This window comes from Enterococcus sp. JNUCC 77 (assembly GCF_054819945.1).
This window is the reverse complement of sequence record NZ_JBTHIG010000001.1, coordinates 1,140,001-1,197,671: the sequence shown is the minus strand read 5'-3', so window position 1 is coordinate 1,197,671 and position 57,671 is coordinate 1,140,001. Positions and strand designations below refer to the sequence as shown.

Genomic DNA, 57,671 nt, shown 5'->3' with positions numbered 1-57,671 from the left:
AGGCGGCCAATAAACGTTTAATTCCTTGTTGGGGAAATGCAACATCTAATTCTATATCTTGAGCATTTCCACTAACTTTTACGACAGTACCAGTTCCCCATTTTTTATGGGCAACCTTATCACCTAATTGCCAAGCTACATTTTCTCCACCAGAAGCTTGTTTACTTTGAACTGCTGGTTTGGTAGCATGCTGATACTTGGGTTTTTGATAAGATTGGAATGGACTATTTGATTTTGTTGGTTGCGCCTGAATACCCGTTTGGTTTAATAGACTGTCATCAATTTCTGCCACAAAACGAGAGGGAGAATTGTATTGAGTCTTACCATATAAAGTTCGTGAAAAAGCATTAGTCAAGTACAATTGGTTTTCTGCTCGTGTAATCCCAACATAGGCCAAACGACGTTCTTCTTCTAATTGCGCTTCTTCCATTAAAGAACGACTTGATGGAAAAATTTTCTCTTCCATTCCGACTAAAAAGACCACTGGGAATTCTAATCCTTTTGCGGCATGTAGTGTCATTAATGTTACTTGTGCGCTTTCTTCTTGATAATCATCTAAGTCTGAAACCAAAGCTAAATCATTTAAAAAGACGGCTAGTTTTTCTTCTGGTTGATCACCATCCTCAACAGCTTGCTGAGATCGTTTATCAAATTCTTGCGTAACAGATCTAAATTCCTCTAAGTTTTCTAGTCGCGATTCTGCTTCTAAAGTACGCTGATTTTTCAGCTCGGCTAAATAACCGGTTTTTTCTAAAATTTGATCTACTAAATCCGTCACTGGCAAATAAATAATCATTTCTTGGAATTGGCGAATCATTTCTCCAAATTCAGCCAAATTGCGACCAGCTTTACCTGATATATTAGCTAAATCGACATTTTGAGCAGCTTCTACCAAAGACCAGTCATGAATAGCTGCAAACTCCCGTAATTTATCAACTGAGCTTGGACCAATTCCCCGCTTTGGTACATTGACAATTCGCTCAAAACTCACCGCATCTCTTGGATTATTAATAATATTTAAGTAAGCAATAATATCCTTGATTTCTTTGCGATCATAGAACTTGTGACCACCCACCATAGTATAAGGAACATTAGCTTTAACTAAAGTATCTTCAATTACACGAGATTGTGCATTGGTCCGATACAACACTGCAAAATCATTAAAATTACGATTATTTTGATGCATTTGATTACGGATTTCACTAACGATAAACTGTGCTTCATCTCGTTCACTGTCAGCACGATAATAAGTAATTTGTTCCCCTGATTGATTATCAGTCCACAAATCTTTTGGCCGCCGATTAGAATTGTTTTGAATTACTTCATTGGCTGCCTGTAAAATATTTTGTGTAGAGCGATAATTCTGCTCCAATAAAATCACACTGGCATTAGGATAATCTTTTTCAAAATCCAAAATATTTTGCATGTCAGCACCACGCCAACCGTAGATACTTTGATCCGCATCACCAACAACGCATAAATTTTTGAAACGAGCGGCTAAAAGATTAACCAAAGTGTATTGAGCATGGTTCGTATCTTGATACTCATCCACATGCAAATAGTGGAATTTATTTTGATAATAAGTTAAGACATTTTCATGTTCAGAAAACAACCGAATTGTATTCATAATCAAATCGTCAAAGTCCATACTTTGATTATTACGCAAAGCTTTTTGGTAAGATTCATAACACCGAGCGACAATTTCTTCAAAAAAAGAGCCTTGCATTTCAGCATATTGATCCGGTGTAATTAACTCATTTTTCGCATTACTGATCGTCCCTAAAATTGAACGGGGATCATATTTTTTTGGATCAATATTAAGATCCTTTAAAATACGTTTCATCAAGGAGAGTTGGTCAGAGCCATCTAAAATTGTGAAATTCCGGTCATAACCAATCGCATCGACATCTCTTCTTAAAATTCGCACACACATGGAGTGAAAAGTTGAAACCCAGACATCTTCCCCACCTTTTCCTAAAATAGCATTGACCCGCTCTTTCATTTCACGAGCAGCTTTATTGGTAAAAGTGATCGCTAAAATATTCCAAGGATTAACTTCTTTTTCTTCTATTAAGTAGGCAATACGGTGAGTTAAAACCCGCGTCTTCCCACTACCGGCGCCAGCCATAATTAAAAGCGGGCCTTCTGTATGAAGCACCGCTTCTTTTTGCTTTGGATTAAGTCCAGTTAAAAGTTCTTGCTTATTTGGCATGCAAAACTTCCTTTCATCATTTCAATCTCACCCATTATAACATCTAAAAAAGAGGGATAAAACTGACAACCCTTAACTTATGAAATATTCTCTTGAATTTCTGAAAAAACAGAGCTAAATTAAATAAGGCATTAGGAGGTGAAACAAATGAAAGAACACGAAATAAAAAAATTAGATCATACAAAATTAGTATTCATTTTAAAAGGATTAATCATTGGTGGTATTTCTGGGATCATCGTAAGTCTCTTTCGATTATTGATTGAGGTAGCAGGTGAAAAAATTGTTGGGATTTATTTATTTTTGCAAATTCACCGTTGGTACATCATTCCCTGGCTGATTCTCATGATATTTTGTGCAATTTTTGTTGGGAAAATTGTTCAATCGGAGCCTGATATTAAAGGAAGCGGGATTCCGCAAGTTGAAGGAGAACTACAGGGGGAAATCCATCAAAATTGGTTCGCTGTCTTATGGAAAAAATTCTTAACAGGTGTCCTCTCAGTTGGCTCAGGTTTATTTCTAGGTCGAGAAGGTCCGTCTATTCAACTAGGAGCAACAGTTGGCCAAGGATTTGGGCATTTTTTTAAAGCCACCCCAGCTGAAAAGAAAATTTTCATTTCCAGTGGTGCTGCTGCCGGATTATCAGCTGCCTTTAATGCACCCGTGGCTGGACTATTATTTGTTCTCGAAGAAATTCATCATAGCTTTTCACCACTCATGTGGATTACATCCTTAACTGCTGCATTAAGTGCCAATATTATTTCATTAAATTTTTTTGGTTTAAAACCGGTTCTATTTTTTTCTGAAGTCCCTTCGTTACCTTTAAAATATTATGGACATTTAATTCTTTTAGGTGCCTTACTAGGGATATTTGGCTTCATCTATCAAAAGGTACTATTGTCCTTAGCTAGTTGGTATCAAAAAACACATTTACCAGAATTTTTATACGGATTGATTCCTTTTATCCTAATTATTCCCATTGGAATTTTTTTCCCTCACTATCTTGGTGGTGGGAATCAAATTATTATTTCTTTAGGTCTAAACAACTTCTCGATGCAATTTTTATTAGGCTTATTTCTTTTGCGTTTTGTTTTTTCGATGATTTCTTATGGAGCAAGCTTACCAGGAGGAATATTTTTACCGATTTTGACATTAGGAGCTATTATAGGCGCCATATACGGCACTTTAATTCATCAATTTTTTGGCGTTGAAAGTATCTATATTCGTGATTTTGCAATTTTTGCAATGGCAGCATACTTCACTGCGATTGGAAAAGCACCATTGACCGCCATCATTCTAGTTACAGAAATGGTCGGCAACATAACACATTTGATGCCTTTAGCCGTTTGTTCCTTATGTGCATATATTATGAATGACTGGTTAGGTGGTAACCCGATTTATGAATCTCTGTTGGAACGCTTGGTTAAACACAATAGTCCCAGTATTACTGGTATTAAAACAGTTTTTGAATTTCCTGTTAATGCCGAGAGTAATTTAGATGGTATCTTGGTTCGCGATTTTAATTGGCCACAAGAAATGTTACTAATCTCGATTCTACGTGGATCAAATGAACTTTTAACTCATGGTGATACCGTCATGAAAGCCGGCGATATTTTAATGATTTTAACCGACGAAGGTAATCTATCTAACATCAGAAAATCAATTACAACCTATTCGCAACTAAACCAATGACCGTAATCATTGGTTTTTTTCTTAAAAATGTTTATGGACGTTTTTGAATGTTTTTGATTGATTAGGTCATTTAATTGTGCTATGATGTTTTTGAGGAGGAATGGAAATGCTTACAGAAGAGCGACGAAAAAAAATACTAGAATTATTAGATGAACATAATGTTGTGAAATCTCAAGATTTAATGAATCGTTTACAGGCTTCAGAGTCAACCATTCGTCGTGATTTACAAGAATTAGAAGATGATGGTCATTTAAAGCGAGTTCACGGTGGTGCAACGAAAATGCAATTTTTAGATGATGAGCCTGCCTTCTCTGAAAAATCATTCAAAAACATTCAACAGAAACAAGCAATTGCAAAATTAGCCAGTCAAGAAATTGATGATGGCGATATTATTTATTTAGATGCAGGAACAACAACAATCGAACTTATTCCTTATTTAAAAGATATTGTCGTCACTGTTGTGACCAATTCAGTTGGTCTGGCTGCAAAATTAGTTGAACATCAAATCAACACAATTGTTTTAGGCGGCCGAATCAAATTAAAAACTGATGCTGTTATCGGCTCTCAAGCGATGGCGCAACTGAGTCAATATCGTTTTGATAAAGCCTTTGTCGGAACTAATGGTATTTCAATAAAAACCGGCTACACCACGCCAGATCCTGAAGAAGCAGCACTAAAACGACTAGCTATCCAACAGTCCGAAAAAGCATTTATTTTGGCAGATTATTCTAAATTTAATCAAACAACATTTGTTCAAATTACTAAACTTTCTGAAGCAATCATTCTCACTGATCGATGTCCGACTGAACTTTACACTGACATCGCTAAACAAACTACTATTAAGGAGGTTTCTGTATGATTTATACAGTGACACTAAATCCTTCTATTGACTATATTGTACATGTAGATCAGTTGAAGATTGGCGATATCAATCGCATGAAAAATGATTTTAAATTACCTGGCGGAAAAGGAATTAATGTTTCACGAATTTTGGCAAGGATCAATGTTCCTTCTACTGCCTTAGGTTTCATCGGCGGCTTTACTGGAAGCTTTATTAAAGGTTGGCTAAAAGAAGAGAATGTTCAAACCAATTTTACTGAAGTCAGTGACGATACGCGTATCAATATAAAACTAAAAGCAGTTGAAGAAACTGAAATAAATGGCTTAGGCCCAGATGTTTCAACTGCAGAAATGTTACATCTAAAACAAATTTTAAAAGATGTCACCAAAGATGATGTAGTTGTCTTATCTGGTAGTAAACCAGCCAGTGTGCCAACCGGCTTTTACCAAGAATTAATAGAAGTGATTAAGTCAACTGGTGCTGAATTTGTGATTGATACTACTGGAGCAGATTTAATGGATGCTTTACCAAGCGGTCCACTTTTAGTGAAGCCTAACAATCACGAATTGGCTGAATTATACGAGACAACTTTTGATTCAGTGGAAGATATTTTCCCGTACGGTGCAAAATTGTTAGCTACTGGTGCAAAACACGCACTTGTCTCAATGGCAGGTGATGGTGCTTTACTATTTACTGACGATGCCGTTTACTCAGCTAATGTATTAAAACGTTCAGTAAAAAATTCAGTTGGTGCTGGTGACTCAATGATTGCTGGTTTTGTTGGTGCTTTTGTTAAATCGAAAGACCCAATTGAAGCATTTAAATGGGGCGTCGCTTGCGGCAGTGCAACGACATTTTCAGATGATTTAGCAACAGCTGATTTCATTCAAGAATTATTACCTGAAGTTATTATTACTAAGGTGAAATAGGAGGAGAAAAAATGGATATCAAAGATTTATTAGTAAAAGATGCAATGATCATGGATTTAAAAGCAACTGATAAACAAGGCGCAATTGATGAAATGGTCCAAAAAATGTACGATGCAGGTAGAATTTCTGACGTAGAAATTTACAAAGAAGGTATTCTTAAACGAGAAGCACTCACTTCAACTGGTCTAGGCGATGGTATTGCAATGCCCCATGCTAAAAATAGTGCTGTAAAAGAAGCCACAGTTTTATTTGCTAAAAGTAAAAATGGCGTAGACTACGAAGCTCTTGATGGTCAACCAAGCTACTTGTTCTTCATGATCGCTGCTCCAGAAGGTGCAAATGATACGCATTTACAAGCCTTAGCTTCTCTTTCGAAATTATTAATTGATCCTGATTTTGTCGCACAATTAAAAGAAGCTAACACACCTGAGGAAGTTCAAAATTTATTTGATACAGCTGAAAAAGCCAAAGAAGCAGAAGAAAAAGCTGAAGAAGCGGCAGAAAATGAGTTAAAAGATTTTAATCGTCGCTATATCGTTGCTGTTACAGCCTGCCCTACTGGTATCGCCCACACATATATGGCAGAAGATGCTTTAAAGAAAAAAGCGAAAGAAATGGGCGTTGATATTAAAGTTGAAACAAATGGTTCAGAAGGAATCAAACACCGATTAACTGATGAAGATATCGCTCGTGCTGATGCCGTTATCGTTGCAGCAGATAAAAAAGTAGAAATGAATCGTTTTGCTGGAAAAGAATTAATCAACCGTCCGGTTTCAGATGGCATTCGTAAACCAGAAGAATTAATCAATCTTGCTTTAAGTGGTAATGCACCAACTTTTAAAGGCGATGGATCAGAAACCGCTTCTCAATCCACAGAAGAAAGTGGATCAGTTGGACAAAATATTTATAAAGATTTGATGAACGGCGTTTCTCATATGTTGCCATTCGTAATTGGTGGCGGAATTATGATTGCCTTGTCATTCATGATTGATCAATTTATTGGCGTTCCTTCCGCTGAATTAGCAAACTTAGGTAACTATAACCAAGTGGCTAGTTGGTTCAATCAAATTGGACAATCTGCCTTTACCTTCATGTTACCTGTGTTAGCCGGATTTATTGCTTCAAGTATTGCTGACCGTCCTGGTTTAATTGGTGGTTTTGCTGCTGGTTTCTTAGCTAATCAAGGTGGTGCTGGTTTCTTAGGCGCTTTAATTGGTGGTTTCTTAGCTGGTTATGTGATTGTCTTCTTGAAAAAAGTCTTTAAAGGCTTACCAAAATCATTAGACGGTATTAAAACAATCTTATTCTATCCATTCTTTGGATTACTGATTACTGGATTTTTAATGTTATTAGTCAATGTACCGATGAAAGCTATCAATGATGGTCTAAATGGTTTCTTATCTGGTCTAGGTGGATCAAATGCAATCTTACTTGGCGCTTTATTAGGCGGCATGATGGCAGTCGATTTAGGTGGACCAATTAATAAAGCTGCATATGTATTCGGTACTGCAACGCTTGCTTCAACAGTTGCAACTGGCGGTTCAATCGTCATGGCAGCAGTCATGGCTGGCGGTATGGTTCCTCCTTTAGCAATTTTCGTGGCAACTCGTTTATTCAAAAGTAAATTTGAAAAAAGCCAAATTGATGCTGGTTTAACAAATATCGTAATGGGCTTATCATTTGTAACAGAAGGTGCGATTCCTTTTGCTGCAGCCGATCCAATTCGTGTTATTCCAAGTTTCGTAGTTGGTTCTGCTTTAACTGGTGGACTAGTCGGTGCTTTCGGTATTAAATTATTAGCCCCTCACGGCGGAATCTTCGTTGTTCTATTATTAAGTCATCCAGTACTCTATTTAATCTTTATTGCGATTGGCGCCATCGTCTCTGGTGTGATCTATGGATTAGTTAAAAAACCAGCAGCTTCAGCTGTAACTGAATAATCAAAAAAGCTTGAAAAATTTAGCGACTCTAGTAGTTCAAACTAGGTCGCTACAAAATTCAAGCTTTTTTTTATACGTCTATAATACGCATCTGCTTTTCCTTAGTTTCAAATTTTTGCGGGATAAACAAGACTTTCAAGTTTTGACTTTCATGTTTAAGTAATAAAGAGATGCCCTCAGTTTTTTGTTTTACTTCTTGAATAGAAATGCCTGGAATAGCTTGTTTCAATTCATTCAATGGAAATTTTTCGATTGATTGTCTTGGTACAAAAAATTGCAGTACTGGTAAAAAATTTTTTAATTGTAAATCTGTAATTTTAACATCTAAATAGTCTTCAATATAATACCGATAAGCGCTTACTCCCTGATCAATTGTGAGTTCTGGATAAAGTACTTTAAAGTTCATCATTTGTTTGTTCTCGTTATCAATCCAAGGAAAATAGGCCAGTGCATTCAAACTCCCCTTCATTCTAGTAACAGAATAATCATCCTTTAAATAATCATAGGTTCTTGTTACGAAAAAAGTCGCTTTCTTCTTTTCGATTGGTTGAAATAAATCATTTTGATACTGCACCGTTTGAACGGTTGACTGTTCAAAGGCAAATTCAATAAAGGGTTGTTCTAACACTCCTACCCCATTGGTATAAGAAAGTTGCGCAATACCCAGCTGGTTACGAAACATCTTTTGATAATGGAGATTGCTGACTTCAGCCCAATGTAATGGATTTTTAAAAATTTCGATAAAAATACCTTTACCTAATTTTTCGGCTCGATCAACTTGCTGTATTTCTAAGAGTAATTGTTGCGGAAAAAATTGTTGATATGCTGGTCCAAAGAAAACGCGCCAACAGGAAGTTAAACAAAAGCCTTTATAAAAAACATCGTATCCTGAAAATTGATTACAGTCGATAATTATTTCTCCATCAATTGTCTTCATTTTTGGTAATTTATCAATTTCTTCACTCGCTTGAAAAGCTTGTCGTTTTTGCAGATCACTGACATTATGATATAGAAATTCATCATAAGACCGCATATAGCCAAACACGCCATAATCCTTTACCCGCCCTTTTAAGTAATCAAAATAGATTAACTCCCAATATTTAAAGACTTGATGATCTATTAACGTTTTTTCAACTAAACTATGACCTAAAATATGCAACGTCGTCTCATGTGGTCCTTTTATTAATCGTATCCGACAATCTTCTTTATCATGTAGCAAATCAATCATTTGATGTAAAGCCATTAAATCAAAAGGCTGTCTTACGCCATCAACGACCATTTCAACAGGTTCCAGCAATAAGCGAGACATGATTACCCAATCTCTGACAAATTCTTGGATTTTACCATCTTCTAAATGATCTAGGTGGTTTACACAATACAATAATTCCGTCTTTTCCATTGCTGATCCCTCCTTTTACTACTTATAGTATAGCGTAATTTATTAAAAGTTCCTAAAAAAGTAATGCTCATTTTTTTGGTAGTTGTTTTTTTAAATAAACGTGCTAAACTAATATTGAAATTATGGAGGTGAAATCATGGGCTTAAAATTTGAAAGAACCAATGATTTAGATAAACTTTTTGAAAATTTTGCTGTTGTCCCTGAAAAAAAAGTACAGAGCAATAAAGATGTCGAAAAATTTTTAAAACCAGAAGACAAAGATAAAAAAAAAAATAAAAAAAAGTAAGTCAGTTCGACTTACTTTAGTAGAAGACTGGCTAAATGTCAGTCTTTTTATTTTAGATAGCTTTCAATTGCCGTCCAAGCAGCCTCTTTTCCTTCTTTTGTTTCAGAAGAAAAAATAATGAAATCATCATTTCCATCAAAATCTAATTTTTTCTTGATACTACTTGTGTGCTTATTCCATTTTCCCCGAGGAATCTTATCGGCCTTTGTAGCAACAACGATCACTGGAATATTATAATATTTTAAAAATTGGTACATCTGAATATCTTCGACACTAGGGTCATGACGCATATCCACTAAAGAGACAACTGCCCGCAATTGTTCCCGACTGGTAATATACGTTTCAATCATTTTCCCCCATTTTGCTCGCTCCGTTTTTGAAACCTTCGCATAACCATAACCAGGAACATCTACAAAATATAAACTATCTTCAATTAGGTAAAAATTCAATGTTTGAGTTTTGCCAGGTTTGCTGGAAGTTCGCGCCAAGTTTTTTCGATTAATCAGTGTATTGATAAATGAAGATTTGCCTACATTTGAACGTCCCGCTAAAGCAATTTCTGGTAGTTGACTTTCAGGATACTGCTTGGGAGCAACGGCACTGATAACAATTTCTGCATTATGAACTTTCATCATTTTCTCCTTTATACAATGGTATAAATTTCATTTTAACATGGATATTTTCAAAAAAATAGCGTGGCTGGATATAAAATATCTGCCACGCTGTTTTTTTTAACCTGCTTTTTTATTATCGCTATGATATTCAACGATTGGTTTTCCGTTTCCTTCAACAGCATCTTTAGTGATAATCACTTTTTTGATGTTTTCATCAGAAGGAATATCAAACATAATATCCATCATAATGTCTTCAATGATTGAACGTAATCCCCGTGCCCCAGTATTTCGTGCAATGGCCTTATCTGCGATTGCATCCAAGGCTAAAGGTTCAAATTCTAACTCTGTGTCATCGTAAGACAATAGTTTTTGATATTGTTTCACTAAAGCATTTTTTGGTTCCGTTAAAATTCTGACCAAATCTTCAGTCGTTAATTTTTCTAATGCCGTTGTCACAGGCAAACGACCAATAAATTCGGGAATTAAACCAAATTTTAATAAATCTTCAGGAATAATTTGCTGCATCATGCTAGCATTTTCATCTAATTTTTTATTGTTGCTACCAAAGCCGATTGTTTTTTCACCTAAACGATTTTTAACAATTGCTTCGATACCATCAAAAGCACCACCAACAATAAATAAAATATTGGTTGTGTCAATTTGAATAAATTCTTGATGAGGATGTTTGCGCCCGCCTTGTGGTGGTACACTAGCAACCGTACCTTCTAAGATTTTTAATAAGGCTTGTTGTACACCTTCACCAGAAACATCTCTAGTGATAGAGACATTTTCACTTTTACGTGTAATTTTATCAATTTCGTCGATATAGATGATGCCTTTTTCAGCTCGTTCAACATTATAGTCAGCCGATTGTAATAACTTAAGCAAGATATTTTCTACGTCTTCACCAACATAACCAGCTTCAGTCAAACTTGTGGCATCAGCAATCGCAAACGGTACATTTAATGAACGTGCCAACGTTTGTGCCAAGAAAGTTTTACCAGAACCAGTTGGTCCAATCAGACAAATATTACTTTTTTGTAATTCAACTTCGTCTTTATTCTCAGTATCCGTATTTACTCTTTTATAGTGATTATATACAGCAACTGATAATGCCCGTTTTGCGCGATCTTGTCCAATTACATATTGATTTAAAATGTCCAATAATTCTTTGGGTTTTGGAACATCAATAAATTCACGAAGCGCTTCTTCATGAAATTCTTCATCAATAATTTCTTTACAAAGATCAATACATTCATTACAAATATAAACGCCAGGACCTGCGACAATTTTTTTTACTTCTTCTTGGGTTTTTCCGCAAAAAGAACAGCGGACCGTTTCACCCGAGTCAGTACTTTCATACATGGCCTTCACCTCTTGATTCGATTACTACAAATAATCTTTGCAGTCTTTCACTATCATAACATAAAGGTGCTAAAAGACAATCATTGCTGATTCTATTTACTCTTTTATTAAGAAAAAAATCAAAAGATTATTATTTTAGTAGAATATTTTTTTCGATCCGTTAAAGCTCACTTTTATTCAGAAAAAACTACTTTCAATTTAATCTTAAAATTAATATTTCATAATTCTTTTTCTAATAGATAACGATTGTTTGATTCTCCTATTAAGTGAAATCCACAAGACAATAAAACATTTCTTGAAGCTATATTTGATGGATCAATTTCAGCTGTAATTCGTTTTGCATTCTTTAAACGTAAAATTTTTTCTATCAAACAAAGAATCATTTTTTTACCGTAGCCTTTTCCTAAAAAAGCAGGATCTCCAATCAAATAATCAATACCATAAGTTCCATCTAAACAGATGTCCGCAAAATCTTCACCATGACTATCACTAGCTTTGTAATATAGGCAAAATCCAAAAGGTTGATTATCCCAAAAAACAATCAAGTGAGTAAGCCAATTAAACTGCTCTTCTCTTTGCCTAAGTTCCATTAACCAATCGTCAATCGATACATTTAGTTCTGGTATTTCATACCATTTTTTCACGTGTTCGTAATTTAACCACTCTTCTATCATTACTAAATCTTCATTTTCAACTAATTTAAAAGATATCATTTTTATTTTAAACTCCTTTTTCTGCAAAAAAACCAGCTTAGAATTGTTAATACCGCAAACAAGAATGTAAAACTTAAAAAAGGCTGATTAATTGCTTTTGATCCGGTAATCAAAGCAATCAACTTTAGGAAATAAGGTGCCGACGATCCCCCTAAATTACATCCGACTAATGCAACTGACATACAGAGTGTCTCTGAACCTGATCGACAAACTTCTGAAACCAAATGAAACATTAAAGAAATCAATAGTGGATATGCCGCACCTGCTAAAACTGCACCAACAGTAATAACCATTAAACTATTGGCACTATAGACTAAAAAATGAGCCATGGTCATCATAATTAAACCAAGTGACGCTGTGAAGTAACGAATTGAGATAAAAATACGACCAAAAAAAACACCTAAAATCATTCCCGCTACAGTCATCAATGTCTGTACCCGACTCGCATCAACCATATTCCCAAAGTTAAAACTAGTGACAATACCCGAAATGCGAATAATAATAGCCGTTTGAGCACCTACAATAACAACTAAAAAAACAGCAATCAAAATCACGTAAAAATTGACTGATTGCTTTCTATTATCAATTTCAACATCTGAATCTTTTTTCTTATTATCAGGATAGGAAAACATAAATAGTAACAAAATCGGCAAAGCCAATAAATAAATTAAAAAGACACTTTGCCAATTGAATAAAATTAATTGACCAGCCAAAAAAGTTAAAATGGCTTGCCCACCACTTTCAAATGCGCTACGTAGCCCCATTAGATAGGCACTTTCTTTTCCTTTGAAGTTGATTGAGATTAGACTGACAGCTAAAGAATTAATCAGACCAAGACCCACACCTAAAATAATTCGCGAAAGGAAAACGGCAGAGAAATCATTTAGAAAAAAAGGTAACACTCCCGCCACTAAAACTAGACTTAGTCCCAAAATGACAGTCACTTTTTCACCAATTTTGTTGGAAATAAAACTGCTTAGTAAGACCATAATCATCACTGAAAAAGATGGTACAGTAGTCATCAGTTCAATTGATGAAGCAGAGATATGATCAAAATAACCTTCAATCGCGGGGATCGCTGGGGAAATGGATAAAGACGAAACCAGTATCAGAGAAACTGATAGGATTCCTATTTTCAGTAAAAAGTTTTTCTTTGTTACCATCTACACAACCAACTTCCATTTTAAACTTTTTATATTTCAATTATAACCAAAAAAAGGCAGCCAAAGCCACCTAACTTTTTAAAAACCATATCTTACCGCTAAGATTCGTAAAACTGCTAGCCACAGTATCACTAAAATACTACCAATAACAATCAAAATTTTATTTTGGGCTACATTTATCGTTCCTTCTTTTGTTGAAAAAAGTGGAATAAATACAAAACTTATCGGAATAAAATAGCGCCCCTGTACCCCTTGAATAGCTTTTTTAGTATCTACTGGGTTCCAGATTTGATATAAAGCAAAGAAAGTTAAGAGTGTAAACAAAATTAACGCTACTCCTAGAACAAGCTTTTTAGGCCATCTAAAAAATATTGCTTTTTGATTAGGTAAGAAGGCTGAAACTATCAATAAACTATAATACAGGATTGCCCAATGCCAACCAATAGGTGTGTTCAACCACCCAAAATTACCCATGTAGGATAGTAAAATATAATTACCTTTATTTCCGAAAATAAAATTTTTGATTAAATTGTTAAAGAAAATACCTGGATTACTTAAAAAATGACGTAATTGTAGATTAGGATTAGCAAAATCCCGATAAAGAATCTGTTGATCCACCATCAAAGAATTCCATAAAAGATAAAGCCCTATAGATAAGGCAAGAATAACACTTCCCCAAACAACTTTACGGCGGATATTCATATCTTTGTTAGGTATTAAAAAGAATAACAAACCTAATACTATATTCGTTGGTTTCATAGTGACAGCAATAATTAATAGTAGACCTGCTATCATGATTTTTTTTGATGAAAGCCTATTAGACGATTCTTCTATTTCTTCTGTCAATTGCTTTTTGGCTGCCAATCTTAAAACATAAGCTGAAAATAAAAGCGCAACGCCATTTGTTAAACCATCTCCTGAAGTGGATGCAGCAAGAAAAATAGCCAATGGATTTAATCCAATTATTGCCGCTGCCCATTTAGAAAAAGGAAACAGACTAATTGCAATTGCTATCAAGACAATATAGCATACTAAATTAAATGCCCTTGCCAAATAATATTGCGCTAAAGGAGAAGTGTTAAGTACTTTTCCAAAAAGAATCCCCAATGTTTGAGGAATGAAATTAATAATCGAATAATTTGTTATACCACCTGTTGGTAAAAAAACTTTACCTGAGGAAGGATAATTGTCTTCCTCAGCTTTCTGGTAATCAAATTTATTTTCCGGATAATTTCCTACCGTGAAAGATAGTTTAACAATTTTTTCTACTCCTTTTGAGGCATAAAAACCAAATTCATTCCACGACTTGGCATTTTCATTCTCAACATTATTTTTATTATAAATTACTGGAACCACTTCGCCTCGGGAAAGCGCATCAGCTTTTAAATAATGGCCCAATTCATCTGGTGCCTGTAAAGGAGGAATGAATTTCACAAAAGAACCTCCGAAAATGATTGAGAAAAGAATGAATACGAAAACAGCTATATGAACATTTTTTATTTTCTTTGCGATTTGTCCTAACATAATTAATCGCTCCTTTAGAATCTTTAAATAATAAAAAGATTATACTAGTTTTTATAACACCAACAAATGAAAAACCACCAGCTGAAAACTGATGGTTTACTATTTTTTAATTACCGTACCAACCGATACCTTCATAATTCCAGCCATTTGAAACTAAGTGGTCACGTTCATTTGTATCTAATGTATAATGATGGGCTCCTGCTTTGGCGTTTTTATTATACAGACGATGTAAAGCAGTTTCTCCACCAGAGCGCCAAGAAATCCCTTCATCTTTCCATCCTTGAGCAACTAAATTGTCACGTTCAGCCGCAGACTTTGTATAATGATGATCTCCAGCGTTAGCATTATACAAACGGTACACATTCTCACCTTCATTCGGTGCATTCCAGCCGCGGCCTTCATAATTCCAGCCAGCTAGAATTAAGGAGTTTCTTTCTGCGCCGTTTGAAGTATAGAAATGTTCACCACTGTTAGTATTATACATTCTATACATTGCTGTTGTGCCTTCAGGGCTCTCAAGATCAAGAGGCATACTGTAATCACCAATATAATCTGCAGAAATGTCGAATCTACCGGAAACGTTGGGGAAACCTAATTGAGAAGACCATTGCCATGCACCATATTGCGTATAATAATTTGTTGTAGTCAGAGTGTAAGGATACGCAGCTACCCAAATATTTTTCTCACCAATACTTTGACCATTCACACGTCCAGAAGTTAGCCAGTATAAGCCAATATAATGTTTGGTATTGTTAAAGCCTAACTGTTTTAAGCGGTTAGCAAAAGCAATTGAATTGGCCGTATGGTCTCCTTTACCGGCAATATTGGGTTCTTCCATATCATTAATCATTACAGTGCTCTTATCTAAACCTAATTCATTTGCAAATTGCGCATAATAATCTGCTTCTGCGGCAGCAGCAGCATCACTTGTGAACCAGCTATAGTGGTAAGTTGATACAAGTAAACCAGCTGCTTTGGCATTATCAATCTGTGATTTTGCATATGGATTACGATAAGAAGTCGCTTCAGTTAACTTGACAGTTACGCCTGTTACACCGTAAGCCATCATAGAACGATATTGATCCACTGAAATTGTTCCATTATGTGAAGAAACATCAATAAAACTTTTTGATGGTGTATTATTATCAGTCGCAGCAACCGATGGTAAAGTTGCTCGAGTCGTAGCTGAAAGAACTTGTGGAAGCAAATCAGATCGTCCGCTTGGCGCCATGTAAAGACTGCCATCTTCACCAATCAATGAAGCTGGGTTTACTGATTCTTGATTATCTTGATCCTGTTCAGCTGATGCTGTAACAGAATTATTTTCTTCAGATGTACTTACTTCTTCAGCCAAAGCTGGTGAAGCAATGTTTAAAGCCATCATTGACATTAAACTTAAACCTATCCATTTTTTTTTCATTATAATCTCCTTTGGTAAACATTTTAACCTAGTCTCAGTTTACCAAAAAAGACTAATGAAATGAACAAAACTATTTATCTTTATTTTTACAATTTGGTTACATCACTATTTATAACAAAAAAAATCAAAATCCAATGAAGTATCTGGATTTTGATTTTTTTAGTTAACTTACTCGAACCATAATAATATCGCCTTCGATTTTCACTGAATCCTCTTCAGGAAAGACCCCCATATCATTAAAGTCAGGTAAAATTTCTTGATATTCTTCCTCTGAAACTCTTTTAATTGGCGTTCCTGTGATATCAAAGAAGTTTGCTACGCGATGACTCACACCAACGGGACTGTTCACATCCCAATTATAAAAACTATGACCTAATACATCTCCCATCATTAATCCTCTAGAGATAGGAAATTGTTTTTGTCCAAAAATTGCTAGTTTGTAATCTAAATAACTCCCTTTGATATCTAGAGTATTAATTTTACTTCTAAGTTGTTGATTAAACCTTGACGCTTCAGTATAAATGATATTTTCTTGATTCGCCAAATAAGCCGATTGCTTCATTTGCTTAAATGAAATTATGACAATGATAATTGCTACTATAGTTTTTACATATTTTAAATTCAGTTTATTATAAATATAAAAATAGACATAGCCAACAGCCAATGGATAATATGGTACTAGAGATCGGATAGGGCCAATTGATCCAAAGATAAAGATACTTGAATGAATGGCGAAATATAATGAACTTAACAATAAGAATAACCAGATCCGATTTTTCTTAGCAAAAAATAAAGCTAAGTAAGATACGATTACAACTAAGACCATTAGCTTACCAAAATAAATTGATTGCGCACCACTGTAAAGAGAATAAGTATTATTAATAATACTTGAAAAAATTTCTGAAACTGGCAATTTCCCCCATAAAATAACTGACTCTACATAAGGATTTTTTTGAGTGCCTAATAAAAATAAAGTAAGATTATACATCAGTTGATTCATAATAAATATGACTAAAAAAGACCCTATATATGAGGCAATTAATAATAAACCGTCTTTTAGAGAAATTCTTTTTTCAGAACTATCCACTATTGCGATAATCATAATAATTGTAACAACTACAAACGTAATCCAATTAGATGGATACACTGAAAAAGCACACACACCTAGAATAATATTAATTGCCAAAAATAGTTTCTTTTTCTCTGACATAAATAAGTAGAAAAAATAAACAGATAATATGACACATAGATTTGATAAAGCTACTTCAAAACTTTGCAAAATAAAATTATACTGTTCCAATAAAATAGCCGATGAAACAAATGTTGCGGGAATAATCCAACTTCCTTTTTGACGGCTTTGATATATGCGATCCAAGATGTAAGAAAATAAAATTGACATAAGTCCCAATATTAAATAAGTTAAAATATTAATTAAAAACACATTAATCGTATAACCTGAAATAAAACGTTTCAAAAAATAAAGTCCGTATCGACCCATTTCTGCCCATTGTATGAACCCATTCATAGGTGCCAACAACATAAACTCTTCCGTATCAATTGAAAAATTATAATAAAATATTTTCGCTCCAAAAGACACCAATATCACTAAGTATGTAAGTAAAATTAGCGCTTTATTGTTTTTCCCAAAAGCTTTTAAACGACCCAACTCACTTAGTATCATTTGTTTCCCCCTTAATTATCAATCTGTTCCCTTACATAAAAACAAACAAGTAGTGCATAATAACTGCTCACACTACTTGCTTATTTTTCTTTTAATTAAGAATTATTTTTCAACAGCAGACTCTGTTACTAATTCAACTGCTTTTTTAATTTTAATATCATGTTCTAACATATCTTCAGTTAAAACATTGCGGATTTGATCTTCAGGCATTTGGTACATTTCAGCTAAAGATTTAATTTCTTCATCAAGTTCGCTTTGTTCAACTGTGAAGTTTTCGGCAGCAACAATAGCTTCCATTACTAAGTTTGTTTTCACACGGTTTTCAGCTTCTGCTTCAAATTGTGTGTGTAAATCTGCTTCAGTTGAACCAGTTAGTTGATAATACATTTCTGGAGAAATACCTTGACGTTGCATGTTGTTAAGAAACTCGTCCATTGAACGGTGAACTTCATCGTGAACCATCACGTATGGCAATTCAACGATTTCAGCATTTTCGACAGCTGCTTTAATGGCAGCTTCTTCTTTTGCTTCTTTCGCAGCAGCAGCTTTTTGTTCTGTTAATTCTTCACGATATTTTGTTTTTAATTCGTCTAATGAATTAACTTCTTCATCAACGTCTTTAGCAAAATCATCATCTAGTTCAGGTAATTCTTTGCCTTTTACTTCATGAACAGTTACTTTGAAGACTGCTTCTTTACCAGCTAAGTCTTCTGATTGATAATCTTCTGGGAAAGTAACAGTTACGTCTAGGCTATCATCAGCTTTGTGACCTACTAATTGTTCTTCAAAGCCTGGGATAAATGAACCAGAACCTAATTCAAGACTATAGTTTTCACCTTTCCCGCCATCAAACGCTTCTTCACCAACAAAACCTTCAAAGTCAATGACTACAGTGTCGCCATTTTCAGCAGCGGCATCTTCTTTAATCACTAATTCAGCTTGTGCTTCTTGTTCACGTTTGATACGTGCGTCCACATCATCTTCTGTTACTTCTGTTTCTTGTTTTGGTACTTCTAAGCTTTTGTATTCGCCAAGTTTTACTTCAGGTTTGACAGTTACAGTCGCTTTAATTACCCAATCTTGTCCTTTTTCCATGCTATCCACATCGATATTAGGTTGTGAAACTGGTTCAACACCAGACTCTTTGATTGCTGCTTCATAAGCTACAGGTAAAATATCATTTAACGCATCTTCATAAAGTGCTTCTTCACCATACATTTGGTTGAACATTTGACGAGAAACTTTTCCTTTACGGAAGCCCGGTACGTTTAGATTTTTTTTGACTTTATTAAAAGCATTTGTTAATCCTTTTTCAATTTCTGGTCTCGCGATTGAAAAAGTTACTACACCTTCATTGGTGCCAGTTTTTTCGAAATTTACAGTCACTTGATTTCCCTCCGAATATTAAAATTTGCATACTTGTTAAGTTTACACTACTGAATAAAAATTGTAAATATAAAGCTTAGTTCTCAACTCTTTAACTCTGATAAAAGCTTTGCCATTTTTTTAATTTTTCTCGTATTTTTTTGATTTCTGAGTCATCATTTTTATCTGACGATAAATAGCTGTTTACCCATTCGGCAGTGTCTGAATAAAACACCTGTAAAGGATAAAGTAATGCTTGCTCCACATAAACTTCCTCAATTAAATTTTGTAGCAGGTATGGATCTTGATGCTCCAATTTCTCAGCTAAGCTCGCAATAATATCATTCATTAACTGATCTCTCAGATCAGTACCAATTGTTTTTGGATTTAATTCTATTATTTGATCATTCAAATCGAGATAATCAAAGACTTGATCAACTTCATTTTTCGACAATTCTTCGAATAAATAATTTCTAGCCAACAAAGTAACTTTATCCTCAGATAAAATTTGTTTGCCTAGTTCGATTAAATCAGCCAAAGATAAGTTCTCGCTTTTCTTTATTGTTTCTATTTGAACAAGTACCGGAGCCTTTAATTCTTCCAGCAATTCATCCAAGCTGTATAGTTGATCATCAGTACATTCTTCTGGAAACATTTGAGCTTGCTCATCTATTACATAAGAAAAGTCATTGACTTGCTCTTTAGTAATCAATTGCTGCTTATATCCCTGCCAGACCCAAGCTCGGGCTTTTTCAAATTGATAATTTAATAGTAACAACTGTAAAAAATACTCAAAGCGCTGATAATCAATCAAATAATTATCTAACATTTCCTCTGCATATTGGATGGCAAGTTCAATATTACCTTTTTGAGATGAAATCGTCGATAACATAAAATTTACTAACGGATCTTTATTTATTTTATAAGCCTTTTCAAAAGATGAGAATGCTTGATTCATATCACTATTTTCTAAAGCCAAGTGTCCAGCTTTACAATAAAATTCAAAATTTTTAGGAAATTGTATTTCTGACAACCTACCCTCTCCTTTCATTAATATAAATTCCGAATGATTAAAACTTTTTCAATTGGCCCCTTGGCATTCATTTTTTCAGCTTTTTCTACTAACGAGTGTCCCGTAAAAACTTCATGATTTAAAGGATCTTCTATCTCAAAAATTTTTGTTTCTTCTATACTTAAAGCATTTGGTGAAATTTCTTGTATGCTATCCCAGCCAGTATCTAAAAAAATTTTTGTTTCATCATTTATGCCATCTTTATTTTCTAATTCCGCCAAAAATTTTTTTAGCTCTCCAATGGTTAAATTTTCAATTTCCATGACAACCTCCTATTGATTGATTCATTTTATTTTAACTGATTCCATCGAATAATTGGAGATTTTTCTCTTAAATTTAGTTAATACCTGACATAATTTGGAAAGTTCTTTCACAATCTCATCTATACCAATTAAAAAATAATCAAAATAAGTATTTGACACTTTTATGATTATAGTTTATATTTATCAATGTTTCCGGCAGCAATGAATTAAATCTTTATTAGATAGACCAATAAGATAGCGCCAGGCCTTTACAAGGTGACGAGGAAGAAGCTTATCGAAAGATTCGGCGGATGGCTTCAGGGTTGCTAAGCTCTACAAAATGCGATAAAAACTTTTTAACAGGAAAAGAACAAAGACGCATTTAATTAGCTCGGAAACATATATTGTGATGAAAGTAGGAAAAACATTATGTGTGGAATCGTAGGAATCGTAGGAAATAACAACGCAACTAAAATTTTAGAAAACGGCTTAGAAAAATTAGAATATCGTGGCTATGACTCGGCAGGCATTTTCGTCGCTGATGAGGCAAACGATTATTTAGTAAAATCTCGCGGACGTATTGCTGATTTAGAAGCAAAAATTGGAGAAGACGTTCAAGGTAATATCGGAATTGGGCATACTCGCTGGGCAACACATGGTGAACCAACAGAGTTAAATGCCCATCCTCATACTTCTCAGAGTGGACGTTTTGTCTTGGTTCACAATGGTGTAATTGAAAATTATGATGATTTAAAAGCAAATTTTTTAGCTGAAGACACTTTTTATGGAGAAACAGATACTGAAATTGCTGTTCATCTAGTGGAATACTTTGTTGAACAAGGATTAACTACAAAAGCAGCCTTCCAAAAAGCCTTAAAAGAAATTCATGGTTCCTATGCTTTTGGTTTAGTCGATAAAAATGACCGGGAAACAATATATGTCGCAAAAAATAAAAGTCCTTTACTAATCGGTTTAGCAGATGGTTTTAATGTGGTATGTTCCGATGCAATGGCAATGTTAGAACAGACCAATCAGTTTTTAGAAATCAACGATGGTGAAATGGTCATTGTAACCAAAGATGCTGTATCAATTGAAGATTACGCAGGCAATCAAATTGCACGGGAACCTTATACTGCAAAAATCGATTTAGCAGATATGGAAAAAGGAACTTACCCTTATTACATGTTAAAAGAAATTGATGAACAACCTGCAACAATGCGTCGAATGATTGGTGAATATACTGATGAAAATGGTCAAGTCGTGGTAGAACAAGATTTATTAGATAGTCTACTAGCAAGTGACCGGATTTATATTGTTGCGGCTGGTACAAGTAACAACGCCGGTCATGCCAGCAAACAAGTCATTGAACAATTAACTCGTATCCCGGTAGAAGTTCATTTATCTAGCGAGTTTGGCTACAATATGCCACTACTTTCAGAACGACCTTTCTTCATTTACTTAACACAAAGTGGTGAAACTGCTGATAGTCGTCAAGTTTTAGTTAAAACAAATGAATTAGGTTATCCTTCTCTAACAGTGACCAATGTTCCTGGCTCAACTTTATCACGTGAAGCTGATTACACGATGCTTTTACACGCAGGACCTGAAATTGCTGTTGCTTCAACTAAAGCGTATACCGCTCAAATCGCAGCATTAACTATCTTATCTAAAGCGTTAGGTGAAGCAAAAGAAATTGCTGAAGCACAAGATTTTGATTTGGTGCAAGAATTAGGAATTGCAGCCAATGGTATGGATGTTATGATTTCTGAAAAAGCTATGATTCAAGAAATCGCAGCTGATTACTTAGCTACGACGCGCAATGCTTTTTATATTGGTCGCGCTGAGGATTATTATGTTTCGATGGAAGTTGCTTTAAAACTAAAAGAAATTTCTTATATCCAAGCAGAAGGATTTGCAGCCGGTGAATTAAAACATGGGACAATTGCCTTAGTTGAAGAAGGAACACCGGTTATGGGAATTATTACTGATCCGATAACTGCTCCACATACGCGTGGCAATCTGCGAGAAGTTGAAAGTCGCGGTGCGCACACCTTAGTTATTGTCTCTGAGGAATTAAGTAAATCAGGTGATCAAATTATTTTGCCAGTGGTTCACCCATTATTACGTCCGCTAGTATCAGTTATTCCTGGACAATTAATTGCTTATTACGCAACCTTAGAACGAGGACTTGATGTTGACAAGCCTCGAAACCTTGCTAAGTCAGTAACAGTTGAATAAAATTACAAGCAGCCGACAAAATAAAATGTCGGCTGCTTTTTAAATGTCAGTTAGTATTTGAATTTCTTGACTTAATTTTGCCCAATGATTAGTGGGTCCGTGACCATGTCCAACAAGTATTTGCTGTTCAATTGCGCCATGAATAAAAGCTTTACCAATTTTTATTGCTTCCATTAAATCAGTTCCCTTAGCTAATTCTGCAGCAACACAAGCTGAAAATGTATCTCCCGTACCGTGTGTTCTGATCGTATCAATTCGTGGACTAGTTAGCCAAAACGATTGTCCATCAGCTAATAAGATATAATCAGCCGCTTCACTATTTTGACTATGACCGCCTTTAATAATAACGTTTTGAGCACCGATTTTTTGAATCTTTCTAGCAGCCTGTTTTATTTCTCGATTGGTCACAATTTTTTGTCCAATCATTACCTCAGCTTCTGGTAAATTTGGGGTAACTACTGTGGCAATCGGAATTAAATTTTCTATGATAGTTCCTACCGCTTCGTCTGTAAGTAATGGATGACCTCCTTTAGCAATCATCACAGGATCAACAATTAACGGACCAAAATCTACTTTTTTTAATTGCTTTACTACAGTTAACACTCTTTCTGTATCTCCCAGCATACCTGTTTTCGCTGCGGTTATCTTGAAATCAGCAGCCAAAGATTGAAATTGTTCTTCGATAAATACACTAGGAATCAACATACTATCTTGAACACCATAAGTATTTTGTGCTGTTAACGCAACAATAATGGACATACCAAATGTCTTTCTTGCTTGAAAGGTTTTCAAATCTGCCTGAATACCGGCACCGCCACCTGAATCTGACCCAGCAATCGTTACTACTTGAGGGGTACTATTTTCCATTTACCTGCTCCTTATTATCTTTAAATTTATTTTTCAATGCTAAAACTTTCGCTTCAATATTTGGACTTTGCATAATTTCACTGACAATGGCTACACCATTAATTTTTGAACCTGACAATTCTTCTAAATTATTTTCTTTTATCCCTCCGATTGCTACAACAGGAAGCTGTGTGCATCCAGTGATCTCTTTTAAAGTATTGATTGCAACCAATGAGGTGTCCTTTGTTTCTGTTGGAAAGATTGCTCCAACACCAAAATAATCAGCACCTGCATCCTCAGCTTCAGTAGCAGCTTCCAAGCTCTTAACAGAGACACCTAAAATTTTATCTCCAATCAATTGCCGACAAATTTCTACGGGCATTTCATCATCGCCAATATGTAAACCCGCCGCATCAACGGCCAAGCAAATATCTAGGCGATCATTTATGATTAATGGAATTTTGTAGTGATCAGTAATTTGCTTAACTTTTAGGGCACGCTGATAAAAGTCACGCGTGCTTAATTCTTTTTCTCTTAACTGCAGCAAAGTAACTCCACTTTTACAAGCTTGCTCAATTATTCTAAAAAAATCCTTTTCTGTTAAACCAGATGAATCTGTTACTAAATATATGGAATAATCTATCAATTTAATACCTCTCCTTTTATTTTTTCCCACCATTTGCTATCTTCAGATAATAAAGAAAGTTGATTCAATGTTTCTTGACGAAAATTTGCAAGTCCTTGTGTCTTTTGTTTAGCAACTTCTCCAGCAAGATTAAAATAAGTAATTGCCGTTACACTTGCTTTTACTGGTGATAGCCCTTCTCCTAATAATGCACAACATAAAGCTCCAACAATATCGCCAGTTCCAGTAAAACAGTCCAATTCAGCTACACCGTTACTCAATAGAAAACAAGTTCCATTTTGGCATACTAAGTCTTTTTCACCAGTAGCAAAGAAAACTGTCTCAGGGTATTTATCAGTCAATTTTATCATCCCATTTTGCAGTTCCTTTAAACTTTCTAACGTTTGTTCGCTTACATTTACATCAACCCCTCTTGCTTCGGAGCCTAATTCACACAAACTACGCATTTCTGAAATATTTCCTTTAACAACTGTCGGTTGATTTTTTAATAATCTTTTCGTGATTTCAATTCTTAATGGACTAGCAGCCGCCCCTACCAAATCAACAACAATCGGTACATCAATTTCATGAGCATATTCAGCTGCTAATATTATGTTTAGCTCACGAGTTGGTGAAATATGTCCTAGATTTAACAATAAGCCATCACTAACGTTTAAAAACGATTTAAATTCTCGTGGATCATCTGCCATAATCGGTTTTGCGCCAACATATAATAATGCGTTAGCCACCGACTCACAAGTAACCTCATTGGTGATGCATTGAATTAATGGTGCTGATGTTAAAGGAAAAGCTGATTCGACAAATTTTGTAACTTTCAAATTAAATTCCTCCTTTTTTTATTATTATTTAGAAAAAAACTCTCTTTGCAGTTGATAAAGACAAAGAGAGTTTTACAAAAAAATCCCAATCAAAAAATGATTGGGATTGGTTTTGCTATCATTGACATTTCCCTGCACCAGTACTAACTGTCTCAGGTTCAATGGGTATTATCTCAGCCTAGGGCACCCCAAATGTTTCTATTCAATTGTAAAAAATTCTAACATAGCCTTATAAAAATAACTAGTATTTTTTAATCTAAGCCTATTTCCGCACGAACAACTGCCGCAATTTTTTCAACATAATACTCAACTTTTTCAGTCGTTGGCGCTTCTGCCATGATTCTTAATAAAGGTTCGGTACCAGAAGGACGCACTAAAATACGTCCATCTCCATTCATCTCAGCCTCTGTTTCATCGATGACTGTTTTGATTGCTGGAACGTCCATCGCACCGTATTTATCCTTCACTCGAATATTTACTAGTTTTTGCGGATAAATCGTAACTTCATCAGCCAATTCAGACAATTTTTTATCAGACTGTTTCATGATATTCAACAATTGGATCCCTGTTAACATACCATCACCTGTTGTGTTGTAATCTAGAAATAAGACATGGCCTGATTGCTCTCCACCTAGGTTGTAATCATTTTTACGCATTTCTTCAACTACATAGCGATCGCCAACATCAGTAATCACATCTTTCAAACCTAAAGCCTCGATAGCTTTATGGAAACCAAGATTGCTCATAACAGTTGTTACTACAGTATCTTTTTTCAAGCGTTTTCTTTCGGATAAGTATTTGGCACAAATATACATGATTTGATCGCCATCAATAACCCGACCTTTTTCATCCACTGCAATTACTCGATCGCCATCTCCATCAAAAGCTAGACCGACATCAGCTTCTTTTTCTAAAACGAATTCAGCTAATTTTTCTGGATGAGTTGAGCCAACACCATCATTAATATTTAATCCGTTTGGTGAAGTACCCATAGTATAAAAATCAGTTTCTAAATCAGCGAACAAACGGTTAACACTAGTTGAAGTTGCGCCATTTGCAGCATCAATACAAACTGTGATACCTGATAAATCATTTGGTACCGTTTGGACCAAAAATTGAGAATATTTTAATAAACCTTCATGGAATTCATCTAATGTTCCCAAGCCTTCTGCAGAAGGGCGTGGTAATAAATCTTCCTTTGCATCTAGGAGTGCTTCAATTTCAGCCTCCTGATCATCGACTAATTTAAAACCGTCTCCCCCAAAGAATTTAATACCATTGTCTTCGGCAGGATTATGAGAAGCCGAGATCATGACACCAGCTGATGCCTTTTGTGTTCTTGTTAAGTAAGCCACACCTGGAGTAGAAATAACACCTAATTGAAATACTTCAATTCCTACAGATAGTAAACCTGATATTAAAGCCATCTCTAATAATTGACCAGAAATTCTAGTATCTCTACCAACTAAAACTCTCGGTCTGCCTTCTCTTTCTTCATGCTGACTCAAAACGTACCCACCGCAACGTCCTAATTTAAAAGCTAACTCTGGCGTTAGCTCCTTATTAGCGATACCGCGTACCCCATCTGTTCCAAAATATTTTCCCATAATAACCTAAATTCCTCTCTTTTCAATTTGATGATTGGACCGTTTGAGATTGACTCGTTTCGGTACCAGTTTGGTTGCCTGAATCAGATGATTCTGGCTGCTGCTGATTTGGATCTTCATTTTGAACACTGGAAGAGCTCCCCGCGTTCTCTTCTGTATTATCACTAGATTCCGTATTTCGATTTATCGTAATTTGAACACTGACGCTTTTAGGTGAAACACTAAAGCCATCAGTTGGAATATCAACCATTTTCGTTGTATCGTGATCTAAACCATCAATGTTTATTGGCACACCAATTCTAGTCACATTTTCGACTGAGGATTCAGCACCAGTAATGTTGGCCGTCGACCGAGTTAATTGAATATTATAACCATCAATGCCATCTGGTCGCGTACCTTCCTCAATCGGATATAAATCAACTGATTTAGTTATTTGTGCCATATCATATGTGACGCTAACCGTTTGAGGATTTGATTCAATGGGTAAAACTTCACCATTTACATTCAAGGCTTGTACCTGCGCTTCTACTTTATCTCCATCATTTGTTAATTGGCTACCATCAACAGAAGCGACAACACGATCAATCTCTTTCATTGTATCTCGTCCGCTAGTAATTTCAACTTTTCCAGGATCAATCGTTAATTGGTCAACAGTCAGATCAGTTCCCGTTGAATTTGCATTTAAAGAAGGTATAATTGAAAACTCTTTGGTTTGTCTTCTTTCAATTGTCGCTGAAATAGTTGTTGGATCAATCGTTGCCGTAACAGCGGTTGGTAAGTTTTTAGTCTTTAAACGTACCTCATGCGTTCCCGAACGATAACTTTCTAAGTCTGCTTCAATTGTAAAATCTCTAGTGTCTGCATCAACTTCTTTATTCAGTTGAATACGATTAGCAGAAGTCAATTTTACAGTTACAGTACTGGTATAACCATGAACAAAATACTGATCGTCATCATAAACCAAATTTACTGGTACATTTTGAATCACTTCTTCATATGTATCATCTGAAGAAAAAAAGCGATTAACATTTGAGCTATTCACATTAAAGAAAAGGACTAAGCTAAAGGCTAATGAAATTAATAATATAGGTAAATTTTCTTTTTTAAATTTCAACCGCATTATTTACCTCCTCTCGAAAAACCATCGATAAAGGATTGCAATAAGGTTTTCTTGTCTTTTTCAGCTACTGGAATTAGTTCTCGTTTTAATATTGTTAAATATTCTTCTTGAGACAAATCATGTAATAAATCATTATTTAAGGTAATACTGACTCCGCCTGTTTCTTCAGAAACGATAAAAGTAACCGCATCACTTACTTCACTAATACCGACTGCTGCACGATGTCGGGTCCCAAACTCTTTTGGAATCAGCATACTATCAGACAAGGGTAAATAAGCTGATGCTGCCGCAATTTTTCCGTTCTTAATAATTACAGCACCGTCATGCAATGGTGTATTTGGAATAAAAATATTGATTAGTAATTCACCAGAAATATCGGCATCAAGATCTATTCCCGTTTCAATATAATCATCTAAACCAGTGTTTCTTTGGATAGTTACCAGTGCGCCGATTTTTCTTTTTGACATGTACTGAATTGCTTTATCAAAAGCTATGATCATTCTTTCATCGTCGCGTGCTTCTTTTTTACTTGTTTTAAAAAGTGTCGTCCGACCTAGATGTTCTAACCCCCGTCGAACTTCTGGTTGGAAAATCACGATGGCAGCTATTACACCGTAAGTAATCACATGATTCATCAGCCAAGACAATGTGTGTAAGCCGATTAATTCTGCTACGATCCAGATTCCGATAAATACAGCGACACCTTTAATTAATTGATCTGCTTTTGTTCCGCGAACCAATTGGAACAATTTATATATTAAAAACCATACAACAAGAATGTCCAGTAGGTTTACAAAGATGTTCCAAGTAGAAAGGTTTTCAGAAAAGAAGCTTGTCCAATAATCGGCTGTAAATAATTCAACTAAACTATTTGGCATAAGGAACCTCTCTTTCTATTCAATTTCTTTACAAGTATAACATAGCAAGTAGAATCTTGTAGTGTTTTAAACGCTATCATACTGCCTTTGAGAAAAAAATAATTATTATGGTAAAATAAATTTTTCGTAAGTTTTTAGTACAAAGTTATAGGTTTTTGACGGTATTTTCTGTACACTATGGAGGAAGGAGGGAATATAAATGGATATTTCTGTTATCAAAGGTGAACTAGTCAACGACTTTAATGGAATCAAGATTGGTTCTGATCAAGCACCAAAAAGAATTGTAGAATTTATGAATTTACGTTGTCCCTACTGTAAAAAATGGTTTGATGAATCCAGAGAATTGTTAGATGCAGCGGTAAAAGAAGGAAAAGTCCAACGTATTATTAAATTATTGGATAAAGACAAAGAAAGTTTGCAACGGGGAAACGTGATGCATGAATATATCAAAAATGCACCGGTTGCTCTAGAGCAAATTAGCCAAGCATACGCTACTCAAAATACTTGGGGTGAACTTTCTTTGGAAGGTGTTGCAGCTTTTGCTGAGAACACTTTAAAACTAGAGCAACAACCAAATGAAGGAACTCAAAGAGAGATTCGTAATGAGGCTGAACAAGCAAACATCAAATTTGTACCGACTATTTTAGTTGAAGACAAGATTTTTGATGAATCAGTTAGTGAAGCTGAATTACGCGACTATTTAAATCTATAAAAAAATTCAGCTATACAATAAAATGTATAGCTGAATTTTTAGCTTATTTTAGTTCTTAATTCTTCTGCAAACTCATTGATTTTTCGAATGCGATGATTGATCCCAGACTTAGATATTGATCCTGAAGGAATCATCTCACCTAATTCCTTTAAACTAACTTCTGGATGTAACAATCTTAACTCTGCGATTTCTTGTAATTTTTCTGGTAAAGCCTGCAAACCAATCGTATTTTCGATAAATTGGATATTGCCAATTTGCTTTGAAGCGGCGTCAATGGTTTTATTCATATTAGCCGTTTCACAATTAACTAAACGATTCACTGAATTTCTCATATCTCGCACAATTCGGATATCTTCAAATTTCAACATAGAATTAGTTGCGCCAATCAGTGTTAAAAAATCAGCAATTTTTTCGGCACCTTTTAAATAAGTAATATACCCATTTCTTCGTGCCAAAGTTCGGGCATTAAGGTCAAAACGATTCAATAAATCACAAATATCTTGATTATGCTCTTCATAAATTGATGAAATCTCCAAATGATAGCGACTGGTTTCCGGATTATTAACGGATCCAGAAGCCAAAAATGCCCCACGTAAATAAGCGCGAATTTTTTCATTCGTATCAATAATTTCCTTAGCGATATGAGCCTGAAACATATAACCATCCATAATATTCAGATCAGCCAAAATATTTTGTGTGCCATGTTTTAAGCGAACAATATAAACGTTATTCTTTTTTAACTTCATTTTTCGCCGAACCAAAAGCTCACTTTTAACATTGTAGTGATCCTTTAATAAAGTATATATTCGGCGCGCAATCGCAGCATTTTCTGTCTGAATGTTTAATACAAATTGATGATTATTTAAACTTAGCGAACCATTCATTCGAATTAATGCGGCCAATTCAGCTTGTGCAACCTCTTTTTGAACGGCTAAGCCCGTCAATTCTTTTTTTACTTCTGCTGCAAATGACATTTCTTAGCCTCCTCACTAAATTTTAGCACCAAAAACGATTCTAAATAGTTCTTCCACCACTTTTTCGCCATCATGAAAAACACCACCATTTCTTAATTTTAAGAAATCAGTGGAAACTACCCGACAGCCTTCTTCTCTTAAACCATTGAAATCATGAACCACCTGAACCAAATATTCATCATAAATTTCTGGATCCATATAATTTTCTGGGACTTTTTCAGTATTAACTAAAACTGTATCGATAAATTTTGCATCTAGATGTTCATGCAGAACGCGCACATGATCAGCATCACTAAAATGTTCCGTTTCACCTCGTTGGGTCATAATATTGCAGATATAAACGACTTCTGCAGCAGTTTCTTTAACCGCATCGCCAATTTCCTTAATGACTAAATTGGGCAAAATACTGGTAAATAAAGAGCCTGGGCCCAAAACAACCATATCGGCTTCTAAAATAGCCTTAACAACTTTACGAGAGGCTTTTTCTGCTGTTTTATTATTTTTATCTGTCACATATACTCGATGAATTGTTTTGCGATCTTTGGCAATTGATGACTCACCAACTGCGGTCGTTCCATCTGTAAACTCAGCGTGTAACACTAAAGGTTCTTCTGACGAAGGATAGACGTGCCCGTCTACATGCATCATATTAGTTAACAGTTGAATAGCTTCATAAGTGCTGCCACGCATTTCTGATAAGGCAGCAATCAACAAATTTCCAATCGTATGATTGGCTAAAAATTTATCATCTTGGTTAAATCGATATTGGAATAAATCATTATACAATTTTGGCATATCAGATAGAGCAGCCAAAACATTCCTTAAGTCACCTGGAGGGGCCATATCAATTGAATTTCGTAACTCACCTGAACTGCCACCGTCATCAGCCACCGTCACAACTGCTGATATTTCGGCACTTTCATTTCTCAAACTTTTCAAGATAACCGGTAAGCCAGTGCCACCACCGATTACAACAATTTTAGGTTTACGAATCCGATAAGTTTTTAATTTCATGAACGATTCACCGTCTCTTTGCGCTTATCCTTATCACGGTGAGTAATATTTACTTTGTAATCTAGCGCCCTTAAAGCTTGACCAATTCTCTGGCTCAGAGCAACCGAACGGTGTTGTCCACCTGTACAACCAATGGCAATCGTTAAGGAACTTTTCCCTTCTTTGATATACCCCGGCATAATGTTTTTTAAAAGACGGTAGAAATCCTGATAGAAAGATTCAGTTTCCGGAAAGCTCATCACATAATCATAGACTGGTTTATCTAACCCTGTTTGCGGCCGTAACTCCGGAATATAATGAGGGTTTGGTAAAAAACGAACATCCATTACAATATCGGCATCAATTGGTAAACCATACTTAAAGCCAAAAGAAACCATTTCAACATGAAACCCTAAATCAGTATTGGTTTTAAATTCAAAATTTATTTTTTCTCTCAATTGTCGTGGTGTTAAATCTGTAGTATCAATTACCATGGTTGCCCGCAATTTTAAATCTTCTAAAATTGCCCGCTCTTTACGAATACCTTCTGTAATTAATCCTTCCATCGCTAGTGGATGGGTTCTGCGGGTTTCTTTATAGCGTGAAACTAATTCAGCATCTGAAGCATCTAAAAATAATGTACTGGTATCAATCATGCCAGTGTTTTCAATTTCAATTAACATATTTTGAATCTCTTCAAAGAAATCCCTGGATCTTAAATCTACAACTAAAGCTATTTTAGTAACTTTGCCACTCTCTTTAATTAATTCCCAAAATTTTGGTATCAAACTAGGGGGCATATTGTCTACACAAAAATAACCCATATCTTCAAAACTCTGTATCGCAACGGTTTTTCCAGCACCACTCATTCCTGTTATGATGACTAATTTTAAATTATCCGTCATAGCGATCACATCCTTTCATCTCATCTTTAGAAGTATAACATTCCTGGCGTATCATTACTATCTATTTTGATCATTAAAAAAACAGATCTCCTAAAGAGAAGATCTGTCTGCCAGTGCTCGCTCAATTGTTCGATCTGCTAAGATACTTTGGGCATCAGTCACTGAGTAAGGGACATCCGCTGTCATTTCTTGTACTAACGACAATTCTGTACAGCCTAGAATAACTTCGTGACAGCCTAAATGATCAAAGACATCAGACAAAATTTCTAAATACAAGGCACTATTGATATAATCATTTTCTTTTACATCTTTGTAAATCAAATGATTAACCTTTTCCTGTAACTGTTTATCTGGTTTCATGACTTCAAAACCTAGATCCGTCAATTCTTTTTGATAAACACCAGCGTACATGGTTCCTTCAGTTGCTAATATTGCGACTTTTCCGCCATTTGGCTGTTTCATTTGTAACGCTTTCGCAGCTTCTCTCGGCATATGAAGTAATGGAATTTCTGTTGCAGCTTGTAATTCTTCATAAAAATAATGAGCCGTATTACAGGTTAAAACAATAAAATTTGGCTGCAATAAATTTTGTTGTCGGATATCATCTAATAAGTTTATCCGCGGATCAGCTTTTTGGTTATCCAGAATGAAAGCCGTTCGGTCTGGTACTGTTGCGTGATTAAATAATACATAGTTTAAATAATCTTGGTCTTTACGGGCAGTGATCCGATGGTTAATTAAGCGAACGAAACTTTCAGTCGCCATCGTTCCCATGCCTCCTAAAATACTAAAAAAGTTTTCCAAGTTTATCCTTCTTTCTCTTTAAAGAATTCATCAAAACGCCCTTTATATTTATAAAACATATATTTCATCAGTACCCATCGACGTAGCCCCATGTCCTCTTTATAAAAGACAGTAGTTCCCCAACGATTATCTTTTAATAATTTTTCAGCAAGTTTTTTGTCCTCGTTGTTTTTAGCGTACTTTGTAAACACATCATTTGGTACACCCATCCATAGAACTGCTTTATCTGGTTCCGCCATACCGTAGTCAGTTTGTTGGAAAGGGATCTCAAAAATGCGATCTTCCGTTACATACTGCGCAAGATTAAATCCATTCAAAACAACAAAAAAACTACTGCGTCCCTGACGTAAATTAATTTCAAATAATTTATATTCCCCGTCACGAGAATCATACTTCATGTCAAAATTAGCAAACCCAGTATAATTTATTTTTTCTAGAAAGCTTTTAATCGTTTGATAAATTTTTTCATTGTACTCCGGTAAAATCGCTACGTAATTCCCGACAGCTTCAGGAGAAGGATCTTCTAACAAAGGATGACCTAAGCACATCATACGAACATTATGATTTTGATCCACATAAGCATTCAACACCCGCATATTGCTGTCATCACCAGGAATAAAATCTTGTGCAATCATTTCACTGGTATAACCATTTTCATAAATTCGTTTCAAAATAACGTCAAATTCATCACGGTTATCGAAAATAAAGGCTTTTTTTCGTCCTTCAAAATCGACTGACAACCATTCAACACTATCTGCTGGTTTTAAAGCCACCGGAAAATCAAATGGCAACGCTTGTGTCAGTAATCCATCTTCTAACATATCTTTGGTAATAATGAAAGTTTTTGGATAAGGCAAATGATATTCCTCGCAAATATCATAGAAACTAACTTTACTCATTAATCGCTCTAATAATGAAAACTCAATGTATGGACAAACATACCACTGGGACAATTCATCTTTGTGTTGAGAAATGAGTTCTGCATAACCATCACCACATGCAATTAACAAATAGCGCGTATTGGAATCATTATATTTTTCTTTTGCTAAACGACGCATTTCTTCAATAAAAACTGGATCTTTTGCGAATCCTGAAATTGTATGAATCGTTACAATTTTGCTATATTTTGTTGGCGCCAATTGTAAGCCGGCATATGCTTCAACATGAATACCATAAGCTTCATGAAATGACCGTGCCATGCCATAAACATTAATGTCACTACCTAATAAAATCGGCACAAATTTTTGTTGTTTATTCATTTGATTACCCCTCTAAACTTAGTCCTTTCAATAATACCACAAAGAAAAATGCAAGCAAAGAAGAGCTGTTCTTCCCGCTTGCATTTTTAAAATTATTTATCTAACACACGATTTAAGTAATAGCCGGTGTAGCTTTCTTTCACTTTAGCAATTTCTTCAGGTGTACCAGTTGCTAAAATAGTTCCTCCACCATCGCCGCCTTCAGGACCTAAATCAATCACATAATCAGCTGATTTAATCACGTCTAAATTATGTTCAATTACTAATACCGTATTACCTGCATCAACAAAGCGTTCTAAAACCTTCAACAAACGAGCAATATCATCAGTGTGTAAACCAGTAGTTGGCTCATCCAAGATATAAAAGTTTTTCCCATTAGAATTTTTATGGAGTTCTGAAGCTAATTTCATCCGCTGAGCTTCACCACCAGATAAAGTAGTTGCCGGTTGTCCCATCGTCACATAGCCTAAACCTACGTCGACAATTGTTTTTAGTTTACGATGAATTTTAGGAATATGTTTGAAGAATTCAACCGCATCTTCCACTGTCATCTCTAAAATATCAGCAATATTTTTTCCTTTATAATGGACTTCTAAGGTCTCAGAATTATAACGTTTCCCATGACAAACTTCGCAAGGCACATAAACATCTGGCAAGAAATGCATTTCGATTTTGATAATGCCATCACCTTTACAAGCTTCACATCGACCGCCCTTTACGTTAAAACTAAATCGTCCTTTTTTGTAACCACGAATTTTAGCTTCGTTAGTTTTAGCAAATAAATCACGAATATCATCAAACACACTAGTGTAGGTTGCTGGATTACTTCTTGGTGTTCGTCCAATTGGACTTTGGTCAATATCGACTAGTTTTTCAATTTGATCATAACCAGTAATCTTTTTAAATTTACCAGGTTTGTTAGAATTACGATTTAATTTTTGTGCTAAGGCTTTTTTCAAGATTTGGTTAACTAAAGTAGATTTCCCAGATCCGGAAACACCAGTCACCGCAACGAATTTGCCTAAAGGAAAGGCTACGTCGATATTTTTTAAGTTATTTTCCGCTGCACCAGTCACCTTGATTTCCTTGCCATTACCTTCGCGGCGCTCTTTAGGAATTGGTATTGATTTCTTTCCAGATAAATATTGCCCAGTTAAAGATTTGGAGTTTTTAGCTACTTGTTTTGGTGTTCCCGCTGCCACGATTTCTCCACCTTCATCACCAGCTCCTGGACCAACATCAATTAAATAATCGGCTGCCCGCATCGTATCTTCATCATGCTCCACCACAATTAGTGTATTTCCTAGATCTCTCATTTTTTGTAATGACTGAATCAGACGATCATTGTCTCGTTGATGCAAACCAATCGAAGGCTCATCTAAAATATATAAAACGCCTGATAAATTCGAACCAATTTGAGTTGCTAGGCGAATTCGCTGCGCTTCACCACCTGATAAAGTTCCAGCTGCTCGACTTAATGTTAGATAATCTAAACCAACATTTTTTAAGAAACTTAAGCGGTCACCAATCTCTTTCAGAATGGGTTGAGCAATCACAGTTTCTTGGTCACTTAGTTTAGCAGCCTCGAAAAATTCTAATGTCTGATTAATCGCACCTTCACTAACTTGACCAATATTTCTTCCGTCTACTTGAACCGACAAAGCTTGTGGATTTAAACGGTAGCCACGACAAGCTTGACAAGTTAATTCAGTCATATAAAGTCGCATTTGCTCTCTCGTGAAGTCACTATTTGTTTCGCGATAACGACGATCTATATTTGCGATAATCCCTTCAAAAGGAACTTCTACATCACGGACACCACCAAAATCATTTTCATAGTGGAAATGGAAGTTTTCACCTTTAGAACCATTTAATATAATATCTTTATGTTCTTCCGGTAAATCTTCAAATGGTGTATCCATATCAATACCAAAACTTGTTGCTGCTTGTTCCAACATTTGCGGATAATACTGAGAGCTTATTGGATTCCACGGAATCAAAGCCCCTTGCCGTAAAGTTTTAGTCGTATCAGGAATCACTAAATCTAAATCAACTTCCAATTTTACGCCTAAACCATCACATTCTGGACACGCGCCAAATGGTGCATTAAAAGAGAATAGCCTTGGTTCTAATTCACCAACAGTAAAGCCACAATATGGACAGGCATAATGTTCACTAAATAACATTTCTTCTTCTCCGATAACATCAACCAAAGCATAGCCGTCTGCTAGTCTCAATGCTGCTTCAAAAGAATCAAATAATCGTGAACGAATACCCTCTTTGATAACAATTCGGTCAATCACAATCGCAATATCATGTTTTTTGTTTTTCTCTAATTCAGGAGCATCGGTTACATCATAGACTTCACCATCTACCCGCATTCGAACATATCCTTCTCGTTGAATCATTTCAAAGACCTTTTTATGTTGGCCTTTTTTCTTGTTAATCACTGGAGCTAAGATTTGAATTTTCGTTCGATCAGGTAAGTCTAAAACTTTATCTACCATTTGTTCAACTGATTGAGAAGTAATTTCAATGTGATCATTGGGACAAATTGGATGCCCCACGCGTGCAAATAAAAGCCGTAGATAATCATTTATTTCAGTTACTGTACCAACTGTTGAACGTGGATTTTTACTAGTCGTCTTTTGATCAATCGAAATGGCTGGACTTAAGCCATCAATACTATCGACATCAGGTTTATCCATTTGTCCTAAAAATTGACGGGCATAAGCAGATAAACTTTCAACATATCGTCGTTGGCCTTCTGCGTACAAAGTATCGAAAGCCAAAGAACTCTTACCGGAACCAGAAAGACCTGTCACTACCACCATTTTATCTCGTGGGATAGTGACATCAATATTTTTTAAATTATGGGCTCTCGCACCATGGATTACAATCTTATCATTTGCCATAGTTTACTCCTGTTTCTTATAAATTCATTGTTTTTTTAAGCATAATCTTTTCAACCGAAAAAAGCTCAATTTTTACTCAGCTGCTTTTAATTCAAGAATTGCATCTCTTAAAGTCGCTGCCGTTTCAAAGTCTAAAGCTTTTGCGGCTTCACGCATTTCATCTTCCATTTTAGCAATAAATTCTTTTTTCTCTGTCTTAGATAATTCGTCAAAAGAAGTTGTGTCATAAGAAATTTCTTGATCTTCAGCAACTTTACTAATACTTATCAGTTCTCGTACTTCTTTGATAATTGTTTTTGGAACCATATTGTGATCTTGATTGTATTTTTCTTGAATTTCCCGACGACGAGAGGTTTCATCCATTGCTTTTTGCATCGAATCAGTGATCTTATCAGCATACATGACAACTTTACCAGATGAATTTCTTGCAGCCCGTCCAATCGTTTGCACTAATGAACGCTCGCTTCTTAAGAAACCTTCTTTATCAGCATCTAAAATAGCCACTAATGAAACTTCCGGCACATCCAATCCTTCTCTCAACAGGTTAATACCGATTAACGCATCAAATTTTCCCAAACGTAAATCTCGGATAATTTCCGTTCGTTCTAACGTCTTAATATCACTGTGGAGATATTTGACCCGCATTCCTAATTCTTTAAAGTAATCTGTTAAATCTTCAGACATCTTTTTCGTTAAAGTCGTAATAAAGACCCGCTCATTTTTCTCAGCACGTTCATTAATCTCTCCAACTAAGTCATCGATTTGACCCATGATCGGTCGAACTTCTATAACTGGATCTAATAATCCCGTTGGTCGAATAATTTGTTCGATTACGGTATTTGTTTGTTCATATTCATAAGGTCCAGGTGTGGCAGAAACATAAACAATCTGATTCACTCGTTCTTCAAACTCTTCTAAGCGTAGTGGACGATTATCCAATGCAGATGGTAAACGGAATCCATAATCTACCAACATTTGTTTTCTAGCCCGGTCGCCATTATACATTCCGCGAACTTGTGGCATCGTTACGTGAGATTCATCAATTACTAATAAGAAATCATCTGGAAAAAAGTCAATTAAAGTAAACGGTGGCTCTCCTTCAGAACGGCCATCCATATGGCGTGAATAATTTTCTATCCCAGAGGTATACCCCATCTCCCGCATCATTTCAATATCATAATTTGTCCGTTGCTCTAAACGTTGGGCCTCAAGTAGTTTATTGTCTGCTTTCAAAACTTCCAATCGTTCATCTAATTCTTTTTGAATGTTGGCAATCGCTTTTTCTAGATGATCCTCGTTTGTTAAAAAGTGAGTAGCTGGGAAGATTGCAACATGCTCTGTCTCACCAACAACCTCACCAGTCAGTGCGTCAACTTCACGAATGCGGTCAATTTCATCACCGAAAAATTCAATCCGTAATGCCCGTTCATCTCTTGAAGCTGGGAATATTTCGACAACATCTCCTCTTACGCGGAAACGCCCCCGTTGGAAATCTATGTCATTTCGTTCAAACTGGATATCAATTAGATTACGTAATAATTGATTACGGTCCATCTCCATACCAACTCGCAATGAAACAACTTGTTCCTGATATTCCTTTGGTGAACCTAATCCAAATATACAAGAAACTGAAGCAACCACTATCACGTCATTTCGTTCTAATAAAGAACTTGTCGCTGAATGTCGCAATTTGTCGATTTCATCATTAATAGAGGAATCTTTTTCAATATATGTATCACTGGAAGGGACATATGCTTCTGGTTGATAATAATCATAATAACTAACAAAATACTCGACCGCATTGTTTGGGAAAAATTCTTTAAATTCCCCATACAACTGTCCAGCTAAAGTTTTATTATGAGCAATGATTAAAGTTGGTTTATTTACTTCTTTAATTACGTTAGAAATTGTATAAGTCTTCCCTGTACCTGTTGCACCTAAAAGGATTTGAGCCTTTTTTCCATCAACAATCCCTTCAGATAATTGGTTAATAGCTGCTGGTTGATCACCAGCCGGCTGATATTTTGAATGCAGATCAAAAGTGTTTTCGGTCTGTCTATCGATCATTATATACGCCCCTTTCAAAATAAAATCTCAACAACAAATTATATCATACCGAACATACTTTCGCTATTTTTTACTCTTGAATAGTTAATATTTTCTTTATTGCCAATAATCTAACATCAGATGTAAGAAGTTTCTGATTATTTTTTATTCTGGGTTCTAATTTACTTGTCATTTATCCTTTTCCTACAATATAATAAGTGAATGCAAAAGATTTAGGAGGAAACATATGAAAAAGAACAAATTTTTAATGTATCTGTTTTTCATGTTGGTAGGGATTCTAACATTGGGATTTGCTTCAACTAATGAAGCAGCAGAAAAAACTTATAAAATTGGAACAGATTTAACTTTTGCTCCATTTGAATTCCAAGATAGTTCTGGTGAATACGTCGGAGTTGATGTTGATCTAATAAATGAAATTGCCAAAGAAGAAGGCTTCAAAATAGATTTGCGACCACTTGGATTCGATTCATCCATCCAAGGCGTGCAATCAAATCAGTTAGACGGCATGATTGCTGGCATGAGCGTGACGAAAGAACGAGAAAAAACTTTTGATTTCTCTGATTCTTATTTTGATGGCGGTATTCAGATGGCTATTCAAGCTAGCGACAATGAAATTAGTTCTTATGATGATTTGTCAGGAAAAACTGTCGCAGCTAAAGTAGGAACTCAAAGTGCTAGCTTTTTAGAAGAAAACCAAGATAAATATGGCTACTCAATCAAAAATTATGATGCTGCTGATGCTATGTATAATGCCCTTAACAATAATAACGTGCAAGCGATTTTTGATGATTATCCAGTCTTAGGCTATGCGATAACAAGCGGCCAAGATTTTAAATTAGTTGGCGACCAACAAGAAAGTAATCCTTACGCCTTTGCGGTAAAAAAAGGTGAAAATAGTGAACTTTTGAAAAAATTCAATGCCGGACTTAAAAAATTAAAAGCCAGTGGAAAATATGATGAAATTTTAAATGAATATATTTCAACTGGATCAGATAATGCTACAACTACCTCTAGTTCGGTTTCTGAAATGAAAAAAATCACACCATTAAAGGATAGCTACACAGTTGTCAGTGACTCAGCCTTTGCGCCTTTTGAGTATGAAGACGCTGACGGTGTTTATAAAGGAATCGACGTTGATTTATTAACGCGGATTGCTGAATTGCAAGGATTTACTTTAGATATGAAATATATCGGCTTCTCAGCGGCATTGCAATCCTTAGATTCTGGTCAAGGCGACGGCATGATTGCTGGTATGACCATGACGGATGAAAGAAAAGCAAATTATGATTTTTCTGATTCGTATTTTGATAGCGGTATTCAGCTTGCTGTAGCTGAAGATAACGATGATATAAAAAGCTATGATGATCTGGCTGGAAAAACTGTCGGTGCAAAAGTGGGTACGGAAAGTTCTGACTGGTTACAAAGTCATGCTAAAGAATATGATTTTGACGTCAAAAACTTTGATACTGCCGATCAATTATATGATGCAGTTAAAGTTGGTTCAATTGATGCTATGATGGATGATTATCCTGTTATCGGTTATGCCATTAATCAAGGACAAGCCTTGAAAACGCCAATTGAACGAGAATCTGGCGGACAATACGGTTTTGCCGTTAAAAAAGGGAGTAACCCAGAATTAATCGAAATGTTTAACGAAGGCTTGAAAGAATTAAAACAAACCGGAGAATATGATGAGATTGTCAATACCTATATCGGTAATGAAAGCTCATCAGAAAATAGTAATGCTGACAGTGTAGACGAATCTACCATTTGGGGTCTAATCAAAAATAATTATCCTGCCTTATTAGAAGGATTATGGAATACCATTGTTTTAGCTTTGGTTTCATTTGCTTTAGCTTTAATTCTCGGAGTGATTTTTGGTTTGTTCCGAGTATCTCCAATCGGCTGGTTAAGAACAATTGCTGGAATCTATATTGATATCATCCGTGGGATTCCAATGATGGTATTAGCCTTCTTCATTTTCTTTGGCTTGCCTGGAATGACTGGTATTACCATTCCCGATTTTGCAGCAGGAATAATTACCTTAACCCTGAATGCCAGTGCTTATATCGCCGAAATTGTTCGCGGCGGGATTAACGCTGTACCAGTTGGTCAAATGGAAGCCTCCCGTAGTCTAGGGTTAGGCTATAATAAAACGATGCAAAAAATTGTCTTACCTCAAGCAGTCAAAATTATGATTCCTTCTTTTATTAATCAATTTGTTATTAGTTTGAAGGATACAACAATTATCTCGGCCATTGGGGTAGTGGAATTACTACAAACTGGTAAAATTATCGTGGCACGAACGACGCAAAGTTCTTATGTCTACCTAATTATTGCTATTATGTATTTGGTCTTAATCACGATTTTAACAAAACTTGCTAATCGCTTAGATAAGAAGGTGAAATAATGAGTGAAAAAATAGTTGTAAAAAATCTCGTCAAAAAATTTGGCGACAATACCGTTTTAGATGATTTAAATTTAACCATTAAAGAAGGCGAAGTGGTTTGTATTATCGGCCCTTCTGGCTCAGGAAAAAGTACATTTCTTCGTTGTTTAAATCGCTTAGAAGATCCAACTTCTGGGCAAATTTTAGTAGATGGTCAAGATTTAACTTCAAAAGAAACCAATATTAATGCTGTCCGCCAACACATCGGAATGGTGTTTCAACATTTTAATTTGTTTCCTCATCTATCTGTTTTACAAAATATTACTTTGGCACCAATGGATTTAAAAGGCACTTCAAAAGCAGATGCTGACAGACGAGGTGAAGAATTGTTGGCACAAGTTGGACTAGCTGAGAAAAAAGATGTTTATCCTGATAGTTTGTCCGGTGGTCAAAAACAACGTGTAGCGATTGCCCGAGCGTTAGCTATGAATCCTGATATCATGCTGTTTGATGAACCTACTTCTGCTTTGGATCCGGAGATGGTTGGAGATGTACTACAAGTTATGAAAGATTTAGCCTTGCAAGGGATGACAATGGCTATCGTAACCCACGAAATGGGCTTTGCAAAAGAAGTTGCCGATCGAGTTATTTTCACAGACGGTGGTAAAATTTTAGAAGACGGTACTCCAGAACAAGTCTTCGGCAATCCTCATAACGAACGAACCAAAGATTTCTTGAATAAAGTTTTAAATGTATAAAGTAAAAGTACGCCGAGTAAACTCGACGTGCTTTTTTTCATATAAAAAAAAAGAGTACTGCATCTCTGCAATACTCCTTCACTATCAAATTAAGCTTCGATTTCTGAAACAATACCAGAACCAACTGTACGTCCACCTTCACGAATAGAGAAAGTTGTACCTTGTTCAATGGCAACTGGGTGAATCAAATCAACTTCGATTGTCACGTTATCGCCAGGCATTACCATTTCAATTCCTTCTGGAAGCATAATATTACCAGTAACATCAGTTGTCCGGAAGTAAAATTGAGGACGGTAATTATTGAAGAATGGTGTATGACGTCCACCTTCTTCTTTACTCAATACATAAACTTCAGCTTTAAACTTAGTATGTGGTGTAATTGAACCAGGTTTAGCAATAACTTGTCCACGCTCGATTTCATCACGTGTAATACCACGTAATAAGATACCTACGTTGTCCCCTGCTTCACCATAATCTAAAGTTTTACGGAACATTTCTAAACCAGTTACAATTGCTTTTTGAGTTTCTGGTTTAATTCCGACGATTTCAATTTCATCGCCGACAGATACTTTACCACGGTCGATACGACCAGAAGCAACAGTACCACGACCAGTAATTGAGAACACGTCTTCCACAGGTAGTAATAATGGTTTATCAGTGTCACGTTCTGGAGTTGGAATATATTCATCAACAGTATCCATTAATTCCATGATTACTGCTTCTTGTTCAGGATCGCCTTCTAAAGCTTTTAAAGCAGAACCTTTAAGAACAGGAATATCATCACCTGGGAAACCATATTCAGATAATAGTTCACGAACTTCCATTTCAACTAAGTCGATTAATTCTTCGTCATCTACTAAGTCAACTTTGTTTAAGAAGACGATTAAGTATTTAACACCCACTTGGCGTGATAATAAGATATGTTCACGTGTTTGTGGCATAGGACCATCAGTTGCAGATACAACTAGGATTGCGCCATCCATTTGGGCAGCACCAGTAATCATGTTTTTAACATAGTCCGCGTGTCCTGGTGCATCGATATGTGCATAGTGACGTTTTTCAGTTTCATATTCAACATGGGCTGTATTAATAGTAATCCCACGTTCTCTTTCTTCTGGTGCTGCATCAATACTTGCATAGTCTTGAGGATTTGCTAATCCTTTTTTACCTAATACTGTTGTAATTGCTGCTGTTAGTGTTGTTTTACCATGGTCAACGTGTCCAATTGTACCGATGTTAACGTGTGGTTTACTTCTATCATAATGTGCTTTTGCCATAATAATACAGACCTCCTAAGAATTTTAAAAAGTTCTCTCAAACTTCACGGATTCATTATAAATCTTTTTTTTAAAAATGAAAAGATTTACACTCCTTACTTTTTGTAAGAACTATAAACACATAATACATCAAAAATGGTCAAAGTCAAGCAATTGCATCAAAAAATTGCATTGGACGAAATTGACTTTTTAAGTAATAATGAAAATAAAGTATGAAAAGGAGAAAAACATGAAATCATTTCAAGAAAAACTAGCTGAAATTCCTATACATATTAAACAAAGTTTTAGTGTTGGTTTTGTTTATTTCGTTGTTGCTGGAAAATATCAACACTTTCCAGCTCGCCAGTGGTCTGAAAAGCAAATATTAGATTATTTTAAAAACCGATACGATGAACTAGGAGAAATTATTCCTCATGACTCAGATTTACTAAAAGAATTAAAGTTACCGAATCATCCCGAAGTTTTTATCGTGATTCCCTATAGAAAGGACAAAAATAATTGACTCTATTAAAAGTTGAAAATATTTCTTATCGTCTATCAAATGATAAAATCATCTTAAGTGATATAAATTTAAACGTTGATACACAAGATTTTATTACGATCACCGGACCTTCTGGCGGCGGTAAAAGTACCTTATTAAAAATAATTGCTTCATTAGTAACACCAACTGTTGGAAAAATATATCTTGAAGAACAATTACAAACCGATTATCTTTATACCGACTATCGTAAAGAAGTTTCCTATTGTTTCCAACAACCTACATTGTTTGGAGAAACTGTTGGCGACAATCTCCGCTTTCCTTTTGAAGTTCGTAATTTACCTTTTAATCAAAAAGCTGCCGTGGAGAAGTTAAAAGCTGTCGCTTTACCCGCGTCTTATTTAGATAAAAAAATTACTGAACTCTCTGGCGGTGAAAAACAACGAGTTGCTCTAATTCGCAATATATTATTTTCGCCAAAACTGTTACTACTGGACGAAGTAACAACCGGTTTGGATGAAGACAGTAAAAAAATTGTCCATCAACTGATTGATCAACTGCAACAAACTGGGGTCACCATTATCCAAGTGACCCACGACGAAACAGAAATTTACCAAGCAAAAAAAGTGCTTTGGATTAAAGGAGGAAAATTAGCTTATGAACCTAGCCGTGGATAATACATCATTATTTATCGCTTTTGCCCTCGTATTAATTGCTGTATTCATTAGTATGCGAGAAAAACTCGATCTATCAAAAGATATTCTTTTCAGCATCACACGAGCTATTATTCAATTAGTCATTGTTGGCTTTGTTCTTAAATATATTTTCCAAGTTGACAATACCATACTGACATCCCTAATGAGCTTATTTATTGTCCTAAATGCTTCGTGGAATGCCCATAGAAGAAATCCGAATCAGCATAAGAAGTTTTTCCATTCTTTGTTAGCGATTTTTGTTAGTACTTATGTGACCTTGGGTGTTTTATTATTGGCAGGCGCGATTAATTTTATTCCTTCACAAATTGTTCCGATAACTGGGATGATCGCTAGTAATTCAATGATTGCTATTGGTTTATGTTATCGCAATATGCAGGCAAAATTCCAAGATCAACGACAACAAATTTTAGAAAAACTGGCTCTAGGAGCAACCATCAAACAGTCCTCTCAAGATATTTTGAGACATAGCATTAAAACTGCTATGCAGCCTACGATTGATTCTGCCAAAACTGTTGGCTTGGTTAGCCTACCTGGAATGATGTCTGGTTTAATTTTCGCTGGTGTAGATCCCGTGCATGCGATTAAATACCAAATCATGGTTACTTTTATGCTACTTTCAACAACCAGCTTAGGTTCCATTATTGCTGGTTATACAGCTTACACCCATTATTACAATCACAATCATCAATTAAGGGATTAAAAAAATTGCCAGAAGTGACGCGAAGACGTCCTTTCTGGCATTTTTTTAGACTAACAAGCTATACAACATTTTATTTTGACTTAAATCAATGTACTGAGGATCAAATTTTTTCAAATTAGTCAGTAACTTATCTAAATCAGCTGCATTTTGTAATAAAATTCCTAACAAAACTGGACCAGTTCCACGATTGATTTTTTTAGTATATTCAAAACGTGTAATGTCATCTTCAGGGCCTAGAACCGATTGAACAAATTCCTTAGTTGCACCAGGTCTTTGAGGGAAATTCACTACAAAATAATGTTTTAATCCCTCATAAACAAGTGACCGCTCATCAATCTCAGCCATCCGATTAATATCATTGTTTCCACCACTGATGACACAGATAACCGTCTTCCCTTTAATTTCTTCTTTCAACAGCTCCAAAGCTGCTACACTTAAAGCTCCTGCTGGTTCGGCAACAATTGCTTGTTTTCCATATAGTGATAAAATAGTCGAACATACTAAACCTTCATCAACAGCGACTAATTGATCGACTTGTTTTTTTGCATGCTGATAAGTCTGCTGACCAACTTTTTTGACTGCTGCGCCATCGACAAATTTTTCAATTTCAGATAATTCAATTGGTTCACCTTGATCAAAAGCTGCTTGCATAGAAGCTGCCCCAGCAGGTTCCACTCCAATAATTTTTGTAGAAGGTTCGGTATTTTTTACATAAGATGAAACACCACTGATTAATCCTCCGCCACCAATCGCACAGACGACATAATCAGGTTTGAAGCCTTCTTGCAACGCATCTGTCATCATTTCTAAAGCCAAAGTACCTTGACCAGCAATAATTGCCTGATCATCGAAAGGATCAATAAAAGTTTTTCCATTTTCTTCGGTAAATTGTCTTGCAGCTGTAGCAGCTGCATCAAAAGTATCCCCTACTAGGTGGATCGTTACGTCATCCCCACCAAAGAAGCGAACTTGTCCTACCTTTTGTTGAGGTGTAGTGACTGGCATAAAAATATCAGCTTGAGCTTTCAATTCGTGACAAGTAAAGGCCACCCCTTGAGCATGGTTTCCAGCACTAGCACAAACAACTCCTTTCGCTAAATCTTCGGCAGAAAGTCGTTTGATTGCATAATAAGCACCACGTAATTTAAAAGATCGAACTTTTTGTAAATCTTCCCTTTTTAGTAAAACATTGGCTTGATATTTTTCTGATAAATATCGGTCATGTTGCAATGGCGTTCGTGTTACAGCCTGTTTAATTGTTTGAAAGGCTTCACGAACATCTTGATCAGTTACTAAATCCAAAAGCTTCACCTCTAATCTTTTTGAGTAACAAACGGCATCATTTTTCTTAGCTCACTACCAACGGCCTCAATTTGATGTCCAGCATTTTTTTCACGCATTGCTTCAAATTCTTTAAAACCATTTTTATTATCATCGATAAAGCCTTTAGCAAATTTACCGTTTTGGATATCTGTTAAGACAGCTTTCATGTTTTCTTTCGTCGCATCAGTAATTACCCGCGGACCTGAAACATAATCTCCGTATTCAGCAGTGTTAGAGATGGAATGACGCATTTTTTTGAAGCCACCTTCATAAATTAAATCAACAATCAATTTCATTTCATGACAAACTTCAAAGTAAGCCAATTCAGGCTGATACCCTGCTTCAACTAATGTTTCAAATCCAGCTTCTATCATAGAGGTTAAACCACCACACAGAACTGCTTGTTCTCCAAATAAATCTGTTTCAGTTTCTTCTTTAAAGGTTGTTTCTAACACACCAACTCTGGTTGCACCAATTCCCTTAGCATAAGACAAAGCTAATTCAGTTGCTTTTCCAGTAGCATCTTGATAAACCGCAAACAAAGCTGGTACCGCAAATCCTTCTGTAAAAGTACGACGCACTAAATGTCCAGGACCTTTTGGTGCAACTAAAAAGACATCCACATCTTTAGGCGGCGTAATAACTTCAAAATGGATATTAAATCCATGGGCAAAAGCTAGTGCATCACCGGCAGTTAAATTTGGTGCAATCTCATTTTCATATAATCCACCTTGAACTTCATCAGGAGCTAAGATCATCACAACATTTGCTTGTTTTGTTGCTTCAGCAACATTAGCTACTTTAAAACCATCATTACGTGCTGCTTCCGCCGATTTTCCTTCTCTAACAGCAACCACCACGTCATGACCATTATCCCGTAAGTTTTGCGCGTGAGCGTGACCTTGCGAGCCATACCCCACAATTGCTACTGTTTTTCCTGTTAATACATCTTCTGTTACTGCCTCATCATAATAAACTTTTACCATCTACGATTCCTCCATTTTTTGCTTAATATCTATTAAAAGCACTGCTGCTGTTAACCACGTCTAAATCCAGTAATTCCTGTTCTTGCTAATTTTTTAATGCCATAAGGTTGAAGTACTTCAATGCAAGCATTGACTTTTTCTGCCGATCCGGCTACTTGGACGACAATCGTTTTTAATGCCACATCGACAACATCAGCTCGAAAAGGTTCAATTACGGCCTGTACTTCTGAGCGCTGAGTGGCGGGAGCATTAACTTTAATCAATGCCAATTCCCGTTCTAAGTGGGGCTCATCAGTGATATCCGAAACTTTTAAGACTGGAATTTGTTTGTTTAATTGTTTGGTTACTTGCTCAATTTCTGCCAAGTCATCCGCTTGGACTACAAAAGTCATTTGGGAAAAATTTTTTCGTTCAGTTTTACCAACTGAGATACTGTCGATATTGACTTGCCGTCGATTTAATACGCCCGTCATTCTACCTAGTACACCAGACTCATCTTGAACAATTGCTGTAATCATTCTGCGCATTTATTCAACTCCCAACATTTGATCATTTGGTTGACCTGCTGGAACCATTGGTAAAACATGTTCACGATTATCCACTAAAACTTCAATTAAAGCAGGACCTTCACAAGAAAATGCTTCCTGCAATTGTTCCATCAAATTTTCTGGTTCAGTAATTTTGAAGCTTGCTAAATCATAGGCCTCAGCAATTTTGCAGAAGTTTGGTTGATGAGTAAACTCTGATCGTGAACGTCTTTCATTAAAGAAACGTTCTTGCCACTGACGAACCATTCCTAACGAACGATTGTTTAGTAAAACAAATTTAATAGATAAATTATTTTCCACTAAGATCGCCATTTCTTGATTGGTCATTTGAAAGCCACCATCACCTACAAAAACGATCACTTCTTTTTCAGGATGAGCTATTTTCGCACCAATACCTGCTGGAATACCATAACCCATCGTGCCAAGTCCACCACTAGTGATCAATTGTCGCGGGAAATTAAAAGGATAGAATTGGGCTGTCCACATTTGATGCTGACCAACATCGGTGGCGACATAGGCCTGACCATTGGTTATTTCACCTACTAATTCAATCACTTGCTGTGGCTTAATCGATGTTTGACTTAGTTGATAATGATAAGGATGAGCTATTTTATTTGCCAACGTTTTCTCTAACCAAGCTTCCTGTTTTGGCTGATTCATTTCATACGTTAACATTTCTTTTAAAGCTTCTTTAGCGTCAGCCACAATCGGAATATCTACGGCAATAACCTTTCCGATTTCACCAGGATCAATATTAACTTGAGCAATTTTTGCATGAGGGGCAAAATTTTCAGCTGAAGTTGCCAAACGATCATCAAAGCGACTGCCGATATTAATTAACAAGTCAGCTTCCATTAAAGCCATATTAGCTGCATAAGTTCCATGCATACCGCCCATTCCTAGAAATAATTCATGTTTGCTGGGTAGAATCCCTAAACCTAATAAAGTCGCCACCGTGGGTAATTGATATTTCTCAACAAACTGTAAGAATTCTGCTTGTGCCTCAGCGGCTGTTACCCCAGCGCCAACTAAGACAACCGGTTTTTTTGCTTTTTCCAACTGGTTCATCAAACGAGTCAACTGCAATTTAGAAGGCTGCGTATTTGGTTGGTAGCTTTCTAAAAAAACAACATTGTCTTTACTTGGATCACATTTAGCTACTGTCATATCTTTTGGTAAATCAATTACTACCGGTCCTTTTCGACCAGTCGTAGCCACATGAAAGGCTTCATTGACAATTCTAGGGATATCTTCAACTTTTCTCACTTGATAATTGTGTTTGGTAATTGGTAATGTGATGCCTAAAATGTCTGCTTCTTGAAAAGCATCTTTACCAATTCCCGGAGTTCCAACTTGTCCCGTTATGACAACTAAAGGCAACGAATCACTCATAGCATCTGCAATTCCAGTCACTACATTCGTAGCTCCTGGACCACTTGTCACTAATACGACTCCAGGTTTTCCAGTGGCTTTTGCATACCCTTCAGCTGCATGAACAGCACCTTGCTCGTGACGAGTTAAGATATTGGGAATTTTTTCATCATACAAAGTATCATATAAAGGTAATACCGCACCGCCCGGATAACCGAAAATCATTTCTACATTTTGCTTTATTAAAGTATCAATTAAAATCTCTGCACCATTTTGTTTAGCTTCTGGCATGAAAGCTGGATCAATTTTTTCCATTAGCAATCCTCCTACTCTGGTAATTTCATAATGCCGCCTGTATGGGCTGAAGTAACTAAAGCTGAATAACGACCCAGCCAACCAGTCTTCACTTTAGGTACAAATTTTTGTTGCTGGTCTTTTCGTTTGGCTAAAACCTCATCACTCACGTTTAAATTTAAATGACGATTTGTTAAATCAATCGTGATTTCATCTCCATCTTCCACTAAAGCAATCGGACCACCGCTAGCAGCTTCTGGTGAAATATGTCCTACAGCAATTCCACGTGTCGCCCCAGAAAACCGACCGTCTGTAATTAGTGCAACATCTTTTCCTAAACCACGTCCCACAATACTTGACGTTGGCGCCAACATTTCCGGCATTCCCGGACCACCTTTTGGTCCTTCATAGCGAATAACCACCACATGACCAGCTTTAACTGTATGGTCATCAATTGCTGCTACTGCATCATCATGAGAATCAAAACAAATCGCTTCTCCAGTAAAAGTTTTAATGCTGGCATCAACACCACCAACTTTAATTACACTGCCTTCTGGTGCCAAATTACCATATAATATTGATAAACCACCAACCGGACTATACGGATTTTCTTTTGGATGAATGACTTCAGGATTTTGAATTGTCCTTTTAGCAACATTTTCTCGTAATGTTTTTCCTGAAACAGTGATTCGATCCGGATGAATCGCGCCATCAATATCAACCAATTCATGAATAATAGCTGAAACACCACCTGCTTCGTGAACATCATGCATTGAGTAAGCAGAAGATGGAGCAATTTTAGATAAATAAGGAACTTTTTCCGCGATACTATTAACTGCTTCTAGGTCATAATCAATTTCAGCTTCATTGGCAATTGCTAACGTATGAAGAACGGTATTTGTAGAGCCACCCATTGCCATATCCAAAGCAAACGCATCGTCAATTGCCTCTTTTGTTACAATATCTCTCGGTTTGATTTGTTTTTTAACTAAATCCATTAAATGAACAGCTGATTCTTTGACTAATTCTTTGCGTTCTTCCGAGACTGCCAAAATAGTGCCATTTCCAGGTAAAGCAAGACCTAACATTTCTAACAAACAATTCATAGAGTTTGCTGTAAACATTCCGGCACAAGAACCACAAGTCGGACAAGCGTTTTGCTCCATAAATAAAAAGTCTTTTTCATTCATTTTGCCATCTTTAAAGGCACCCACTGCTTCAAACATTGAAGATAAAGTAGTTTGATGGCCAGTCGGATCTACTCCAGCTTTCATGGGACCACCTGAGCAAAAAATTGAAGGCACATTGGTTCTCATAGCTGCCATAATCATTCCAGGAGTTATTTTGTCACAATTAGGAATATAAAAAACGCCATCAAACCAGTGAGCATTAATTACCGTTTCAGCAGAATCTGCAATTAACTCTCGGCTAGGTAGCGAATACCGCATACCAATATGTCCCATCGCTATGCCATCATCCACACCAATCGTATTAAACTCAAAAGGAATCCCACCAGCTTCTCGAATCGCTTCTTTGGCAACATCAGCCAATTCTCTTAAATGGACATGACCAGGAACAATATCAATATAAGAATTACAAATAGCAATAAATGGTTTATTCATCTCCTCGATATTTTTCACTTGACCCGTTGCATAAAGTAAACTTCTAGCTGGTGCTGCATCAATACCTTTTTTAATTTTATCGCTTCTCATCATTCCATCTCCTTCAACAAAAAAAGCATCCCAGATAATAACTGGGATGCTTTTGCAAGAATCCCGATTCTACACGAATAGGACTCAAACAATTCGGAAAACTTCTCCTGAATGTTCTAAGTCCTGCACCTAATTAATAAGACGATTAAAAATTCTCTATTAAGTCTACGCATTGAAATCGGCTCCTTTTTTTAAATAATTGATTTTTTATACTATACCTTTACTAAAATTAAAAGTCAATGAGTTTTTATTTACAAAAACCTTTTTTTCTAATTGTAAGCTAATCAAAACCTCATCCGCTTTCATTCTATCCTCCAATTATCTAAAATTTAAATAATGAATAGTAAAAAAAAAATGTACTAATAGATAATCGCGCTCTTTTACATTGCAAAAATATACGGTAATTTCAAGATAATTGATAATTAAGATGGATTAATCCACAAGAAATTTTTTTGCAAAAAATTCTAATATTGAATAAAAAAAGACCCCAACAAAAGTTGAGTCTAACGATGAGTTTATATTAATAAATATCAAATCCATTAAAATCTATATATAAAAAGCCTACTCCAAATTAATTTTTAATTACTCGTAATAAGCTTCTTTTTTTATTCCTGGATAGATTCTAATTTCAAAATTACATCAATAGTTTGGTTAAATTATCAATACCTTTACTTAGTTTTATTTAAGATTTTTTTCAATAAAAAAAGACTCAACAAAAAATTGAGTCTAGAGGGCGAACGATGGGAATCGAACCCACGAGTGCCGGAGCCACAATCCGGTGCGTTAACCACTTCGCCACGATCGCCATGGCATCATTTAAATAATTCAAAGAAAAAAATAAGATATATTGATATCACATCTTCGTCAATACCAGCGGGCGAGTCGAACCGGCACACTCGTGAGGGAACTGAATTTTGAGCTGTTCAATAAATCCAATTTGAACCCCTTATAGCCGAAAAAGATGCATATATCAATATTTTTAACCAGTTTTGATTGGTTTGTTTAATCTGTTATCGAAGACTTCTAGAAAACCATCATAAAACACTGTTTTTAAATATTTTTTTAACAGGCATGATAGCTATTTATGTGGTGTAAATAGTTATTTTATATGCCTTCTAGATTATCAACTATATTAGAATAGCATTTCTCCTAGTAATTGTCTACAACAAATCCCTAATTTATCGCATATTTAGCTTAGATGTTTGACTACTTCCTATAATTTCCCAATCAGCAAGCAAAGTTTCTATTATTAAGGCATGAATTAAGGTAGATACTCTGAAATTGACATTAAAAGCCACTGAAAGTTGAAGTTAACTATACATAAATACACCATAGATAGTTCAGCTAATTACCATCGTAATTTTTGCTCTAAGATGGGCTAATGCTTATTGGTAATTCCAAATTCAACTAATTATTTCATCAATTAAATTATTGTGACTAACCATTTTATTAAACACAGAAGACTTTTTAAAATGATGAATTAGGTTCCTTTAGAAACGCTAACTCTTCTGGTGTTGAAGAACGATTCAGTACAGCATTCCTATGAGGATATCGTCCAAAGCGTTCAATAATATCGCGGTGGCGTTTTTCAAAATCTAGATTGTTTTCCATGCCAGGTTCTGAGAATAGTGTCAATGCTTGCTGATGAATAGCTAGCGATTCAGAATGCATAAATGGCATATAAACAAACGATCTCTCCTCCACAGTCAACTCGTTTAACTCATCTTTGCCAATTGCTTCTTGGGCTAAGACTAAAGCCATACCATCATAAGCAAAAGATCGAGGATCATCACGGAATAGATTACGGGAAAATTGATCCAAAACCAAAATCTCAGCCAATCTTCCTTGAATAGTATCCCTCCAGAAAGCTTTCTCTCCTTGAGACACCTGTTTGTGTAAAGCTCCAAAACGTTCATTAATTGTTTGATCAAAAACCTCATCTTTTTTAAACCATTGCTCTGTTGTTGACTCTGTAAACCAAAAATCCAATACTGTTTGACTCTCCATCGTTGTTTCCTCCTTTTGAAATAAATATCACTGCTCATTAACTACGAATAATCAATGTGAATAAAACAATTATCCTGTACTTGTACTTACCTTCTATGTAAACTCTTAAAGTTTTACTCCCTAGCATAAATCCTTTAAAGAAACCACATAGCTTATACGAATATATTCTTCCATACTTCAAGATACACCGAATCACTATAAAGTTAACTATTAAAGAAAAATTTTCAAATAATTATTGATCTACTTTATCTTATTTAATAATTTCACGAAATCTTTATGATGGTTTTTATTGCCTAATACTTTGCTTGAGACATTAAACTGAACCACATTGTCCTTCAAATCAGTAATTGAAATACTGTACAGTAGAAAATTTTTCTTAATGATAAAATCAGCAATGTCATCTCGATAGATAACTGAGACATTATCCACTAATTTACCCAATTGATTGACAGGTAATATTTTAATATCCTTTTCACTAATGGCTAACCACGCGCCTTGAACTATATAATTGTCCAAATTCAAATAATTCATTCGTACATATAATGGCTGGGTTGTTTTCAAAGTTACATATATTATTAACTCTTCTCCACTATAAATCTCTAACTCTTTTAAGAAAGAGATAATTTCATCATGTTGAACTATTAATCCCATGCTAACCTCTTTATCACTTTAGTTAATAACTATTAATAGAATAACAAATATATTTGATAGTAACAAATCAAGCATTTGAAACCCCAGTTCTATCACAATTCACTTTAATGGATCATTAATTACATTAAATGGATCACTTATTTAAAATATAATTCTTCTTAGTAGATGATTCTCAAAATATTATCAACCTTATTCTGGACAATTACATAGAGTGATTGACAGTTTTATTTAACTTCAACAACAAATTAAAATCTTAACCTTACACTCTGATTTAATAAATCATCTTCCTTACTTAACTCCATATTATAATGGCAGAAACGAAGTTAACACTTCTGAAATAATTTCATACAAATTTTTAAAACTAAATACCTTTTTTAGATTTCAACTACGCCAAGATTTTTCAGCTTATCAAAATGAACATGAAACTCCAACTTTGAAATTTCATCAATTTCTCAATGAAACATTCCTCACACTCACATACTTTTTTTCTGAATCCTACCAAAACCTGGGAAAAAAATTATGCCTCCCAAACAGAGTAATCATTCAGTGGTTAATGTCCATTTACGGCAACCATGAGAATAGCGATTTATGAAGACACTAAAAAGCGATGGATTATTCCATCCACCACTGAGTATTATGTTAATTCATCAAACAATTCTATCGAGGCCGATAGGATTTCTAGCAAAACCTATTATGTTTACTAATCATTATGTGGACTTAGTGTTAATAAAGGATTTTATAACTTATTTAATCAGAATTATATAAACTACTATTTAGTGATTCGTAAAAACCTCAGTCAGCATACTAATTACAAAAGTAAGAATACCTCCAGCAAGTACAAATCCTAATATAATAAGAATTTTAGCTCTAATATCCTTTTTTTGATTTCGTTGCAGCCTTATTTCATCCAAATTACTGTGTCCTTCAGTGAAAGAAATAATTTCTTTATACGTTTTTATATCGTATTTCTTTTTAGTTTTCTCAATTCTAAATGCAAATATCATAGCAATTCCCCATAGAGTGACGAAAGGAATAAATCCCCACCAAGAAAAAATTGACATACTAGGCACCCCTATAATTAATGCTAAAACCAAGAAAAGCAACATTTTTTTACTATCTTGATCCATTCTTTTGCTCGCAATGGTATCTTTCATAGTATCCACGTCTCCTTTAACTAATTCATCTAGTGAGATATCAAAAAGAATACTTAAGGCAACTAAATTATGAATATCTGGATAGCTTTTATCATTCTCCCATTTTGAAATAGTTTGTCGAGTAACAAAAATTTTTTCAGCCAGCACTTCTTGAGAAAACTTGTTTATTTCCCGATATTTTTTTAATTGTTTACTAAAGTTCATTTTGTCCTCCTAATGATTTTAGATTAACGTGAAAGCATACTTTTGTCTGTCTATTAATAGTTCCAACGAGTTATATTTAAGTGTACACGTTTGTTTACAGTCATTCAATCGAGGTTTTTAATTCTAATAATGAAATTTCTGTACTTAAGCCAGTTCCTTAACTAGAAAAAAGAATTATATTTATAGTATTAATCATCTCGTAGATGATTAGTCTTATATTTAATGTTTTGTAACTCTTCTTTTAATTGACCGAAAGATAGGCAATCAATTACGTAAAACAAATCGTTTATTCCAAGCTAATCTTTCTTCACAGATTTCTCACATGTTTATAGTTAATTCTCTCTCGACAATCCATGAACCAAACACTATAGAGGCAAGCTTAAAGAGCTAATGAACCAACTTTCAGCTCAGGTCAACTTAGATTGACTGATTTTAGACATTGACAAACAGATCCTGAGCTTAATTTAACCTTACATAAAGTGGCTAACAAATTCTAAAGACAAACTATAGATTTTAAGCACTGGAATATCTGAACAGTTCAATGCATTTTTAACTTTGTTTGAGACAAAGGAAAATATAATTAAAAAACACTTAGGTCATTCTTCTAGTACAATCAACTATGACGTGTATAGTCACCTTTATCTAACAAGTTAAAAAAATGCCGATCATCTGGAAAAATTTATGTAATAGGTAAAACAAAATAAATATCCTCAGCTAACCAGATAAAATCGGTCAAACTGATGATATATTATTTTGGGAAATATAGAAACAATTGGAAATTAAGTTGATTTTCAGCAAAAAAATTAGCTTTAATTCAAATGTAGTAAGTTCTAAAAACAACCCATATACTTAATATCTATTTTGAAGCATCCCCCAAAAGTATCCAATATAGATGATTCCACATAGAAAAATTTTGACCGATCCATCTTGCAAAATGTTTATAGGCAAAACAAAAGACCTACTCATTAGATATCAAATGAGTAGGTCTTTTTATACCGGCGGCCGGGGTCGAACCGGCACGCCCGTGAGGGCACTGGATTTTGAGTCCAGCGCGTCTGCCAATTCCGCCACGCCGGCATGTAATAAAATTAGTACTAAGGCGGTAACCGGATTTGAACCGGTGATGAAGGTTTTGCAGACCTCTGCCTTACCACTTGGCTATACCGCCATTATACTATTAATATCTGCAAAATAAAACAGATAACTGGGGTAGCTGGATTCGAACCAACGCATGAGGGAGTCAAAGTCCCTTGCCTTACCGCTTGGCTATACCCCAATAAAGAGGGCGAACGATGGGAATCGAACCCACGAGTGCCGGAGCCACAATCCGGTGCGTTAACCACTTCGCCACGATCGCCATAATAATAAAAAACAGGGGCAGCAGGAATTGAACCCACACTAACGGTTTTGGAGACCGCTGTTCTACCTTTAAACTATGCCCCTAAATGGAGGAGAGTGGATTCGAACCACTGAACCCTAAGGAACGGATTTACAGTCCGTCGCGTTTAGCCACTTCGCTACTCCTCCATGGTGGCGCGGGACAGAATCGAACTGCCGACACACGGAGCTTCAATCCGTTGCTCTACCAACTGAGCTACCGCGCCAAAAAATATTAATACGGTCCCGACGGGATTTGAACCCGCGATCTCCTGCGTGACAGGCAGGCATGTTAACCCCTACACCACGGAACCGAATGGAGGTTAACGGGTTCGAACCGCTGACCCTCTGCTTGTAAGGCAGATGCTCTCCCAGCTGAGCTAAACCTCCAAATGTTACTTTAAAACAAAAAATGACCCGTACGGGACTCGAACCCGTGTTACCGCCGTGAAAGGGCGGTGTCTTAACCGCTTGACCAACGGGCCATAA

General features: G+C 35.6%; 46 protein-coding genes, 11 tRNA genes and 1 riboswitch (1 of these 58 running past the window's edge). Of the genes, 12 read left to right on the top strand and 45 right to left on the bottom strand.

Annotation, left to right across the window (positions count from 1 at the left end; genetic code table 11):
• Window positions 1-2,212: the 5' portion of a DNA helicase PcrA gene (gene pcrA, locus ACVWNY_RS05975; RefSeq protein ID WP_218325389.1), read on the bottom strand. The gene continues 23 nt to the left of window position 1, outside the view; the window shows 2,212 of its 2,235 coding nt (coding positions 1-2,212); its start codon is at window positions 2,210-2,212; its stop codon lies beyond the left edge, outside the window.
• 147 nt (window positions 2,213-2,359) lie between these two features.
• On the opposite strand from pcrA, the gene ACVWNY_RS05970 reads away from it, so the two are divergent.
• The 4 genes from ACVWNY_RS05970 to ACVWNY_RS05955 all read left to right on the top strand — a co-directional run bounded on the left by ACVWNY_RS05970 (window position 2,360) and on the right by ACVWNY_RS05955 (window position 7,611).
• Window positions 2,360-3,901 carry a ClC family H(+)/Cl(-) exchange transporter gene (locus ACVWNY_RS05970; RefSeq protein WP_454071820.1) on the top strand — a complete coding sequence of 514 codons (1,542 nt, stop codon included), beginning with the start codon at window positions 2,360-2,362 and terminating at the stop codon, window positions 3,899-3,901.
• A gap of 106 nt (window positions 3,902-4,007) precedes the next feature.
• A complete protein-coding gene (locus ACVWNY_RS05965) occupies window positions 4,008-4,760 on the top strand; it encodes a DeoR/GlpR family DNA-binding transcription regulator (protein ID WP_218325390.1) in 753 nt (250 codons plus the stop codon).
• The gene (pfkB, locus tag ACVWNY_RS05960) at window positions 4,757-5,671 is read left to right on the top strand and encodes a 1-phosphofructokinase (protein WP_218325391.1); all 915 of its coding nucleotides are present in this window, start codon (window positions 4,757-4,759) and stop codon (window positions 5,669-5,671) included. The genes ACVWNY_RS05965 and pfkB overlap by 4 nt, the downstream gene beginning before the upstream one ends.
• Before the next feature lie 11 nt (window positions 5,672-5,682).
• Complete coding sequence (locus ACVWNY_RS05955) at window positions 5,683-7,611, top strand: PTS fructose transporter subunit IIABC (RefSeq protein ID WP_218325392.1); 1,929 nt, start codon at window positions 5,683-5,685, stop codon at window positions 7,609-7,611.
• Window positions 7,612-7,681: 70 nt separating this feature from the next.
• Here ACVWNY_RS05955 and ACVWNY_RS05950 read toward each other — a convergent pair whose 3' ends face one another.
• Window positions 7,682-9,010, bottom strand: coding sequence for a hypothetical protein (locus tag ACVWNY_RS05950; RefSeq protein ID WP_218325393.1), 1,329 nt, complete (start codon window positions 9,008-9,010; stop codon window positions 7,682-7,684).
• A 136-nt stretch (window positions 9,011-9,146) separates the two neighbouring features.
• Between ACVWNY_RS05950 and ACVWNY_RS05945 the strand changes: the two genes are divergently transcribed.
• Window positions 9,147-9,296 carry an SPJ_0845 family protein gene (locus tag ACVWNY_RS05945; protein WP_454071819.1) on the top strand — a complete coding sequence of 50 codons (150 nt, stop codon included), beginning with the start codon at window positions 9,147-9,149 and terminating at the stop codon, window positions 9,294-9,296.
• A 47-nt stretch (window positions 9,297-9,343) separates the two neighbouring features.
• Here ACVWNY_RS05945 and yihA read toward each other — a convergent pair whose 3' ends face one another.
• The 10 genes from yihA to ACVWNY_RS05895 all read right to left on the bottom strand — a co-directional run bounded on the left by yihA (window position 9,344) and on the right by ACVWNY_RS05895 (window position 20,476).
• Window positions 9,344-9,928 (bottom strand): ribosome biogenesis GTP-binding protein YihA/YsxC, encoded by a 585-nt coding sequence (gene yihA / locus ACVWNY_RS05940; protein ID WP_218325395.1) that lies wholly within the window; start codon window positions 9,926-9,928, stop codon window positions 9,344-9,346.
• A 99-nt stretch (window positions 9,929-10,027) separates the two neighbouring features.
• Entirely contained in the window at window positions 10,028-11,275 is a 1,248-nt protein-coding gene (clpX, locus tag ACVWNY_RS05935) for an ATP-dependent Clp protease ATP-binding subunit ClpX (RefSeq protein WP_218325396.1), read from the bottom strand.
• Between the two features lie 218 nt (window positions 11,276-11,493).
• Complete coding sequence (locus tag ACVWNY_RS05930) at window positions 11,494-11,988, bottom strand: GNAT family N-acetyltransferase (protein WP_218325397.1); 495 nt, start codon at window positions 11,986-11,988, stop codon at window positions 11,494-11,496.
• 2 nt (window positions 11,989-11,990) lie between these two features.
• Window positions 11,991-13,151, bottom strand: a complete 1,161-nt coding sequence (locus ACVWNY_RS05925) for an MFS transporter (RefSeq protein WP_218325398.1) — start codon at window positions 13,149-13,151, stop codon at window positions 11,991-11,993.
• 78 nt (window positions 13,152-13,229) lie between these two features.
• A complete protein-coding gene (locus tag ACVWNY_RS05920; RefSeq protein WP_218325399.1) occupies window positions 13,230-14,675 on the bottom strand; it encodes a DUF2142 domain-containing protein in 1,446 nt (481 codons plus the stop codon).
• A 106-nt stretch (window positions 14,676-14,781) separates the two neighbouring features.
• Entirely contained in the window at window positions 14,782-16,095 is a 1,314-nt protein-coding gene (locus ACVWNY_RS05915; RefSeq protein ID WP_218325400.1) for a GH25 family lysozyme, read from the bottom strand.
• A gap of 163 nt (window positions 16,096-16,258) precedes the next feature.
• A complete protein-coding gene (locus ACVWNY_RS05910; RefSeq protein WP_218325401.1) occupies window positions 16,259-17,776 on the bottom strand; it encodes a glucosyltransferase domain-containing protein in 1,518 nt (505 codons plus the stop codon).
• Between the two features lie 102 nt (window positions 17,777-17,878).
• Complete coding sequence (gene tig / locus ACVWNY_RS05905; RefSeq protein ID WP_218325402.1) at window positions 17,879-19,162, bottom strand: trigger factor; 1,284 nt, start codon at window positions 19,160-19,162, stop codon at window positions 17,879-17,881.
• A 91-nt stretch (window positions 19,163-19,253) separates the two neighbouring features.
• Window positions 19,254-20,174, bottom strand: coding sequence for a tetratricopeptide repeat protein (locus tag ACVWNY_RS05900; protein ID WP_218325403.1), 921 nt, complete (start codon window positions 20,172-20,174; stop codon window positions 19,254-19,256).
• 17 nt (window positions 20,175-20,191) lie between these two features.
• Entirely contained in the window at window positions 20,192-20,476 is a 285-nt protein-coding gene (locus tag ACVWNY_RS05895) for a hypothetical protein (protein ID WP_218325404.1), read from the bottom strand.
• A gap of 408 nt (window positions 20,477-20,884) precedes the next feature.
• Between ACVWNY_RS05895 and glmS the strand changes: the two genes are divergently transcribed.
• Window positions 20,885-22,693 carry a glutamine--fructose-6-phosphate transaminase (isomerizing) gene (gene glmS / locus ACVWNY_RS05890; RefSeq protein WP_218325405.1) on the top strand — a complete coding sequence of 603 codons (1,809 nt, stop codon included), beginning with the start codon at window positions 20,885-20,887 and terminating at the stop codon, window positions 22,691-22,693.
• Between the two features lie 39 nt (window positions 22,694-22,732).
• Here glmS and thiD read toward each other — a convergent pair whose 3' ends face one another.
• The 6 genes from thiD to cdaA form a co-directional block, all read right to left on the bottom strand.
• The gene (thiD, locus tag ACVWNY_RS05885) at window positions 22,733-23,560 is read right to left on the bottom strand and encodes a bifunctional hydroxymethylpyrimidine kinase/phosphomethylpyrimidine kinase (RefSeq protein WP_438720124.1); all 828 of its coding nucleotides are present in this window, start codon (window positions 23,558-23,560) and stop codon (window positions 22,733-22,735) included.
• The gene (gene thiE, locus ACVWNY_RS05880; protein ID WP_454071818.1) at window positions 23,550-24,218 is read right to left on the bottom strand and encodes a thiamine phosphate synthase; all 669 of its coding nucleotides are present in this window, start codon (window positions 24,216-24,218) and stop codon (window positions 23,550-23,552) included. The genes thiD and thiE overlap by 11 nt, the downstream gene beginning before the upstream one ends.
• Window positions 24,182-25,003, bottom strand: coding sequence for a hydroxyethylthiazole kinase (gene thiM, locus ACVWNY_RS05875; RefSeq protein WP_438720126.1), 822 nt, complete (start codon window positions 25,001-25,003; stop codon window positions 24,182-24,184). The genes thiE and thiM overlap by 37 nt, the downstream gene beginning before the upstream one ends.
• A 112-nt stretch (window positions 25,004-25,115) precedes the next feature.
• Window positions 25,116-25,204, bottom strand: a riboswitch (TPP riboswitch).
• 50 nt (window positions 25,205-25,254) lie between these two features.
• Window positions 25,255-26,610 carry a phosphoglucosamine mutase gene (glmM, locus tag ACVWNY_RS05870; protein WP_438720127.1) on the bottom strand — a complete coding sequence of 452 codons (1,356 nt, stop codon included), beginning with the start codon at window positions 26,608-26,610 and terminating at the stop codon, window positions 25,255-25,257.
• A gap of 22 nt (window positions 26,611-26,632) precedes the next feature.
• Entirely contained in the window at window positions 26,633-27,730 is a 1,098-nt protein-coding gene (locus ACVWNY_RS05865) for a CdaR family protein (protein ID WP_454071817.1), read from the bottom strand.
• Window positions 27,730-28,608, bottom strand: coding sequence for a diadenylate cyclase CdaA (gene cdaA, locus ACVWNY_RS05860; RefSeq protein WP_218325410.1), 879 nt, complete (start codon window positions 28,606-28,608; stop codon window positions 27,730-27,732). The genes ACVWNY_RS05865 and cdaA overlap by 1 nt, the downstream gene beginning before the upstream one ends.
• A gap of 199 nt (window positions 28,609-28,807) precedes the next feature.
• Here cdaA and ACVWNY_RS05855 point away from each other — a divergent pair, with 199 nt between their 5' ends.
• Window positions 28,808-29,320: a thioredoxin domain-containing protein gene (locus ACVWNY_RS05855; protein WP_218325411.1), complete on the top strand. Its 513-nt coding sequence runs from the start codon at window positions 28,808-28,810 to the stop codon at window positions 29,318-29,320.
• A gap of 38 nt (window positions 29,321-29,358) precedes the next feature.
• Here the strand turns inward: ACVWNY_RS05855 and whiA are convergent, their stop codons facing one another.
• The 7 genes from whiA to uvrB all read right to left on the bottom strand — a co-directional run bounded on the left by whiA (window position 29,359) and on the right by uvrB (window position 39,237).
• Entirely contained in the window at window positions 29,359-30,294 is a 936-nt protein-coding gene (gene whiA, locus ACVWNY_RS05850) for a DNA-binding protein WhiA (protein WP_218325412.1), read from the bottom strand.
• 15 nt (window positions 30,295-30,309) lie between these two features.
• Window positions 30,310-31,308 carry a gluconeogenesis factor YvcK family protein gene (locus tag ACVWNY_RS05845; RefSeq protein WP_218325413.1) on the bottom strand — a complete coding sequence of 333 codons (999 nt, stop codon included), beginning with the start codon at window positions 31,306-31,308 and terminating at the stop codon, window positions 30,310-30,312.
• Window positions 31,305-32,192 carry an RNase adapter RapZ gene (rapZ, locus tag ACVWNY_RS05840; protein ID WP_218325414.1) on the bottom strand — a complete coding sequence of 296 codons (888 nt, stop codon included), beginning with the start codon at window positions 32,190-32,192 and terminating at the stop codon, window positions 31,305-31,307. The genes ACVWNY_RS05845 and rapZ overlap by 4 nt, the downstream gene beginning before the upstream one ends.
• 90 nt (window positions 32,193-32,282) lie before the next feature.
• Entirely contained in the window at window positions 32,283-32,996 is a 714-nt protein-coding gene (locus ACVWNY_RS05835) for an amino acid racemase (protein WP_218325415.1), read from the bottom strand.
• A 2-nt stretch (window positions 32,997-32,998) separates the two neighbouring features.
• Entirely contained in the window at window positions 32,999-34,255 is a 1,257-nt protein-coding gene (locus tag ACVWNY_RS05830; protein WP_218325416.1) for a carboxylate--amine ligase, read from the bottom strand.
• A 92-nt stretch (window positions 34,256-34,347) separates the two neighbouring features.
• Complete coding sequence (uvrA, locus tag ACVWNY_RS05825) at window positions 34,348-37,170, bottom strand: excinuclease ABC subunit UvrA (RefSeq protein WP_218325417.1); 2,823 nt, start codon at window positions 37,168-37,170, stop codon at window positions 34,348-34,350.
• Between the two features lie 72 nt (window positions 37,171-37,242).
• Complete coding sequence (uvrB, locus tag ACVWNY_RS05820) at window positions 37,243-39,237, bottom strand: excinuclease ABC subunit UvrB (protein ID WP_218325418.1); 1,995 nt, start codon at window positions 39,235-39,237, stop codon at window positions 37,243-37,245.
• A gap of 226 nt (window positions 39,238-39,463) precedes the next feature.
• On the opposite strand from uvrB, the gene ACVWNY_RS05815 reads away from it, so the two are divergent.
• The gene (locus tag ACVWNY_RS05815) at window positions 39,464-41,647 is read left to right on the top strand and encodes an amino acid ABC transporter substrate-binding protein/permease (RefSeq protein ID WP_218325419.1); all 2,184 of its coding nucleotides are present in this window, start codon (window positions 39,464-39,466) and stop codon (window positions 41,645-41,647) included.
• Window positions 41,647-42,384 (top strand): amino acid ABC transporter ATP-binding protein, encoded by a 738-nt coding sequence (locus tag ACVWNY_RS05810; protein WP_218325420.1) that lies wholly within the window; start codon window positions 41,647-41,649, stop codon window positions 42,382-42,384. Before ACVWNY_RS05815 ends, ACVWNY_RS05810 begins: the two co-directional genes overlap by 1 nt.
• A gap of 89 nt (window positions 42,385-42,473) precedes the next feature.
• Here ACVWNY_RS05810 and tuf read toward each other — a convergent pair whose 3' ends face one another.
• A complete protein-coding gene (gene tuf / locus ACVWNY_RS05805; RefSeq protein ID WP_218325421.1) occupies window positions 42,474-43,661 on the bottom strand; it encodes an elongation factor Tu in 1,188 nt (395 codons plus the stop codon).
• Window positions 43,662-43,890: 229 nt separating this feature from the next.
• Here tuf and ACVWNY_RS05800 point away from each other — a divergent pair, with 229 nt between their 5' ends.
• From ACVWNY_RS05800 to ACVWNY_RS05790, 3 genes are read left to right on the top strand one after another with little or no spacing between them, the layout of a single operon-like run.
• A complete protein-coding gene (locus ACVWNY_RS05800; RefSeq protein WP_218325422.1) occupies window positions 43,891-44,163 on the top strand; it encodes a hypothetical protein in 273 nt (90 codons plus the stop codon).
• Window positions 44,160-44,816 (top strand): ABC transporter ATP-binding protein, encoded by a 657-nt coding sequence (locus ACVWNY_RS05795; RefSeq protein WP_218325423.1) that lies wholly within the window; start codon window positions 44,160-44,162, stop codon window positions 44,814-44,816. The genes ACVWNY_RS05800 and ACVWNY_RS05795 overlap by 4 nt, the downstream gene beginning before the upstream one ends.
• Window positions 44,797-45,555, top strand: coding sequence for an ABC transporter permease (locus ACVWNY_RS05790; RefSeq protein WP_218325424.1), 759 nt, complete (start codon window positions 44,797-44,799; stop codon window positions 45,553-45,555). Before ACVWNY_RS05795 ends, ACVWNY_RS05790 begins: the two co-directional genes overlap by 20 nt.
• A 45-nt stretch (window positions 45,556-45,600) precedes the next feature.
• On the opposite strand, the gene ilvA is transcribed toward ACVWNY_RS05790, so the two are convergent.
• The 19 genes from ilvA to ACVWNY_RS05695 form a co-directional block, all read right to left on the bottom strand.
• Window positions 45,601-46,857, bottom strand: coding sequence for a threonine ammonia-lyase IlvA (gene ilvA, locus ACVWNY_RS05785; RefSeq protein ID WP_218325425.1), 1,257 nt, complete (start codon window positions 46,855-46,857; stop codon window positions 45,601-45,603).
• Window positions 46,858-46,868: 11 nt separating this feature from the next.
• Entirely contained in the window at window positions 46,869-47,864 is a 996-nt protein-coding gene (gene ilvC, locus ACVWNY_RS05780; RefSeq protein WP_218325426.1) for a ketol-acid reductoisomerase, read from the bottom strand.
• Between the two features lie 50 nt (window positions 47,865-47,914).
• On the bottom strand, window positions 47,915-48,391 hold the full coding sequence (gene ilvN, locus ACVWNY_RS05775; RefSeq protein WP_218325427.1) for an acetolactate synthase small subunit: 477 nt from the start codon (window positions 48,389-48,391) through the stop codon (window positions 47,915-47,917).
• Window positions 48,392-50,098, bottom strand: a complete 1,707-nt coding sequence (ilvB, locus tag ACVWNY_RS05770) for a biosynthetic-type acetolactate synthase large subunit (RefSeq protein ID WP_246601410.1) — start codon at window positions 50,096-50,098, stop codon at window positions 48,392-48,394.
• An 11-nt stretch (window positions 50,099-50,109) separates the two neighbouring features.
• Window positions 50,110-51,789, bottom strand: coding sequence for a dihydroxy-acid dehydratase (ilvD, locus tag ACVWNY_RS05765; protein WP_218325461.1), 1,680 nt, complete (start codon window positions 51,787-51,789; stop codon window positions 50,110-50,112).
• A 732-nt stretch (window positions 51,790-52,521) separates the two neighbouring features.
• A tRNA-His gene (locus tag ACVWNY_RS05760) sits at window positions 52,522-52,594 on the bottom strand.
• 662 nt (window positions 52,595-53,256) lie between these two features.
• The gene (locus ACVWNY_RS05755) at window positions 53,257-53,796 is read right to left on the bottom strand and encodes a DUF924 family protein (protein WP_218325428.1); all 540 of its coding nucleotides are present in this window, start codon (window positions 53,794-53,796) and stop codon (window positions 53,257-53,259) included.
• 240 nt (window positions 53,797-54,036) lie between these two features.
• Entirely contained in the window at window positions 54,037-54,447 is a 411-nt protein-coding gene (locus ACVWNY_RS05750) for a hypothetical protein (RefSeq protein ID WP_218325429.1), read from the bottom strand.
• Between the two features lie 773 nt (window positions 54,448-55,220).
• Window positions 55,221-55,805: a helix-turn-helix domain-containing protein gene (locus ACVWNY_RS05745; protein WP_218325430.1), complete on the bottom strand. Its 585-nt coding sequence runs from the start codon at window positions 55,803-55,805 to the stop codon at window positions 55,221-55,223.
• A 993-nt stretch (window positions 55,806-56,798) separates the two neighbouring features.
• Window positions 56,799-56,882: transfer RNA gene (locus ACVWNY_RS05740), tRNA-Leu, on the bottom strand.
• Between the two features lie 20 nt (window positions 56,883-56,902).
• A tRNA-Cys gene (locus ACVWNY_RS05735) sits at window positions 56,903-56,973 on the bottom strand.
• A 36-nt stretch (window positions 56,974-57,009) separates the two neighbouring features.
• A tRNA-Gln gene (locus tag ACVWNY_RS05730) sits at window positions 57,010-57,081 on the bottom strand.
• Window positions 57,082-57,089: 8 nt separating this feature from the next.
• Window positions 57,090-57,162, bottom strand: a tRNA-His gene (locus ACVWNY_RS05725).
• Window positions 57,163-57,177: 15 nt separating this feature from the next.
• Window positions 57,178-57,248, bottom strand: a tRNA-Trp gene (locus ACVWNY_RS05720).
• A 3-nt stretch (window positions 57,249-57,251) separates the two neighbouring features.
• Window positions 57,252-57,332: transfer RNA gene (locus ACVWNY_RS05715), tRNA-Tyr, on the bottom strand.
• A 1-nt stretch (window position 57,333) separates the two neighbouring features.
• A tRNA-Phe gene (locus ACVWNY_RS05710) sits at window positions 57,334-57,409 on the bottom strand.
• 14 nt (window positions 57,410-57,423) lie between these two features.
• Window positions 57,424-57,496: transfer RNA gene (locus tag ACVWNY_RS05705), tRNA-Asp, on the bottom strand.
• A gap of 3 nt (window positions 57,497-57,499) precedes the next feature.
• Window positions 57,500-57,572: transfer RNA gene (locus tag ACVWNY_RS05700), tRNA-Val, on the bottom strand.
• 23 nt (window positions 57,573-57,595) lie between these two features.
• Window positions 57,596-57,667, bottom strand: a tRNA-Glu gene (locus ACVWNY_RS05695).
• Window positions 57,668-57,671 lie beyond the last annotated feature (4 nt).

What these genes read in the sequence shown, in the direction of transcription:
- uvrB (WP_218325418.1), bottom strand. Translation starts at nt 39,237, where the DNA reads ATGATCGATAGACAGACCGAAAACACTTTTGATCTGCATTCAAAATAT.
- whiA (WP_218325412.1), bottom strand. Translation starts at nt 30,294, where the DNA reads ATGTCATTTGCAGCAGAAGTAAAAAAAGAATTGACGGGCTTAGCCGTT.
- glmM (WP_438720127.1), bottom strand. Translation starts at nt 26,610, where the DNA reads ATGGGAAAATATTTTGGAACAGATGGGGTACGCGGTATCGCTAATAAG.
- ACVWNY_RS05830 (WP_218325416.1), bottom strand. Translation starts at nt 34,255, where the DNA reads ATGAATAAACAACAAAAATTTGTGCCGATTTTATTAGGTAGTGACATT.
- ACVWNY_RS05920 (WP_218325399.1), bottom strand. Translation starts at nt 14,675, where the DNA reads ATGTTAGGACAAATCGCAAAGAAAATAAAAAATGTTCATATAGCTGTT.
- ACVWNY_RS05755 (WP_218325428.1), bottom strand. Translation starts at nt 53,796, where the DNA reads ATGGAGAGTCAAACAGTATTGGATTTTTGGTTTACAGAGTCAACAACA.
- pfkB (WP_218325391.1), top strand. Translation starts at nt 4,757, where the DNA reads ATGATTTATACAGTGACACTAAATCCTTCTATTGACTATATTGTACAT.
- ilvC (WP_218325426.1), bottom strand. Translation starts at nt 47,864, where the DNA reads ATGGTAAAAGTTTATTATGATGAGGCAGTAACAGAAGATGTATTAACA.
- cdaA (WP_218325410.1), bottom strand. Translation starts at nt 28,608, where the DNA reads ATGCCAAATAGTTTAGTTGAATTATTTACAGCCGATTATTGGACAAGC.
- ACVWNY_RS05930 (WP_218325397.1), bottom strand. Translation starts at nt 11,988, where the DNA reads ATGATATCTTTTAAATTAGTTGAAAATGAAGATTTAGTAATGATAGAA.
- ACVWNY_RS05800 (WP_218325422.1), top strand. Translation starts at nt 43,891, where the DNA reads ATGAAATCATTTCAAGAAAAACTAGCTGAAATTCCTATACATATTAAA.
- ilvN (WP_218325427.1), bottom strand. Translation starts at nt 48,391, where the DNA reads ATGCGCAGAATGATTACAGCAATTGTTCAAGATGAGTCTGGTGTACTA.
- ACVWNY_RS05965 (WP_218325390.1), top strand. Translation starts at nt 4,008, where the DNA reads ATGCTTACAGAAGAGCGACGAAAAAAAATACTAGAATTATTAGATGAA.
- ACVWNY_RS05865 (WP_454071817.1), bottom strand. Translation starts at nt 27,730, where the DNA reads ATGCGGTTGAAATTTAAAAAAGAAAATTTACCTATATTATTAATTTCA.
- ACVWNY_RS05950 (WP_218325393.1), bottom strand. Translation starts at nt 9,010, where the DNA reads ATGGAAAAGACGGAATTATTGTATTGTGTAAACCACCTAGATCATTTA.
- ACVWNY_RS05925 (WP_218325398.1), bottom strand. Translation starts at nt 13,151, where the DNA reads ATGGTAACAAAGAAAAACTTTTTACTGAAAATAGGAATCCTATCAGTT.
- clpX (WP_218325396.1), bottom strand. Translation starts at nt 11,275, where the DNA reads ATGTATGAAAGTACTGACTCGGGTGAAACGGTCCGCTGTTCTTTTTGC.
- ACVWNY_RS05745 (WP_218325430.1), bottom strand. Translation starts at nt 55,805, where the DNA reads ATGAACTTTAGTAAACAATTAAAAAAATATCGGGAAATAAACAAGTTT.
- ilvD (WP_218325461.1), bottom strand. Translation starts at nt 51,789, where the DNA reads ATGAGAAGCGATAAAATTAAAAAAGGTATTGATGCAGCACCAGCTAGA.
- yihA (WP_218325395.1), bottom strand. Translation starts at nt 9,928, where the DNA reads ATGAAAGTTCATAATGCAGAAATTGTTATCAGTGCCGTTGCTCCCAAG.
- ACVWNY_RS05855 (WP_218325411.1), top strand. Translation starts at nt 28,808, where the DNA reads ATGGATATTTCTGTTATCAAAGGTGAACTAGTCAACGACTTTAATGGA.
- rapZ (WP_218325414.1), bottom strand. Translation starts at nt 32,192, where the DNA reads ATGACGGATAATTTAAAATTAGTCATCATAACAGGAATGAGTGGTGCT.
- uvrA (WP_218325417.1), bottom strand. Translation starts at nt 37,170, where the DNA reads ATGGCAAATGATAAGATTGTAATCCATGGTGCGAGAGCCCATAATTTA.
- ACVWNY_RS05910 (WP_218325401.1), bottom strand. Translation starts at nt 17,776, where the DNA reads ATGATACTAAGTGAGTTGGGTCGTTTAAAAGCTTTTGGGAAAAACAAT.
- ACVWNY_RS05970 (WP_454071820.1), top strand. Translation starts at nt 2,360, where the DNA reads ATGAAAGAACACGAAATAAAAAAATTAGATCATACAAAATTAGTATTC.
- thiD (WP_438720124.1), bottom strand. Translation starts at nt 23,560, where the DNA reads ATGGAAAATAGTACCCCTCAAGTAGTAACGATTGCTGGGTCAGATTCA.
- thiE (WP_454071818.1), bottom strand. Translation starts at nt 24,218, where the DNA reads ATGGTGGGAAAAAATAAAAGGAGAGGTATTAAATTGATAGATTATTCC.
- ACVWNY_RS05790 (WP_218325424.1), top strand. Translation starts at nt 44,797, where the DNA reads ATGAACCTAGCCGTGGATAATACATCATTATTTATCGCTTTTGCCCTC.
- ACVWNY_RS05750 (WP_218325429.1), bottom strand. Translation starts at nt 54,447, where the DNA reads ATGGGATTAATAGTTCAACATGATGAAATTATCTCTTTCTTAAAAGAG.
- tuf (WP_218325421.1), bottom strand. Translation starts at nt 43,661, where the DNA reads ATGGCAAAAGCACATTATGATAGAAGTAAACCACACGTTAACATCGGT.
- ACVWNY_RS05810 (WP_218325420.1), top strand. Translation starts at nt 41,647, where the DNA reads ATGAGTGAAAAAATAGTTGTAAAAAATCTCGTCAAAAAATTTGGCGAC.
- ilvB (WP_246601410.1), bottom strand. Translation starts at nt 50,098, where the DNA reads ATGGAAAAAATTGATCCAGCTTTCATGCCAGAAGCTAAACAAAATGGT.
- ACVWNY_RS05815 (WP_218325419.1), top strand. Translation starts at nt 39,464, where the DNA reads ATGAAAAAGAACAAATTTTTAATGTATCTGTTTTTCATGTTGGTAGGG.
- ACVWNY_RS05955 (WP_218325392.1), top strand. Translation starts at nt 5,683, where the DNA reads ATGGATATCAAAGATTTATTAGTAAAAGATGCAATGATCATGGATTTA.
- ACVWNY_RS05895 (WP_218325404.1), bottom strand. Translation starts at nt 20,476, where the DNA reads ATGGAAATTGAAAATTTAACCATTGGAGAGCTAAAAAAATTTTTGGCG.
- ACVWNY_RS05945 (WP_454071819.1), top strand. Translation starts at nt 9,147, where the DNA reads ATGGGCTTAAAATTTGAAAGAACCAATGATTTAGATAAACTTTTTGAA.
- glmS (WP_218325405.1), top strand. Translation starts at nt 20,885, where the DNA reads ATGTGTGGAATCGTAGGAATCGTAGGAAATAACAACGCAACTAAAATT.
- ACVWNY_RS05845 (WP_218325413.1), bottom strand. Translation starts at nt 31,308, where the DNA reads ATGAAATTAAAAACTTATCGGATTCGTAAACCTAAAATTGTTGTAATC.
- ACVWNY_RS05915 (WP_218325400.1), bottom strand. Translation starts at nt 16,095, where the DNA reads ATGAAAAAAAAATGGATAGGTTTAAGTTTAATGTCAATGATGGCTTTA.